43 protein-coding genes (1 of these 43 cut by a window edge) are annotated in these 57671 nt (G+C 67.9%); 16 read left to right on the forward strand and 27 right to left on the reverse strand.

Annotation, left to right across the window (positions count from 1 at the left end; genetic code table 11):
* From ABNQ40_RS09635 to ABNQ40_RS09655, 5 genes are all read right to left on the reverse strand, one after another.
* Positions 1–936, reverse strand: partial view of an ABC transporter ATP-binding protein gene (locus ABNQ40_RS09635; RefSeq protein WP_109047708.1) — the 5' portion only. 216 nt of this gene lie to the left of the window's left edge; the window shows 936 of its 1152 coding nt (coding positions 1–936); its start codon is at positions 934–936; the stop codon falls past the left edge of the window.
* Positions 937–1035: 99 nt separating this feature from the next.
* Complete coding sequence (locus ABNQ40_RS09640) at positions 1036–2133, reverse strand: extracellular solute-binding protein (RefSeq protein ID WP_109047707.1); 1098 nt, start codon at positions 2131–2133, stop codon at positions 1036–1038.
* Between the two features lie 695 nt (positions 2134–2828).
* Positions 2829–3203 carry an EamA family transporter gene (locus tag ABNQ40_RS09645; protein WP_109047706.1) on the reverse strand — a complete coding sequence of 125 codons (375 nt, stop codon included), beginning with the start codon at positions 3201–3203 and terminating at the stop codon, positions 2829–2831.
* Positions 3204–3264: 61 nt separating this feature from the next.
* Positions 3265–6153, reverse strand: coding sequence for a UbiA family prenyltransferase (locus ABNQ40_RS09650; protein WP_109047705.1), 2889 nt, complete (start codon positions 6151–6153; stop codon positions 3265–3267).
* A gap of 646 nt (positions 6154–6799) precedes the next feature.
* Positions 6800–8143, reverse strand: a complete 1344-nt coding sequence (locus tag ABNQ40_RS09655; protein WP_109047704.1) for a glutamine synthetase family protein — start codon at positions 8141–8143, stop codon at positions 6800–6802.
* A 168-nt stretch (positions 8144–8311) separates the two neighbouring features.
* On the opposite strand from ABNQ40_RS09655, the gene ABNQ40_RS09660 reads away from it, so the two are divergent.
* On the forward strand, positions 8312–9592 hold the full coding sequence (locus tag ABNQ40_RS09660) for an FAD-binding oxidoreductase (protein ID WP_109047703.1): 1281 nt from the start codon (positions 8312–8314) through the stop codon (positions 9590–9592).
* Positions 9593–9658: 66 nt separating this feature from the next.
* Entirely contained in the window at positions 9659–10711 is a 1053-nt protein-coding gene (locus ABNQ40_RS09665; RefSeq protein WP_109047702.1) for a hypothetical protein, read from the forward strand.
* A 30-nt stretch (positions 10712–10741) separates the two neighbouring features.
* Here the strand turns inward: ABNQ40_RS09665 and smc are convergent, their stop codons facing one another.
* The 3 genes from smc to ABNQ40_RS09680 all read right to left on the reverse strand — a co-directional run bounded on the left by smc (position 10742) and on the right by ABNQ40_RS09680 (position 15538).
* Complete coding sequence (gene smc / locus ABNQ40_RS09670; protein WP_109047701.1) at positions 10742–14203, reverse strand: chromosome segregation protein SMC; 3462 nt, start codon at positions 14201–14203, stop codon at positions 10742–10744.
* A 132-nt stretch (positions 14204–14335) separates the two neighbouring features.
* A complete protein-coding gene (locus tag ABNQ40_RS09675) occupies positions 14336–14998 on the reverse strand; it encodes a DsbA family protein (protein WP_391346324.1) in 663 nt (220 codons plus the stop codon).
* Between the two features lie 66 nt (positions 14999–15064).
* On the reverse strand, positions 15065–15538 hold the full coding sequence (locus tag ABNQ40_RS09680) for a DUF721 domain-containing protein (protein WP_109047699.1): 474 nt from the start codon (positions 15536–15538) through the stop codon (positions 15065–15067).
* Positions 15539–15733: 195 nt separating this feature from the next.
* On the opposite strand from ABNQ40_RS09680, the gene mutY reads away from it, so the two are divergent.
* The 6 genes from mutY (at position 15734) to ABNQ40_RS09710 (ending at position 20728) form a co-directional block, all read left to right on the forward strand.
* Positions 15734–16792 (forward strand): A/G-specific adenine glycosylase, encoded by a 1059-nt coding sequence (mutY, locus tag ABNQ40_RS09685; RefSeq protein ID WP_391346328.1) that lies wholly within the window; start codon positions 15734–15736, stop codon positions 16790–16792.
* A gap of 37 nt (positions 16793–16829) precedes the next feature.
* Complete coding sequence (locus ABNQ40_RS09690) at positions 16830–17552, forward strand: DUF1194 domain-containing protein (protein ID WP_391346330.1); 723 nt, start codon at positions 16830–16832, stop codon at positions 17550–17552.
* A gap of 31 nt (positions 17553–17583) precedes the next feature.
* Positions 17584–18723, forward strand: coding sequence for an NAD(P)/FAD-dependent oxidoreductase (locus tag ABNQ40_RS09695; RefSeq protein WP_391346332.1), 1140 nt, complete (start codon positions 17584–17586; stop codon positions 18721–18723).
* 82 nt (positions 18724–18805) lie between these two features.
* A complete protein-coding gene (locus tag ABNQ40_RS09700) occupies positions 18806–19276 on the forward strand; it encodes a hypothetical protein (RefSeq protein ID WP_109047696.1) in 471 nt (156 codons plus the stop codon).
* Positions 19277–19432: 156 nt separating this feature from the next.
* A complete protein-coding gene (locus ABNQ40_RS09705) occupies positions 19433–20140 on the forward strand; it encodes an OmpW family protein (RefSeq protein ID WP_247879524.1) in 708 nt (235 codons plus the stop codon).
* Between the two features lie 153 nt (positions 20141–20293).
* A complete protein-coding gene (locus ABNQ40_RS09710; protein ID WP_109047694.1) occupies positions 20294–20728 on the forward strand; it encodes a CBS domain-containing protein in 435 nt (144 codons plus the stop codon).
* Positions 20729–20809: 81 nt separating this feature from the next.
* Here the strand turns inward: ABNQ40_RS09710 and ABNQ40_RS09715 are convergent, their stop codons facing one another.
* The 5 genes from ABNQ40_RS09715 to ABNQ40_RS09735 form a co-directional block, all read right to left on the reverse strand.
* Positions 20810–21463: a response regulator transcription factor gene (locus ABNQ40_RS09715; RefSeq protein WP_109047693.1), complete on the reverse strand. Its 654-nt coding sequence runs from the start codon at positions 21461–21463 to the stop codon at positions 20810–20812.
* Between the two features lie 429 nt (positions 21464–21892).
* A complete protein-coding gene (locus tag ABNQ40_RS09720) occupies positions 21893–23683 on the reverse strand; it encodes an acyl-CoA dehydrogenase C-terminal domain-containing protein (protein WP_391346336.1) in 1791 nt (596 codons plus the stop codon).
* Between the two features lie 16 nt (positions 23684–23699).
* On the reverse strand, positions 23700–26039 hold the full coding sequence (locus tag ABNQ40_RS09725; RefSeq protein ID WP_391346339.1) for a 3-hydroxyacyl-CoA dehydrogenase NAD-binding domain-containing protein: 2340 nt from the start codon (positions 26037–26039) through the stop codon (positions 23700–23702).
* A 26-nt stretch (positions 26040–26065) separates the two neighbouring features.
* Positions 26066–27202: a thiolase family protein gene (locus ABNQ40_RS09730; RefSeq protein ID WP_109047690.1), complete on the reverse strand. Its 1137-nt coding sequence runs from the start codon at positions 27200–27202 to the stop codon at positions 26066–26068.
* Positions 27199–27678: a MerR family DNA-binding transcriptional regulator gene (locus tag ABNQ40_RS09735; RefSeq protein WP_109047689.1), complete on the reverse strand. Its 480-nt coding sequence runs from the start codon at positions 27676–27678 to the stop codon at positions 27199–27201. The genes ABNQ40_RS09730 and ABNQ40_RS09735 overlap by 4 nt, the downstream gene beginning before the upstream one ends.
* 336 nt (positions 27679–28014) lie before the next feature.
* Between ABNQ40_RS09735 and ABNQ40_RS09740 the strand changes: the two genes are divergently transcribed.
* A complete protein-coding gene (locus ABNQ40_RS09740) occupies positions 28015–28203 on the forward strand; it encodes a hypothetical protein (protein WP_109047688.1) in 189 nt (62 codons plus the stop codon).
* A gap of 85 nt (positions 28204–28288) precedes the next feature.
* On the opposite strand, the gene ABNQ40_RS09745 is transcribed toward ABNQ40_RS09740, so the two are convergent.
* From ABNQ40_RS09745 to ABNQ40_RS09755, 3 genes are all read right to left on the reverse strand, one after another.
* Entirely contained in the window at positions 28289–33082 is a 4794-nt protein-coding gene (locus ABNQ40_RS09745) for an alpha-2-macroglobulin (RefSeq protein WP_391346344.1), read from the reverse strand.
* 187 nt (positions 33083–33269) lie between these two features.
* A complete protein-coding gene (locus tag ABNQ40_RS09750; protein ID WP_109049502.1) occupies positions 33270–34928 on the reverse strand; it encodes a sensor histidine kinase in 1659 nt (552 codons plus the stop codon).
* 164 nt (positions 34929–35092) lie between these two features.
* Positions 35093–36256: an aminotransferase gene (locus ABNQ40_RS09755; RefSeq protein ID WP_391346346.1), complete on the reverse strand. Its 1164-nt coding sequence runs from the start codon at positions 36254–36256 to the stop codon at positions 35093–35095.
* 204 nt (positions 36257–36460) lie between these two features.
* On the opposite strand from ABNQ40_RS09755, the gene ABNQ40_RS09760 reads away from it, so the two are divergent.
* On the forward strand, positions 36461–37492 hold the full coding sequence (locus tag ABNQ40_RS09760) for a purine-nucleoside phosphorylase (protein WP_391346348.1): 1032 nt from the start codon (positions 36461–36463) through the stop codon (positions 37490–37492).
* Between the two features lie 51 nt (positions 37493–37543).
* Here ABNQ40_RS09760 and ABNQ40_RS09765 read toward each other — a convergent pair whose 3' ends face one another.
* From ABNQ40_RS09765 to ABNQ40_RS09780, 4 genes are all read right to left on the reverse strand, one after another.
* Positions 37544–37834: a hypothetical protein gene (locus ABNQ40_RS09765; protein WP_174469996.1), complete on the reverse strand. Its 291-nt coding sequence runs from the start codon at positions 37832–37834 to the stop codon at positions 37544–37546.
* Between the two features lie 143 nt (positions 37835–37977).
* Positions 37978–38457 (reverse strand): hypothetical protein, encoded by a 480-nt coding sequence (locus tag ABNQ40_RS09770; RefSeq protein WP_098738057.1) that lies wholly within the window; start codon positions 38455–38457, stop codon positions 37978–37980.
* A 116-nt stretch (positions 38458–38573) separates the two neighbouring features.
* Positions 38574–40349: an SLC13 family permease gene (locus ABNQ40_RS09775; protein WP_391346351.1), complete on the reverse strand. Its 1776-nt coding sequence runs from the start codon at positions 40347–40349 to the stop codon at positions 38574–38576.
* A 70-nt stretch (positions 40350–40419) separates the two neighbouring features.
* Positions 40420–42444, reverse strand: coding sequence for an AsmA family protein (locus ABNQ40_RS09780; RefSeq protein WP_391346353.1), 2025 nt, complete (start codon positions 42442–42444; stop codon positions 40420–40422).
* A 214-nt stretch (positions 42445–42658) separates the two neighbouring features.
* On the opposite strand from ABNQ40_RS09780, the gene ABNQ40_RS09785 reads away from it, so the two are divergent.
* From ABNQ40_RS09785 to ABNQ40_RS09795, 3 genes are read left to right on the forward strand one after another with little or no spacing between them, the layout of a single operon-like run.
* Positions 42659–43762, forward strand: a complete 1104-nt coding sequence (locus tag ABNQ40_RS09785; RefSeq protein WP_109049509.1) for a hypothetical protein — start codon at positions 42659–42661, stop codon at positions 43760–43762.
* 2 nt (positions 43763–43764) lie between these two features.
* Complete coding sequence (locus ABNQ40_RS09790; RefSeq protein ID WP_109049510.1) at positions 43765–45066, forward strand: hypothetical protein; 1302 nt, start codon at positions 43765–43767, stop codon at positions 45064–45066.
* A gap of 35 nt (positions 45067–45101) precedes the next feature.
* Entirely contained in the window at positions 45102–45476 is a 375-nt protein-coding gene (locus tag ABNQ40_RS09795) for a hypothetical protein (RefSeq protein ID WP_109049511.1), read from the forward strand.
* Between the two features lie 21 nt (positions 45477–45497).
* Here ABNQ40_RS09795 and ABNQ40_RS09800 read toward each other — a convergent pair whose 3' ends face one another.
* A complete protein-coding gene (locus ABNQ40_RS09800) occupies positions 45498–46400 on the reverse strand; it encodes a DMT family transporter (RefSeq protein WP_109049512.1) in 903 nt (300 codons plus the stop codon).
* A gap of 478 nt (positions 46401–46878) precedes the next feature.
* Here ABNQ40_RS09800 and ABNQ40_RS09805 point away from each other — a divergent pair, with 478 nt between their 5' ends.
* Positions 46879–48567 (forward strand): methyl-accepting chemotaxis protein, encoded by a 1689-nt coding sequence (locus ABNQ40_RS09805; RefSeq protein WP_109049513.1) that lies wholly within the window; start codon positions 46879–46881, stop codon positions 48565–48567.
* A gap of 58 nt (positions 48568–48625) precedes the next feature.
* On the opposite strand, the gene ABNQ40_RS09810 is transcribed toward ABNQ40_RS09805, so the two are convergent.
* On the reverse strand, positions 48626–49105 hold the full coding sequence (locus tag ABNQ40_RS09810) for an Lrp/AsnC family transcriptional regulator (RefSeq protein ID WP_109490892.1): 480 nt from the start codon (positions 49103–49105) through the stop codon (positions 48626–48628).
* Between the two features lie 136 nt (positions 49106–49241).
* On the opposite strand from ABNQ40_RS09810, the gene ABNQ40_RS09815 reads away from it, so the two are divergent.
* Positions 49242–50282: a zinc-dependent alcohol dehydrogenase family protein gene (locus ABNQ40_RS09815; RefSeq protein WP_109049514.1), complete on the forward strand. Its 1041-nt coding sequence runs from the start codon at positions 49242–49244 to the stop codon at positions 50280–50282.
* A 45-nt stretch (positions 50283–50327) separates the two neighbouring features.
* Here the strand turns inward: ABNQ40_RS09815 and ABNQ40_RS09820 are convergent, their stop codons facing one another.
* The 3 genes from ABNQ40_RS09820 to ABNQ40_RS09830 all read right to left on the reverse strand — a co-directional run bounded on the left by ABNQ40_RS09820 (position 50328) and on the right by ABNQ40_RS09830 (position 54495).
* Entirely contained in the window at positions 50328–51530 is a 1203-nt protein-coding gene (locus tag ABNQ40_RS09820) for a CaiB/BaiF CoA-transferase family protein (protein ID WP_109049515.1), read from the reverse strand.
* Positions 51531–51710: 180 nt separating this feature from the next.
* Positions 51711–53000, reverse strand: a complete 1290-nt coding sequence (gene gabT, locus ABNQ40_RS09825; protein WP_109049516.1) for a 4-aminobutyrate--2-oxoglutarate transaminase — start codon at positions 52998–53000, stop codon at positions 51711–51713.
* Between the two features lie 34 nt (positions 53001–53034).
* On the reverse strand, positions 53035–54495 hold the full coding sequence (locus ABNQ40_RS09830) for an NAD-dependent succinate-semialdehyde dehydrogenase (RefSeq protein WP_199235509.1): 1461 nt from the start codon (positions 54493–54495) through the stop codon (positions 53035–53037).
* A 219-nt stretch (positions 54496–54714) separates the two neighbouring features.
* On the opposite strand from ABNQ40_RS09830, the gene ABNQ40_RS09835 reads away from it, so the two are divergent.
* Positions 54715–55281, forward strand: a complete 567-nt coding sequence (locus ABNQ40_RS09835; protein ID WP_109049517.1) for a cupin domain-containing protein — start codon at positions 54715–54717, stop codon at positions 55279–55281.
* A gap of 46 nt (positions 55282–55327) precedes the next feature.
* On the opposite strand, the gene ABNQ40_RS09840 is transcribed toward ABNQ40_RS09835, so the two are convergent.
* Entirely contained in the window at positions 55328–56158 is an 831-nt protein-coding gene (locus ABNQ40_RS09840) for an ABC transporter permease (protein WP_199235309.1), read from the reverse strand.
* A complete protein-coding gene (locus ABNQ40_RS09845) occupies positions 56155–57405 on the reverse strand; it encodes an ABC transporter permease (protein WP_109049518.1) in 1251 nt (416 codons plus the stop codon). Before ABNQ40_RS09845 ends, ABNQ40_RS09840 begins: the two co-directional genes overlap by 4 nt.
* Positions 57406–57671: the final 266 nt, after the last annotated feature.

Here is a 57671-nt window from a genome sequence, read left to right on the forward strand (position 1 = left end):
CGGCTCCTTCGACAGGGCGATCTTCTCCGGCCGGATGGCGACGGAGACGGGCGAGCCGGCCGGCGCCGGGGTGGCGTGGGCGATCAGCAGCTCGCAGCCGGCCTCCTCCGACGCGACCAGAACCTGATCGCCTTCGGTCGAGACGACGCGGCCGTCGAACATGTTGATCGAGCCGATGAACTCCGCCACGAACCGGTTGTGCGGGTATTCGTAAATCTCGGTCGGCGTGCCGACCTGCGCGATGACGCCATGATTCATCACGGCGATGCGCGAGGACATGGTCATCGCCTCTTCCTGGTCGTGGGTCACGACGATGAAGGTGACGCCCAGCTTTTCCTGAATGTTGACCAGTTCGAACTGTGTGCGCTCACGCAGTTTCTTGTCGAGCGCGCCCAGCGGCTCGTCCAGCAGCAGCAGCTTCGGCCGCTTGACCAGCGAGCGGGCGAGCGCCACGCGCTGGCGCTGGCCGCCGGACAGCTGGTGCGGGCGGCGCTTGCCGAAGGCCGAGAGCTGGACCATCCCCAGCATCTCCGTCACGCGGTCGCGGATCTCCGCCTTCGCCACCCCGTCCTGTTTCAGGCCGAAGGCGACGTTCTGCTCCACCGTCATGTGCGGGAACAGGGCGTAGGACTGGAACATCATGTTGACCGGCCGCTCATAGGGCGGAATGCCGGCCATATCGACTCCGTCGATGTAGATCTTGCCTTCGGTCGGCTGTTCGAACCCCGCCAGCATGCGCAGCAGCGTCGTCTTGCCGGAGCCGGAGCCGCCGAGCAGGGCGAAGAACTCGTTCCGGTAGATCGACAGGCTGACCTCGTCCACGGCGACGAAATCGCCGAAGGTCTTGGTCACCTTCTCGATGCGGACATAGGGAGTCTGGCCCGCGTCCTGCCACGGTTCCAGGCGGGTGGGCTTGCGAATCGGCTGACCGGCCATCCGGTTTCCTCTTTCATGACAACGCCCCGGCCGCTCCCCATCGCTGGGGATCGGCCGGGGCGGGTCAGCGCCATGGCGGCGCTTCTCAGGGGGTCCGGCTTACTTGCCGGTCTTGACCTTGGTCCACACGCGGGTGCGGGCGCGGTCGGTGGCCTGCTTGATCTGCTTCAGCGAGAACAGCTTCAGCTTGCTGTCGGCCGGCAGGAAGATGCCGGGGTTCGACTTGATGTCGTCGGCGACCGTCGCCAGCGAGGCCGGCACCGCGTTGGCGTAGCTGACCTTGTTGGAGATGTTGGCCATGTTGGCCGGGTCGAGCACGAAGTTGATGTACTCGTACGCACCGTCCTTGTTCGGCGCGTCGGCCGGAACCGCCAGCGTGTCCCACCAGACCTGCACGCCTTCCTTCGGCGTGATGTATTCGACCTTGGCGCTCTTGGCCTCGGCGGCGCGGGCGGCGCCCTGGATGGCGTCGCCGTTGTAGGCCATCACGACGCAGGCGTCGCCGCCGGCGAGGATGTTGATGTTCTCACCCGTGACGAAGCGCTTGATGTAGGGACGGACCGCCATCAGCGTCTTCTCGACCTTGTCCAGATCCTCCTTCTTCTCGGAGTTCGGGTCGAGGCCGAGATAGTTCAGCACCGACGGGATGACGTCGATGGCCGAATCCATCACGGTGATGCCGCAGGCCGCGACCTTCTTCGCCACCTCCGGCTTGAAGATCAGGTCCCAGCTGTCGAGCGCCACGTCGGGGGCGACGGCCTTGATCTTTTCCGGGATGATCGCGATGCCGACGGTGCCGCCGAGATAGGGCACGGCGTACTTGTTGCCGGGATCGGAATTCTCCAGCAGCTTCAGGACCTTCGGGTCGAGGTTCTTGTAGTTGGGGATCTTCGACTTGTCGAGCGGGCCCACCACCTTGGCCTGGATCAGGCGGGACAGGGTCGGCTCCGCGGTCGGCACGATCACGTCATAGCCGGACTTTCCGACGAGCACCTTCTGCTCCAGCAGTTCCAGGCTGTCGTACAGGTCGACCTTCGTCTCAGCGCCCGTGGCCTTGGTGAAGTCGGCGAGGGTCGTTTCACCCAGATAATCGTTCCAGATGTAGATGTTGACCGGCTTCTTGGCCTGGGCCATCGCCGGGCCGGCGATGGCGATCGCCGCGACCGCGCCGATGAGGCTGAGAGCGATTTTTTTCATGATTTGCCCCGACCTGTTCGTGTGTGTTGCGGGCACCGCCACATCCCAACGGCTGGCCCGGCTCGCGGGCGCTATTGCACCCACGCCCGGGCATGTTGTCAACGGTTTGGGTCGTGGTCGGAGGCTGGTTTGCGGGACTGGTTTGCAGGCGGCGGCCATCTCCACGAAGCCATGCGCAATCAATCGTCTACACACCGAATGTCGCAGCGGGCCGGTCGGGGCGAAGACCCGGCTCCAACGCTGCGAATCGCTGCCGGGGAGTCGCCGCCGGGCAGCGGCGCAGCTACCCATCCGGGCCTTGGGGCTGACGAATGGCGACCGGCCGCGACCCCAGGGGTTCCGGGGAACCCGCAAGGGAGTGTCGCGGCCGGCAAAGGAAACCCTTTCCCCAGATAACGGCCTGCCGGCCGGCACCCGGGTCGCCCGTCTTTAAAATTGCGTGCCCTGGTATTCATGCTCGCGAATATGTCGTCAGTTATACCCACCATTCCTTTCCGGTCAATCCCCGAATCGTGTCATTCCATTTTCAAATTGAAAGATACTGTGACGAAACTCGTCGTCATATCATGGTACTCAATGGCATGCACGACAGTCGTGTGCCAAGGATATTGATGCAATGCAAAAGAAGGCGGCGCGACTATTGTCACGACGCCTTCCTGTTTTGCTGCCCGGACTCTGGTTTGGTTTACGATGCCTTAACTCTGTGCCGTCAGCACCACGCCCAGCACCACCAGCAGCGTGCCGATCAGGCGGGTCAGGCTGACCGTCTCCCCCAGCAGCAGCATGCCGAGCGCCAGCGTGACCAGGAAGCCCAGCCCGACGAAGGGATAGGCCATGGAAACGTCGACCTTCGCCAGGACCGCCAGCCACACCACCATGCCCAGCCCGTAGCAGGCCAGACCGGTCAGAATGTGCGGCGTGGCGACCACCGACAGGGCGATCCGCCCGGCTTCCCCCTGCGCCAGCGCGGTCGACACTGCGGGGCTCGACATGCCGATCTTCAAGGAAATCTGCGCGATGGCCGACAGGGTGACGCTCAGCAGGATCAGTCCGACGACGGCGATGGGCATGACGACTCCGGAAGGATGACGGAAGGATAGGGAGCGGCGGCTCAGGCCCGGCCAGGAGGCTTCATGCCCGGCCGAGGATCAGCGCAACACCGCAGACCAGCCCGATGGCGATGCTCCACTTGTCGCGGGCGGCGAACACCACCGGGTCGTCATGCATCAGCCCGCGGTGGGTTTGCAGCCACACCCGTCCGATCCAGAAGAGCAGCAGCGGGCAGATGATCCACAGCGCCTGCGGCTGGTCATAGACGCGCCCGACCTCCGGGCTGTTGATGTAGAGCGCCATCACCAGAACCGAGAGGAAGCCGGCCGATACGCCGATGGATTGCAGGACCGGCATGTCGGCGGTCACATAGCCCCTGCCCTCCGCCTGCCCCAGCCCGAGCTTCAGCATGCTGTCCATTTCGGAATAGCGCTTCACCATGGCGAGGCTGAGGAACAGGAACATCGAGAAGGCGAGCAGCCAGAAGGACGGGACGATGGCCGTCGCCGTGGCACCGCCCAGCACCCGCAGCGAATAGAGCCCGGCCAGCAGCATCACGTCCCAGATCACCCGGTTTTTGGCGAACAGGTTGTAGAACAGCGACGAGGCGGCATAGGTCGCCAGCGCCGCCAGGAACAGCGGCGGCAGCGCCACCAGCGACAGGACGAGGCTGGCCAGCAGCAGGCCGGGGATCAGCGACAGGCCGAGGTCGAGCGGCAGGTCGCCGGCTGCGAAGGGACGGCGGCGCTTGCGCGGGTGGCGGCGGTCGGCCGGCAGGTCCAGCAGGTCGTTCAGCACATAGATGCTCGACGCGCACAGCCCGAAGGCGAAGAAGGCGGCAATGGCCTGGAGGGTCGGCCCCACCTCCCCCAGCTTCTGGCCGGCCACCAGCGGCACGAAGACCAGCAGGTTCTTCAGCCACTGGTGCAGGCGCAGCGCCTTCAGGATCAGCAGCAGGCGCGGCCGGCGTGGGGTGGCGATGGTCTCCAGCGGGCACAGCGTGGCGGCGTGGCGAACCACCCCGGCGGCGGCGTCCACCGCGATGCCGCGGCGGGCGGCGCGCCAGACGGCATAATCGGCCTCGTCGTTGCCCATGTAATCGAAGATGCCGGACGGCACCTGCGCCCGGATCGCTTCAAGCTTGCGCTCGCCCTTCAGGTTCAGGCCATCGCTGCTGGACAGCACCTGATCGAACAGGCCGAGATGACGGGCGATGGCGTCGGCATAGCGGTGGTGGGCTGCGGTCGCCAGCACCAGCCGCCGGCCGCGCTTGCGCTCCTCCTCCAGCCGTTGCAGGACGGCGGGGTTGTAGATCAGGCCGGCCGGGTCGATCTCCACCCGGCGGGCCAACTCCGCCTTCAGTCGCGCCTTGCCGCCGGCCAGCCAGACCGGCACCAGCAGCGCCGCCCAGGGCTGCGCCTTGATCAGGCCGAACAGCGATTCATAGAGGAGGTCGGTCCTGAGCAGCGTGCCGTCGAGATCGACGAACAGCGGCGGCTCCTCGGTGACCGGGGGCGGGACCGGCGTTTCGGCGGCGGCACGCGGGAGGGCGACGACGGACGGCGCAGCCTCCTCCGCCGGCGGGGCATGGCCGCGCCCGGCCGTTCCCAGGTCGCCCCAGAGGGCCGCGGCGGCACGGTCGTGCCGGCCGGCCAGCACCGGGATCAGGCCCAGCAGCATCAGGGTGGCGAAGAACAGGTAGGATTGCAGCACGTTCAGCGGGGTGTCGGCCAGCGTGTTGACCGGCCAGAACAGGACGTTGCCGGCCAGGAAATAGGCCACGGCCAGCAGCGTGACCGCCCCGGCCGGACGCCGCAGCCCGGGCTCCAGCAGGATCAGGAAGGCGAGCGCGAAGGCCGGCAGCAGGATGCCGTAATGGTGCACCCAGGCGACCGGCGAACCGACGGTGAAGCAGATGCCGGCGACGACGAAGGCCAGGATCCGCTCGGCCCCGCGGTCGCGCCGCCGCCACAGCAGGCCGAAGCCGACGAAGGCGAGACCGGAAACCTGCGTGGCGATATGGACCGCCGGGTGATAGGGGGCGAAGGCCTCCGCCGACCACTCCAGATTGTTGCCGTTGTGCAGCAGGCGGTTGACCAGCCCGTTGACGGTCTGGTTGACGTGATAGCTCTCGCCGTGGCGGCCGATGAACAGCAGGACGTCGAGGTAATCGATCATCGGCGCAAAGCCGTAGAACAGGGTCGCCAGCGCCACGCCCGGCACCACGACCGCCGCCCATCCCACCGCCATCCGCCAGTCGCCGCGGAGCGCCGCCCAGGCGAGGAACAGCGACATCTGCGGCTTCATCAGGGTCGATGCGCCGAGCAGGGCTCCGCACAGCACCCGCCGGTCGCGCAAGAGGGCGATGCAGGCGAAGACGAAGGCGGCGTTCAGCCAGACCTGCACCTGCCCCAGCGAGAAGGCCTTCAGCACCGGATAGAAGCACAGGGTGGCGACGAAGCCGAAGCCGCCCAGCAGCACCTGGGTCAGCCGGTCGTCCCGCGCCCCGGGCAGGCGCAGCCGCGCCGCCATCTCCAGCACCAGGATCGCCATGCCCGCCGCGGTCGCCAGCACGAACAGCAGGTTGAGCCGCTCGAACGCCACGAGGTTCAGCACCCCCAGCGCCTTCATCGCCTCCAGCGGCAGCAGCGAGGTCACCGGATACTGGAACTTGATGTGCTGCTTGAAGAACACCCCGTCATAGACATTCTCGCCCGGCCGTTCATGCAGCCAGTCGAGTGCGGCGATCATCGGGTCCCAACTGTCGACCGGGATCAGGTCGGGGTTCTCCAGCACGAACAGGTTCTGGATGTCGGTCAGGTTGCTGGCATGGCCGCCGCGGTGCAGCGCCAGCCCCAGCAGCCCGGTCGTCAGCACGATGAACAGCGACGCCAGGATGATGCTGCGCTGAACCCAGCCAACGCTTCGCAGGCCTGTTCGAAGGGACGGGATCGCAGGTTGCATGCTCATGCTTGGCCATCCATCGGTTGCCCATCACTTTTGTCGCGACACTGCCCCGGCTCCGGCTCATCCGCTCGGGCGGGGCAATCGGCCAGGGCAATCGAAGGCGTGCCGCGGCGGCAGAAACGCCATGTCCGCGGAAGCTACGGCTCCGTGCCTTGACTATTTTCAAAGGAGATAACAAAGTGCAGCGACGCCCAACCGGCGCCAAACCGCCGCATGGCGACCGCATCTCTCCTGCCTCTCCTCACAGGGTCGAAAATACACTGTGGTTTTGCTTTGAAAGTCTTCGATTACGTGTGCCGCCGGCCATAAAGGGATGAACGACGACCTTGCGTTTTTAAGCGCGTCCGCCAAAATCGGGCTGCACGGTGGTGGCAGAGCACCGCGCCCGGCGACCGGCCGGCGAGGGGGATCGCACCACTCGGGGTAGAATGGGCGGTGGAGGGCGCGGACGGGACGGGCTTTCGGACCGAACTTTCGAATTTCCGGGGCCGGACGGCACACGAATGGCGAGTCCGCCGGTGCGACCCGCTACGGAGCGGACGGACATCGGCGAGCAGGAGCGGCGCAGGAACAGGGAACCAAAAACGTAAAAGGGCTGCCGGCGGATGTCCCCGCCGGCAGCCCCTCAGTTCGTTACCCTAGAGTACAATCAGACGTTCAGCAGCAGGTTTTCCCGCTCCCACGAGCTGATGACCCGGTTGTAGGCCTCGTACTCCGTCTGCTTCACGCAGGTGACGGCGTCGATGAAGCGTTCGCCGAGGATTTCCTTCAGCGGTTTGCAGGCGTTGAACTTGGTCAGCGCCTCGGACTGGTGGCGCGGCAGGGTGAAGGCGAGGCGGTAGGCGGAGCCCTTGATCGGGTCGTTCGGCTCCAGCCCCTGGGTCATGCCGACATAGCCGCAGGCGAGCGACGCGGCGATGGCGAGATAGGGGTTGGCGTCGGCGCCGGCCACCCGGTTCTCGACCCGGCGGGCGTCGGGCTGCGAGACGGGAACGCGCAGGCCGGTGGTACGGTTGTCACGGCCCCAATGCACGTTGATCGGCGCATCGGAGTTCGGCACCAGCCGGCGGTAGCTGTTGACGTTGGGCGCCAGCAGCGGCATCACATAGGGCAGGTATTTCTGCAACCCGGCGATGTGCGCCATGAACAGGTCGCTGTCGGTGCCGTCGGGATTGCTGAACAGGTTGCGGCCGTTGACGGTATCGACCACCGACTGGTGGATGTGCATGGCGCTGCCGGGTTCGCCCTGCATCGGCTTCGCCATGAAGGTGGCGTAGATCTGGTGGCGGATCGCCGCCTCGCGCGCCGTGCGCTTGAACAGGAAGGCCTGGTCGGCCAGTTCCAGCGCGTCGCCATGGTTGAAGTTGATCTCGATCTGGGCGGCGCCGGCCTCGTGGGTCAGCGTGTCGATGTCGATGTCCTGCTTCTCGCAGAAATCATAGACCGCCTCGAAGATCGGATCGAACTCATTGACGGCGTCGATGCCGAAGGCCTGCCGGCCGCTTTCCATCCGGCCGTTGCGCCCGACCGGCGGCACCAGCGGGTAATCGGGGTCCTTGTTGACCTGGACCAGGAAGAATTCCAGCTCCGGCGCCACCAGCGGCTTCCAGCCGCGCTCCTCGTAGAGCGACAGCACGCGCTTCAGCACATGGCGGGGCGACACGTCGACCGGCCGGCCGTCGGCATAGACGCAGTCGGTGATGACCTGGGCCGTCGGCTCGGTGTACCAGGGGACGAAGCGGATCGTCCGTTCGTCCGGGATCATGTAGATGTCGGAATTCTCGTCCGAGGTGATGTCCTCGTCGTCGGGGAATTCACCGGTCACGGTCTGGACGAAGATCGCCTCGGGCAGGCGCAGGCCGCGGTCGCGCAGGATGCGGAGGAATTTTTCGGCGGGAACGATCTTTCCCCGCGCGATGCCCGACATGTCGGGCACAAGACATTCGACTTCGGTAATGCGGTTCTTCTTGATGAAGTCTTCCATAAAACCCATGGGTATGGCGGACCGCTCCGGACTATGGGCAGCCCCCTCCGTGCTGTGGACGACAGCGACACTATGACGCCGTTCCGGCGGAACGCGCCAGAGGGTTCCGCATGACGGTTCGGTGAAATATCCGCCTTTCCGTTGACCTCCCCCGTCGGCTCGGACTTAACTGCGGCCATGCCGAAAGCCTCCTACCTGAACAGCTGGTACGCGGCCTCCGCCGCTCGCCCTCCCGACCGCCCGGCCCTGGAGGGAGAGGCCGCCTGCGACGTCTGCATCGTCGGCGGCGGCTACACCGGCCTGACCGCGGCGCTGGAACTGGCGGAGCGCGGCTTCGACGTCGTTCTGCTGGAGGCGGAAAGTTGCGGCTGGGGCGCCTCGGGCCGCAACGGCGGACAGATCATCACCGGCTACAACAAGCCGATGGCGACCATCGAGGGCTGGGTCGGCAAAGAGGATGCCCGCCGCCTGTGGGAGTTCGGCGAGGAGGCGAAGGCCCAGCTCGCCGGGCGGGTGGAGCGCCACGCCATCGCCTGCGACCTGACCTGGGGCTTCGCCTATGCCGCGCTGAAGCCGCGCCACATGCAGGACGTGGCAGCGCTGGAACACGAGATGCGCGACGGGTACGGCTATGACCGGGTGCAACGGCTGGACCGCGCCGGCATCCGCACCCATGTCGGCAGCGACGCCTATATCGGCGGCCTGCTGGACGAGGGCAGCGGCCATCTGCACCCGCTGAACTACGCGCTGGGCCTCGCCCGCGCCGCCGATGCCGCCAGGGTTCGCATCTTCGAGAACAGCCGCGTGCTGGCCATGGACAGCGGGGCGAAGCCCTGGGTCCGCACCGAACGCGGACGGGTGACGGCCAGGCACCTGATCCTCGCCGGCAACGCCTATCTCGGCGGGCTGGCCCCGGCGCTCGACCGCACCATCATGCCGGTCGCGACCTACATGATCGCCACCGAACCGCTGGGCGAGGAGCGGGCGCGGACCCTGCTGCCGACGAACATCGCGGTGTCGGACATGAAATTCTCGCTGGATTACTTCCGCCGCTCCGCCGATCACAGGCTGCTGTTCGGCGGCGGCGTCAGCTATTCGGGCGTCGATGGGCCGGGGCTGAAGCAGGCGATGCGGATGAAGATGCTGGCGATCTATCCGGATCTGAAGGACGCCCGCGTCGATTATTTCTGGGGCGGGCGTGTCGCCATCACCATGAACCGCATGCCGCATCTGGGCCGGCTATCGCCCACCACGCTCTATGCCCACGGCTATTCCGGCCATGGCGTGGCGCTGGCCGGCATGGCCGGGCGGCTGATGGCGGAGACGGTGAGCGGCACCGCCGGTCGCTTCGACGTGTTCGCCCGCGTCCCCCACACCCCCTTCCCCGGCGGACGGCGCTTCCGCACCCCGGCGCTGGTCCTCGCAATGATGTGGTTCCGTCTGCGCGATCTGCTGTAGGCTGGGGAAGCAATCCATGCCCTCCCCCCATCCACCTCCTTCCCCCGCCGAGTATCGCCCCCACCGATGACCGACATCTCCAGCAGCGACGAGACTCCCCCCTCTTCGGATGCCGCACCGGGCAAGGACGCCGCCCCAGACGCTGCCATCGCCGAGAAGGCGGCGCAGGAGAATGTCCTGGTCCAGCCGATGCGGGACACGCATTTCGATTTCCAGCACAAGGTCTTCAGCCTGCCCGGCGCCTTCTTCTGCCAGGATCCGAACAGCAAGGATCCCGTGCTGAACATGCTGTTGGGCGATCTGAAGGTGGCGCTGGCCTTCCCCACCCTGATGGAGTCCTTCCAGATCGAGGACGGCACCCACGACGCCCGCCTGCTGGAGGTCATCGAACAGGGGCTGGCCTTCGTGAAGCAGATCCGGCCGGGCGAGGAAATTCCCGGCGAGCTGCTGGACGGCCGCGCTTCCTGGTCGGTGGAGGACAAGCACCGCATCGCAGCCAAGGGGCGGCTGACCATGCAGATCGTCTCCTCCTTCACCGGCAACGAGATCATCGTTTCCGACCAGTCGCAGCTGGAACAGCTGCTGGACGATCCGCAGACGCACGAGAAGATGAAGGCGGCCTTCGCCAAGATCGCCGAGCGGCTGAAGCTGACCAACAATCCCGAACAGTATTTGACCGACCGCATCGACGATCTGGCGCAGGAACTGTCCTACATCGAGGCGCTGCGCGACCGCTTCCGGCACATCCGCCGCATCGAGCAGGCGATGGGCAAGCTCGCCACCATCTACCGCACCGACCGCACCTTCTGCAGCGAGCTGAACCGGATGCAGGGGCTGATCCGCAAGCCGGTGCGCGAATACGACATGATCTTCGATCAGGCCGACGCCCAGACCGGCGACATCGTCGGCGCGCTGCGCAACTTCCACCCCACCATCCAATTCATCCGCAAGATCCGCGACGATTTGCGCGCCAAGCTGCTGGAGTGGGAAGACCTGCTGCGCGGCTGGGACGACATCTCGATGGAGCGCTCGCCCAAGGTGGAAGCGTTGCAGAAGCAGACCTACCGGTTCCTGGCGAGCCGCTACATCGAGACGACGGTGTGGAAGCGGGGAGGATGAGCGCGGACGGCCTCCGCCGACCCTCCTCCTTTACGCCACCCCTCGAAGCTCCTCCGCCCGGCTCAGATCCACGCTGACCAGCTGCGACACGCCGCGTTCCACCATCGTCACGCCGAACAGACGGTCGACCCGCGCCATGGTCAGGCGGTGGTGGGTGATGATCAGGAAGCGGGTGTCGCCCTGCCGCGCGATGTCCTCCACCAGATCGCAGAAGCGGCCGACATTCGCCTCGTCCAGCGGGGCGTCGACCTCGTCCAGCACGCAGATCGGCGCCGGGTTCGACCGGAAGACGGCGAACAGCAGCGACAGCGCCGTCAGCGCCTGCTCGCCGCCCGACAGCAGCGAGAGCACCTGCAACTTCTTGCCCGGCGGGCTGGCGTAAATCTCCAGCCCGGCATTCAGCGGATCTTCGGCGTTGACCAGCTCCAGATAGGCCTTGCCGCCGCCGAACAGGCGGGTGAACAGCTCCTGGAAGTCGCGGTTGACCACGTCGAAGCTGGCGACCAGACGCTCGCGCGCCTCGCGGTTCAGGCTGGAGATGCCCTGGCGCAGGCGGGCGATGGCGGCGGTCAGATCCTCGCGCTCGCCGTTCAGGCCGCCGATCTGGGCGTCCAGCTCCTCCGCCTCGATCTCGGCGCGCAAATTGACCGGCCCCATGTTCTCGCGCTCGCGCGTCAGCTTGTCGAGCCGCGCTTCCACCGCACCCGCATCAGGCATCGGTTCGGCGGGGTCGAGGTCGGCGGCGGCGCGGGTGTCCTCCGGCCGGCAGTCCAGCCGTTCGGCGATGCGCTCCGTCAGGGTGCGTTCCTGCTGGTGCGCCGCGGACACCGCGGCTTCAGCGCGGGCGCGCGCCTCGCGCCCATCGGCCAACGCCGCTTCGGCATCGTGCAGCGCCTGTTCGGTCCCGGCCAGCCGGGATTCGGCCTCGGCCAGCGCGTCGGCGGCGCGCTTGCGGTCACGCTCGGCCAGGGCGATGCGGTCGAGAAGCTCCTGGCGCTCCGCCGCGATCTCGGCCGGGCGGCCGGCCAGCAGGGCGATCTCGCCCTCCGCCTCCGCCGCGCGCTGGCGCAGCTCGGCGACGCGGCCTCCGGCCCCGGCGGAGCGGGTGTCCCAGGACGCGGTTTCCGACTGGATGGCGGCAAGGCGCTGGCGCCGGGCCTGGGCCTCGCGGGTCAGCCGGTCCAGCGCGCTCTGCCGCTCGGCCAGGACGGCGCGGCGCTCGGCCAGGGCGGTGCGCCGGTCGTTGACCTGCTCCCGCCCTTCGCGCGGGTCGGGCAGCTGCTCCAGCAGTTCCAGCACCTCGTCGCGGCGGGCGGCGGCCTCGCCCTCCTCGGCGGCGAGCCGCTCCACCGCCTCCGCCAGCGCGGCGAGGCGGGTGGATGCGGCGTCGGCCTCGCGCGCCAGCTTGGCATGGCGGTCGCGGGCGGCGTTCAGCGCGGCGAAGCCGTCGCGCACGGCGTCGCGGGCGCGGCGGTCGGCCTGGGCCGCTTCCTCGACCGTCCGCTTGGCGGCGTCCAGCGCCTCGCGCGCCAGCTCGACCTGTTCCTCGGCAAGCTCCAGCTCGCCGCGCAGTTCGGCCAGCCGGTTGCGCTGCTTCAGGCGGATGGCGGCGGCAGTCGGGGCGCCGGCCTGCACGGTCAGCCCGTCCCAGCGCCACGCCCCGCCGTCGCGGCTGACCAGCACCTGTCCGGGCGCCAGCATCGCCGCCAGGGCCGCCCCCTGGGCGGCGTCGGCGACCACCGCGATATGGGCGAGCGCGCGGCCGGCGGCAGGCGGGCCCTGCACATGGTTCGACAGCGGCTCGGCGCCGGCCGGCAGCGGCGCTGCGGCCTCATAGGCGGGAAGCATGCGCCAATGCACCGGCGCCGCCGTGTCCAGCGGCGCGGTCAGCGCATCGCCGAGCGCGGCGGCCAGCGCCCCCTCATAGCCGGGCGATACCGTCACCGCATCGACCAGCGGCGGGAACTGCCCGCCGGCACCGGCCTCCAGCAGTTCAGCCAGCGCGCGTTCCTCGGCGCGCAGCCGGGCGCGGGCACTGTCGGCGGCGGACAGCGTCTCCCGCGCACGGGACTGGGCCGGTTCGGCCTCCGCCTTCGCCAGTTCGGCGGCTTCGGCGGCGTCGCGGGCCTGCTCCAGCCGCTGTTCCGCCAGTTCGACCGCCAGTTCGGCCTCCGACAGGTCGGCGCGGGCGGCGATCTCCGCCTCCAGCGCCGCGCGCTGGGCCTGCTGCTCGGCCAGCCGTTTGGCGAGGCCGGCGGCGCGGGTCTCCAGCTCGGCGGCCTGACGCTGGGTGGCTGCGCGGCGGGCCTCGTCGGTGGCAACCGCTTCGGTCAGCCGGGTCAGCTCGCGGTCGAGCGCGTCGACCTGCTCGCGCGCTTCGGCCAAAGCCTCCCCGGCGGCTTCCTCCAGCATCTCCTCGTCGGCCTGCGCCTCGATCAGGCGGTCGCGCTCGGCCATCAGCCGGGCCAGCGCCTCGCCTGCATCGGCGGCCAGCGCCTCCTCGCGGCCGAGGTCGCCGGCGATCTGGCGCAGCCGCGCCTCCAGCGCGCGCTGCTGGTCGGCGACGCGCTTCTCCTCGGCGTCCAGCTGTTCGCGGGCGATCACCAGCCGTTGCAGGGCGGAGGCGGCCCGCGCCTCGTCCTGGCGCTTCTCGGGCAGGCCGGCGGCGGCCTCGGTCCGACGCGCGGCCAGCTGGTTGACGGCCAGCATGCGGTCGCGCACCTCGGCCTCGGCGGCTGCGAAGGCGGCATGGGCGCGGGCGCGCTCCTCCTGGGCGGCAAGCCAGCGCAAATGCCACAGCACCGCCTCCGCCTTGCGGATCTGGTCGGACAGGTTGCGGTAGCGGGCAGCCTGCCGCGCCTGCTTCTTCAGGCTTTGCAGCTGGGTGTCCATCGCCCCGATCACGTCGTCGAGGCGGGTCAGGTTGGTCTCCGCCGCCTTCAACCGCAGCTCGGCCTCATGCCGGCGGGAATGCAGGCCGGTGATGCCGGCGGCCTCCTCCAGCAGGGCGCGGCGGTCCTGCGGCTTGGCGGAGATGATCTGCGCCACCTTGCCCTGGCTGACCAGCGCCGGCGAAGCGGCGCCCGACGCATTGTCGGCGAACAGCAGCTGGACGTCGCGCGCCCGCACCAGCTTGCCGTTGATGCGGTAGTCGGAGCCGGACCCGCGCTCGATCCGGCGGGTGATCTCCAGCTCGTCATGTTCGTTGAAACCGGCGGGCGCCGTGCGCGACCGGTTGTCGACCGCCAGCGTCACCTCGCCCAGATTGCGCGCCGGCCGGCTGGAGGTGCCGCCGAAGATGACGTCGTCCATGTCGTCGCCGCGCATGCGCTTGGCCGAGGTCTCGCCCATCACCCAGCGCAGCGCCTCCACCAGATTGGATTTGCCGCAGCCGTTGGGACCGACGATGCCGGTCATGCCGGGTTCGATGACCAGATCGGTGGCATCGACGAAAGACTTGAAGCCCGACAGGCGGAGACGCGTGAACTGCACTGGGAAAGAACCTTCGGTGTACCGGGGAGTGCGGGCACTGCAAAACTGTCGCCCGCCCCCCGACCCTCCGGCACCAAAAGTCCGGGAAGGATCAGGGGGCGGGTATCACTGACAAGGACCTTGAAGACAGGCTTACTTCAGCAGCTTGTCGATCGCCTTGGAGAACTCCTCGAACGACTGGGCGCCTTCGATGCGGGCCTTGCCGTCGTTGAGGATGAAGGTCGGGGTCGCTTCGACCTTGTACTGGTTCTGGCCAGTCAGGCGGCTGCCCAGGATGGCGTCGGCCAATTCCTTGTTGGCGAGGCAGGCGTCGATGGTCTCCTGGCTCATGCCGGCCAGCTTGCCGTACTGGCCCAGCGCCTTCGCCGGATCGGAGGCGCGGCTCCAGGTCGCCTGGCTCTTGAACAGCACGTCGGTCAGCGGGTAGTAGCGCTCGGCCGGCGCGCAGTGGGCCAGCATGCTGGCGCTGAGCGCCGCCTGATCGAAGGGGAAGTCGCGGAAGATCAGCTTCACCTTGCCGGTGTCGATGTAGGCTTCCTTGATCTTCGGCAGGATGTCGGTGTGGAAGTGGGCGCAGTGCGGGCAGGTCATCGACGAATAGTCGAGGATCGTCACCGGCGCCTTCGGATCGCCCATGACGCGGTCGGCCATCAGCTCCGACACCGGCGGCAGGGTGGCGGCGGCCTCTGCTGCCGACGGCGCCGCGGTCATGGCGGTGCCGAACGCGGCGGTGAAGCCGATGGCCAGAAGCCCGGCCAGCCCGAAATACCTGCGTCCCAGAATTTTGCGGTTCACTTTGCCCTCGTTCCTACCAGATGTTGACGTATAGACAATGACGCAACCATGCGTCCAGCAAGGCGGCTAGCGCGCCGCCCGCTTCGGCCGGGCCATCAGCGAACGGCCGAAGCGCTCCAGCGTGGCGCGCAGTTCCTCGTCCTCGATGGTCGCCGTGGTGGTGGTGATGCCGATCTCCTCGTCCATCGTCAGGGCGCGCGGGCGCACCACGGGCGACGGCGTGGACGGCAGGGCCGCATGGATCAGCTTGATCTTCGCCACCGCGCGATAGCCGAAGAAGCTGTTGATGCGCTCGATGATCTGCGGCTCCAGATGCTGCAACTCCAGCGCGATGGCACCCATGGCGCGGATGTGCAGGGTCGCCTCCTCCCGCTTGCCACGGGGGAAGCTGAGCTTGTCGGGGGCGGTGCGCAGCGACAGCTGCTGGCCGACGATGGACGGCCAGTCGGTGATCAGCGCGCCGAAGGCAAGCCCGCGCTTGCCCAGCACCTTGCCGGCGACCTCCGGAACGGATTGGCCGATGCGACGCGGTCCGCTCATGCTCTGCGATCACTCCTGTGCGGCCCCGGCCTTGGCGACCGGTTCCGGGTCATGTGGGTTGGCGGCACCCTAGCGCAAGCGTGGGCCGATGCCCAGCGCCCGGCCGGGGATTGACCGGGCACTTGGCCGTGCACTTGGCCGGGCACCTGCCCACTCCCTTCCCCAGACGCTCCGAACCCTCTATTTCTTCCCATCATGATTCCAGATTCCATCGAGGCCGCCCGGCGGCTGCTGTCCTGGTACGACCGCCACCGCCGCGACCTGCCCTGGCGCGCCAAGCCGGGGGAGACAGCCGATCCCTACCGGGTCTGGCTGTCGGAGATCATGCTGCAGCAGACGACCGTCCCCGCCGCGGCCCCCTATTTCCGCAACTTCACCGAACGCTGGCCGACCGTGCGCGATCTGGCGGACTCGCCGCTGGACGATCTGCTGGTCGCCTGGGCCGGGCTCGGCTACTACGCGCGGGCGCGCAACCTGCACAAATGCGCCCGCGTGGTGGTGGACCGTCATGGCGGGCGGTTCCCGGGCGACGAGGCGGCATTGCTGGAGCTTCCGGGGATCGGCGCCTACACCGCCGCCGCCATCACAGCCATCGCCTTCGACCGCAAGGCGACCGTGGTTGACGGCAATGTCGAGCGGGTGATCGCCCGCATCTTCGCGGTGGAGGAACCGCTGCCCAATGCCAAGCCGACGCTCCGCCGGCTGGCCGCCACCCTGACGCCGGACTTCCGGCCCGGCGACTATGCCCAGGCGATGATGGATCTGGGCGCCACCATCTGCACGCCGCGCAAGCCGAAATGCATGCTGTGCCCATGGGCCGATCATTGCGAGGCGCGCGCCGCCGGCATCGCCGAAACCTTGCCGCGCAAGGTCGCCAAGGCGGAGAAGCCGACCCGGCGCGGCGTCGCCTATTGGCTGCTGAACCCCGACGGCGCCGTCCTGCTGCGCCGCCGGGCGGAGGAAGGGCTGCTGGGCGGGATGGCGGAGGTGCCCTCGACCTCCTGGGGACCGGAGCTGCCCGGCGAGGCGGCGGTGGCGGCGCAGCAGCCCCTGCCCGCCCGCTGGCGCCGGCTGCCCGGTCTGGTCCGCCATACATTCACCCATTTTCACCTGGAGCTTGAGGTGGTCGTGGGCCAAGCCGGTGCCGACTGGCGGCTGGCCGACGGCAACTGGGTGCCGGTGGACCGGCTGGGCGATCACGCCCTGCCGTCGGTGATGGTGAAGGTGGTGCGCCACGCCCTCTCGCATGCCTGATCGGGGCGCGATAAGGCGCGCATAGGATGGAGTGCCGATGGAAATGCCGCGTGCCGTGATCGCCCTTCTGGTGGCCCTGCTCGGCCTGTGCGGAGCGGCGCTGGCCGCCCCGCCCGGCGGGACGGATGGGAAGGCGGGGGTGGCGCTGGTTCTGGCGCTCGACGGATCGGCCTCGATCACCACCGGCGATCTGGAGTTCCAGTTGCAGGGCCATGCCGCGGCCTTCCGCGATCCGGCGGTGGCCGACGCGCTGGCCTCCGCCGGGGCACAAGTGACGCTGGCGGCCTATTCCGGGCCGAACAGCCTGCGCGTGCTGATCCCCTGGACCGCACTGACCAAGCCGGAGGATGCCGGCCGCTTCGCCGACCGCATCGACGCCCTGCCCCGCGGCTTCCAGGGCGACTCGACCGCCATCGGCAGCGCCATCGTCGAGGCGGCGAAACTGTTCGACCGGGGAGGCAAGGCGCCGCGTCAGGTGATCGATCTGGTGTCCAACGGCTTTTCCAATGCCGGGATCGAACCGGCCGACGCGCGCGACCGGGTGACGAAGCGCGGAATCACCGTCAACGGCCTCGCCATCCTCGACGAATTCCCCTGGCTGGAGGAGTATTTCGAGGAGTCCGTGATCGGCGGACCGGGCAGCTTCGTGAAGAGCGCCCTGGACAAGGACAGCTTCGTCGCGGCATTGCGGCAGAAACTGATCCTTGAAATGGTCGCCCTGCCGGATCACATGCCGAACCAAAGCGCCGCCACCCCATAGGCGGCCGATAAGAATTTGAGGAGCGGGTCAGTTGGAGCGCGTCGATTTCCTGGTGATCGGTGCCGGCATCGCCGGCGCATCCGCGGCCTACGAGCTGGCCGCACAGGGCCGGGTGCTGGTGCTGGAGCGCGAATCGCAGCCCGGCTATCACTCGACCGGCCGCTCGGCGGCGCTCTACACCCAGACCTACGGTCCGGCGCCGATCCGCGCGCTGACGGTGGCGAGTTGGGACTTCTACACCGCCCCGCCCGCCGGCTTCGCCGAGCATGCGATGCTGACCCCGCGCGGCGTCCTCATCGTCGGGCGCGAGCATGAGAGCGACCGGCTGGACGCGGAATACGAACAGGGCCGCAGCCTGACGCCGTCGGTCGAACGCTACGACCGCGAGCAGGTGCTGGCCCGCGCGCCCTTCCTGCGCCCGGACTATGTCGCCGGCGGCGTGTGGGAGCCCGATGCGCGCGACATCGACGTGCATGCTCTGCACCAGGGCTATCTGCGCGGGCTGAAGGCGCGCGGCGGCCGGGTGGTGACCGACGCCGACGTGCGAGCGCTCGCTCGGAAAGATGGGTTGTGGGTGGCGGAGACCGGGGCCGGCAGCTTTGCCGCACCGGTGGTGGTGAACGCAGCCGGCGCCTGGGGGGACGAGCTGGCGAAGCTGGCCGGCGTCGCCACCGTCGGTCTGGTGCCGAAGCGGCGCACCGCCATCACCTTCGACCCGGTGTTCGAGGATCCCGCCGACAAGGCCGGGCTGGACGGCTGGCCGATGGTGTCGGACGTGGCCGAGACCTTCTATGTCAAGCCGGATGCCGGCCGCCTGCTGGCCTCCCCCGCCGACCAGACGCCGATCGAGCCCTGTGACGTGCAGCCGGAGGACATCGACATCGCCATTACGGTGGACCGGCTGGAACAAGCCGCGCGCTTTTCCGTTCGCAGATTGGCCCACCGCTGGGCCGGCCTGCGCAGCTTCGTCGCCGACAAGGTGCCGGTGGTGGGGTTCGCGCCGGATGCGGAGGGGTTCTTCTGGCTGGCAGGCCAGGGCGGCTACGGCATCCAGACGGCGCCGGCCATGGGCCGGGTGGCGGCCGGGCTGGCCACCGGACGCGGCCTGCCGGAGGATGTGCGGGCGCTGGGCGTGACCGAGTCGGATCTGTCGCCGGCCAGGAAGCGCTAACAGGGAAATCGGCAGTCGCCCGTCGGGGCGGAGGAGGCCTGCGATGCGTGTGCGTCGGTCGGTTGTGCATCGGTCGGGGACGATGAGCGGGCGTGCTCTTGCCGTGGCGGCGCTGGCCGCCACCGGCGCGCTCGGCGGCTGTGCCAACCCCGCGGCGGACGAGGCGCTGGTGGCGCAGACCGCCCTGGTCGGCATGCCGAAGGAAACGCTGCTGTCCTGCGCCGGGGTGCCGGAACGCCAGGCCAGCGTCGACAACCGCGAGTTCTTCACCTACCGCAGCTCCCGCCTCGTCTCCTACCCAAGCCCGCCGCCGGTGGGCTATTACGGCGGCTGGGGCTGGCCTTACTACGGCTATGGCGCCGGCTGGCCGTCCTATGGTTATGAAGTCAACAGCTTCGACTGTGAAGCAACCTTCAGTTTGAGGAATGGCGTGGTCGAGCGCGTCGTGTATGGCGGCGCCACCGGCGGATCGGCGCGACTTGGCCAATGCTATGCCATCGTCCAGAACTGCATGGCGCTGGTTCCGCAACGGACGATCAAACCAAGCCCTTGATTTCCTTGTCCATGCGACAACTCGTCACTGTTGCATAGCTGCTGCATCAGGAGAGGAAGGGTTGTAGCCCCCCTAGTACCCGTACTCGGTGTCTGGTAATAGCTCCATCGGCTGATGCCACAGAACAGCAACAACGCATTGCCTGGAGCAGACCCCATGACCATCCTGTCGCGCGCCGCCGCCGCCCTGCTGGCGACCTCGGCCCTTGTCGCCATCGCTTCCCCGTCGCTCGCTCAGGACTTCAAGGGTAAGTCGGCCGGCGACATCGTCGTTCGTGCGCGCGGCCTGGCCGTGCTGCCTCAGGAAAAGGGCACGATCAACAACACGACGCTGGGTGACGTCGGCTCGGCCAAGGTCGGCAACGACTACATTCCGGAAGTCGATTTCACCTACTTCTTCACCGACAACATCGCCGCCGAGCTGATCGCCGGCACCAGCCGTCACCGCGTGAAGGGCAACCTGATCGCCGCCGCCGGTGGCGTCACCGAGATTGGCAAGGTCTCGCTGCTGCCGCCGACCCTGACCGTGCAGTACCACTTCCTGCCGAAGGAGCGCATCAGCCCGTACGTCGGCGCCGGCATCAACTACACCCTGTTCTACAACGAGGATGCGGCCGAGAGCCCCAACGCCGGCGGCCTGCGCATCACCGACACCAACTACAAGAACCGCTTCGGCTGGGCCCTGCAGGCCGGTGTCGACGTTGCCCTGACCGGCAACTGGTCGCTGAACTTCGATGTCAAGAAGGTCTTCCTGAAGACCGACGTGACCGCCAACGCCCGCCTGGGCTCCGCCGTCCTGCCGGTCACCTCGAAGGTCACCCTGGACCCGTGGCTGGTCGGCGTCGGCGTCGGCTACCGCTTCTAAGACTAGGTTTCGGGACCCGTCCCGGGCATCCGAAGGGCTGCCTCTCCCATTTGGGGGAGGCAGCCTTTTTTCTTTTTACCGTCAGCCTTGCGGATTGTACGGTCATTCCCATGATTCCGATATAGGGGTCATCGGAAGGGAGGCCGTACCGTCATGCATGTTGCAGCCGTTTTGAAGCGCAAGGGCAACAGGATCGTCTCTGCCGCACCGGACGACAGCGTTGCCGCCGTCACCCGCCTGCTGACCGAGCATCGGATCGGCGCCGTGCTGGTGATCGATAGCGACGGGCAGCCGGTCGGCATTCTGTCGGAACGCGATGTCGTGCGGGCAATCGCCCGCAACGGTGCCGCGGCCCTGGACGGCCCGGCCGCGAACCTGATGACGCGCGAGTTGATCACCGCCGCCCCGACCGACACCGTCGCCGACATGATGGCGGTGATGACCGAACGGCGCATCCGCCATGTGCCCATCGTCGAGGCCGGCCGGGTGATCGGCGTCATCAGCATCGGCGACGTGGTGAAGGCCCGCATCGACGATGCCGAACTGGAGGTCGAGTCGCTGCGCGGCTACGTCGCCGGCATGGGCTGACCCGGCTCCCGCAGCCTGAAAAGCAAACGCCCCGCCGGAGCGATCCGGCGGGGCGTTTGCTTTTGCTCGGAAAGAGCGGGGTCAGGCCGAGTGCGACTGCGGGAAGGCCATCGCCGCCTGGGTGCGGTTGCGCACGCCCAGCGACTTGAAGATCGCCGTCATGTGGATCTTCACCGTGCCTTCGGACAGGCCCAGCTCGTGGGCGATCTGCTTGTTCGACTTGCCTTCGCGCAGACGGTCCAGCACCTCGCGCTGGCGCTGGGTCAGCAGCTGTTCCAGCTGCGGATCGGTCGGCGGAATGACAGAGCCGCCGCCACGCTGGTCGGGCTCGTTCCCCTCGCGCAGAACCGTCGCCGGCACATAGACGCCGCCGGAGAAGATCAGGTCGAGCGCGCTCAGCATGATCTTCACGCTGGACGATTTCGGGATATAGCCCGCAGCGCCGTTCTCCAGCGCCTCGCGCACGTCGGCCTGCGCCTCCGATGCGGAGATCACGACGACCTTCGCGTTCGGCTGCCGGTCGCGCAGCATGCCGATGCCGGAAAAGCCGGGCCATCCCGGCATGCGCAGGTCGGTCAGGACGAGGTCATAGGTCTCGTCCTTCGATGCCGCCATGTCCAGAAGCTCATCGAAATTGCTTGCCTCCGCGAAGGTGGCATTATCTCGAAGCTGCTCAAGCAGACGGCGAAGACCTTCCCGAAACAGGACGTGATCATCACCGATCAGGATCTTCATCGCTCAAACTCCTGAACCATGCTGCCCCTCCGAAAGACGCCCAAAGGGCTTGAGAAAAGGAGGGGGTTGTCGCCACCCGCATATTCCCTAAAATCCAAAGGATATAGCAGGCACCGGCCGAACGTAATCTCTGTTGAGATGTAACACGCAGGGACGATGACCGACAACCGGAAATTAACTTTTGTCACCGCTCCGAAGGCCTAAGGGACAGGGACCGCACTTCCCACCGGTGATATTTCCAAAGAGCTATGACAATTTCAGGTCAATGTGCGAATGCGCCGCTGGATCTGCGGAAAGCGCGCAAAAAAAGAGCCGGTCCGGCGCCATTTCAGGGCACCGGACCGGCATTGAAGTTGCGCGTCCCGGAGGACGGACGGAGTAGGGATCGACTGGTCCGTCAGGAAGACGGACCAGGGATCGAGGGATCCGTCAGAAGGCGGCGTCTTCCAGTTCCATCAGCGGCTTGGCGCCGGCGGCGATGGTGATGAACAGGCTGTTGGTCTGCGGCAACAGCTTGGTCATGTAGAAACGCGCGGTCTTGATCTTGGCATCAAAGAAGGCGGCATTGCCTTCCCCGGCTTCGAGCCTGGCCTGCGCCTTCTCCACCATGGTCAGCCAGCTCCAGCCCAGCGCCACCAGCCCGAACAGGCGCAGATAGTCGCTGGCAGCGGCACCGGCCTCCTCCGGATCCTTCAGACCCTTCTGGGCAATGAGGGCCGTGGCCTGCTGCAGCTTGGCGAAGGCCTTGGCCAGCGGCATCACGAACTCGCCCAGCTCGTCCTTCTCCATCGCCGCCTCGATGTCGCGGCCGACGGGGTGGAAGAAGTGGCGGAGCAGGCGGCCGATGTCCTGCGGCAGCTTGCGCCCGACGAGGTCGAGCGCCTGGATGCCGTTGGTGCCCTCATAGATCTGGCAGATGCGGGCATCGCGGACATACTGCTCGACGCCGGTCTCCCAGATGAAGCCGTGGCCGCCATGGACCTGCACGGCGATGTTGGCCGAATCGAAACCGATGTCGGTGAACAGCGCCTTGACGATCGGCGTCATCAGCTGGACGAACTCGTCGGCATCGCGGCGGGTGCGCTCGTCGGGATGCTTCTCCGCCACGTCGAGCTTGTAGGCGGTCAGTGCGCCGAGCGCACGCGCCCCTTCGGTGAAGGCGCGGGCGGTCAGCAGGTTCTTGCGCACGTCGGGATGGACGATGATCGGGTCGGCCGGCTTGTCCGGTGCCTTCACCCCCGACAGCGAGCGGCCCTGGAGCCGTTCGCGGGCATAGTTGACGGCGTTCTGGTAGGACACCTCGGCCAGACCCAGCCCCTGGATGCCCACGGCCAGACGGGCCGCGTTCATCATCACGAACATGGCGCGCATGCCCTTGTGCGGCTCGCCGACCAGCCAGCCGGTGGCGTCCTCGAAGTTCATGACGCAGGTCGACGACGCCTTGATGCCCATCTTGTGCTCGATGGAGCCGCAGGCGACGCCGTTGCGCGCCCCCGGCTTCCCGTCGGCGTCGGGCATGAACTTCGGCACAAGGAACAGGCTGATGCCGCGGGTGCCGGCCGGGGCGTCGGGCAGACGGGCCAGCACCAGATGCAGGATGTTCTCGGTCAGGTCATGCTCGCCGGCCGAGATGAAGATCTTGGTGCCGGTGATCTTGTAGCCGCCCTCCCCGTCGGGCACCGCCTTGGTGCGGATGATGCCCAGGTCGGTGCCGCAATGCGGCTCGGTCAGGCACATGGTGCCGGACCAGGTTCCGTCGACCAGCTTGGGCAGGAAGCGCTGCTTCAGCTCGTCGGAGCCGTACATCGCCAGCGCGTTGTAGGCACCGAGAGACAGGCCGGGATACATGCCGAAGCTGAGGTTGGCGGAGCAGATGAACTCCTCCAGCATGGTGTTGACCAGCTTCGGAAGCCCCTGCCCGCCATAGGCCGGATCGCAGGCCAGCCCCTGCCAGCCGGCATCAATGTAGGTGCTGTAGGCTTCCTTGAAGCCCTTGGGCGTGCGGACCTCGCCATTCTCGAAATGGCAGCCTTCGCCGTCGCCCGACTGGTTCAGCGGGAACAGGACCTCCTCGCACAGCTTGGCGCCTTCCTCCAGCACCTGGCCGACGAGTTCCGGCGTGGCGTCCTCATAGCCCGGCAGGGCCGACAGCTTGTCCAGACCGACGATCTCGTCCAGGACGAAGCGCACATCCTCAAGCGGAGCCTTGTAGATCGGCATCTCTCGTTCCTCCCCCTCAGTTCCGCAGCGGCTTGCCGGTGAGCAGCATGTGCTCGATCCGGTCGATGGTGCCGCCGGTGCGCACCAGCCCCATGAACGCCTCGCGCTCCAGCCGCAGGATGTGGTCCTCGCCGACCGGCTTGGAGATGTCGGCCTCCTCGCCGCCGCTCAGCACCTCGGCCAGCGCGGCGCAGACCACCGTGTCGTGCGGCGTGACCTTGCCCTGCAGGGCGAAGCCTTCCACCGCCAGCTCCATCGCCGCCTTGGCGCTGGGGCCGGGCAGGACGTAGCTGGTGGTCTTCTCCGGCGCGGTGTAGTCCGCCGCCAGTTCCAGCGCCTTGGCCTTGGCGTCGGCCAGCAGCCGGTCGCGGTTCATGGTGATGCCGTCGGTGGCGCGGAAATACAGCAGTTCCTTGGCCTCGGCCGCCGACTTGGCGACGGTGGCGGTGCTGATGATCTCGAAGGCCTTGGCGATGCCGGGCATCGGACCGCGCGGCGCCTTCGGGTTGGCCTGATGGCGGGCCAGCATCTCGGTGCAGCCGCCCCAGGCCGGGATCAGGCCGACGCCGACCTCGACGAGGCCGACATAGGTCTCGGCATGGGCCTGGACATGGTCGGAATGCAGCAGGATCTCGCAGCCGCCACCGAGCGCCATGCCGCTGGGGGCCGCCACCACCGGGAAGGGCGCGTATTTCAGCGCGCGGTAAGTGCGCTGACCGCCCTCCACCATCTCCTCGATCTGCGGCCACAGGCCAATGTTCAGCGCGAACAGGGCGAGGCCGAGATTGGCACCGACCGAGAAATTGTCGGCCTCGTTGTGGATGACCAGCGCCTTCCAGTCACCTTTGCCGTCGCCGATCAGGCGCATCGCCTTCTCGTAGGCGGCCATGATGTCTCCGTCGACGGCGTTCATCTTGCTGGTGAACTCGACGCACAGCACGCCGTCGCCGATGTCCCACAGGCTGGCGGAGCCGTTCTTCCACACCGGCTTGCCGGCGGCCCGCTTGATGTCCGACAGCAGCAGCACGCCGTCCGGACGCACCACCGTGTCGTAGACGCCGGCGGTGGTCAGGTGCTGGAGCTTGCCGCCTTCGACCCGGTAGAAGGGACGGCCGGCAGCGGTCTCGACCAGCGCCGGGACCGGGATGCCTTCGGAGCGGCACAGCTCGGCGAACCAGTCGGTGCCCAGCCGGTCGATCAGCTCGAACGGGCCCTGCTTCCAGTTGTAGCCGAGCCGCATGCCCTCATCGACGGCGACGATGCTGTCGGCGATCTCCGGCACCAGGCTGGCGGCATAGGCCAGCGTCTGCGCCAGGACGCGGCGGGCGAAACGGCCGCCCTTGTCCGGGTGCTCGCACAGCTTGCGCAGGTCGCGGCCGGCGGATGAGACGCTGTCCAGCCGGGCCTTCTCCGACGGGGCGTAGTCGCCGGTCTGGAGGTCGACCGACTCCTTCACCTTGCCGCCGCCGGCCTTGTTGATGCGGTAGAAGCCGCCCTTGCCCTTGCGGCCGGTATAGCCCTCCGCGATCATCTTCGTGATGACCGGGTGCTCGCGCATCTGGCCGCGATAGGCGTCGTTTGCCGGCAGGGTCGCCGACATGCTCTTGGCGATGTGCGGCATCAGGTCGAGCCCGACGAGGTCCATCAGGCCGAAGACACCGGTCTTTGGGATGCCCATCGGACGGCCGCCGACGGCGTCCGCCTCCTCCACCGTCAGGCCGAGATCGACCGCGGCATTCACCGCCGCCTGGATCCAGAAGACGCCGATGCGGTTGGCGATGAAGCCCGGCGTGTCCTTGCAATGGACAACGCCCTTGCCGAGACGACGGTCGCAGACATCGGCGATGGCGGCCAGCGCATCGGCACGGGTGTCGGCGCCGCCGACGATCTCCAGCAGCCGCATGTAGCGCGGCGGGTTGAAGAAGTGGGTGATCAGGAAGTCGCGGCGGAACTGCTCGCCCTGCCCCTCGGTCAGCACCGCCAGCGGGATGGTGGAGGTGTTGGACGATACCACCGAGCCCGCCTTGCGCACCGGGTCGATGCGCTTGTAGAGGTCGGCCTTGATCGCCGGGTTCTCGACGATGGCCTCGACGATCCAGTCGACGTCGGCCAGCAGGTTCAGGTCGTCCTCAAGATTGCCGGGTGTGATCAGCTTGGCGTTCTTGGGATGCATGAAGGGGGCCGGATCGGTCTTCAGCATCTTCGCCACCGCGCCCTTGGCGATGGCGCTGCGGTCGGCCCCCTCCTTCATAGGGATGTCGAGCAGGACGCAGGGGATGCCGGCGTTGGCGAAATGGGCGGCGATGCCGGCGCCCATCACGCCCGCACCGATCACGGCGGCGCGTTCGATCTTCATGGTCGTTTCCTCCCCGATCCCGTTCGTCAGACCGCTTCCAGGATGGTGGCGATGCCCTGGCCGCCGCCGATGCACTGGGTCGCCAGCGCGAACTGCTTGCCTTCGCGCTTCAGCAGGGCCGCGGCCTTGCCGGTGATGCGGGCGCCGGTGGCGCCCAGCGGATGGCCGAGCGCCAGCGCACCGCCGTCCGGGTTGATGCGGGACGGGTCGATGTCGAGGTCGCGCATGCAGGCGATGGCCTGGGACGAGAAGGCCTCGTTGATCTCGATGATGTCGATGTCGTTGATCGACAGGCCGGCGCGGGCCAGCGCCTTGCGGGTGGCCGGGACCGGACCCAGCCCCATCAGTTCCGGCGCGCAGCCGGCGACGGCGACCGAGCGGATCTTCGCCAGGATCGGCAGGCCGTTGGCGCGGGCATACTCCTCCGTCGTCACCAGCACGGCGGCGGCGCCGTCGGTCAGCGGCGAGGAGGTGCCGGCGGTCACGGTGCCGTCGGCGGTGAAGGCCGGCTTCAGCCCCGACAGGCTGTCGGCATTGGTGCCGGGACGGATGCAGCCGTCCTTGTCGACCAGACCGGCCGGGGTCTGGATGCCGACGATCTCGTCGGCCATGCGGCCGGATGCCTGCGCTTCGGCGGCCTTGGCGTGCGAGGCGACGGCGAGCGCCTCCTGCTCGGCGCGGGAGATGGCGTATTTGCGGGCGACATTCTCCGCGGTGATGCCCATCGAGCAGTAGGCCTCGGGGTAGGAGGCCTTCAGCGCCGGGTTCGGCATCGGGTTGAAGCCCATGATCGGCACGCGGGTCATCGATTCGACGCCGCCGCAGAGGAATACCTCGCCGGCCCCCATCTGGATGGCGCCGGCCGCCTGATGGATCGACTGCATGGAGGAGCCGCAATAGCGGTTCACCGTGGTGGCCGCGGCGGTCTGCGGCAGCTTGGCCAGGAAGGCGATGCTGCGAGCGACGTTCAGGCCCTGCTCGCCTTCGGGGAAGGAGCAGCCGACGATCACATCCTCGATGTCGTCGGTCTTCAGGCCGGTGCGCTCGACCAGCGCCGCGAAGACGCGGGCCAGCAGATCGTCGGGGCGGACCTTGGTCAGCTCGCCCTTGTGGGCGAAGGCGAAGGGCGAACGGGCATAACCGGCGATGACGACCGACTTCATGAGTGCTTCTCCTCCATGTCCTGCGTCTCCGTGATGCCGTTGCGGCGAAGATGCTCGGAGATCTGGGTGTCGATGGTGCACAGCTCCGCCAGCGTCTGCTGGACGTCGGCAAGCTGCTGTTCAAGTGCGGAAATCCGGCGGCGCGCGATGGAGCGCATGTAGCGCATCTGCTCGATCTGGGCGTCGTCGGTGTCGTAGAGGTTCAGGAAATCCTTGATCTCGGCCAGGCTGAAGCCCAGCCGCTTGCCCCGGCAGATCAGCGCCAGACGGGCGCGGTCGCGGTGGGTGTAAACGCGGGCACTGCCGATCCGCTCCGGCGACAGCAGCCCTTCATCCTCGTAATGGCGGATGGTGCGGTGGGTCAGACCGAACTCCCCGGCCAGTTCGCCGATGGCGAGCCGCTGGCCGGACAGGCAGCCATCGCCGCCCTCCTCCCCCGTCTCCATCGCGCCGTTGCCGAACGAAAGCCGATCCACTCCGCCTGCTCCCTTCCTTGACGTTTACGTAAAGGTAAGGTCGATGCCGCTTTCTGTCAACAGACTTGTTGACCATGCCAACCAGTTGGCAGGCCAGCAGGAAGAATCTGTCCGGCCACCAATAGGTGCGGCGCGCCCGCACAGTGACAGGATGCCACGCCCCGGCACTCCCAATAGCTGTGGCAGGCTTTGCGGTGAACGCACGCGTCCACCCCATTCCCCTATCGGATGTGGGAAGCGGGGGCGGCAAAAAACAGGCGGCCGGAAGGCCGTGACGGGTTCAGGGCGGGTTTTGAAAGTTTCGGGCGGATCAGGACAGGGGACAGGAGACAACCCATGTCGGCGCGCGCCATCGTATCGTTGGGCGTCTGGATACTGGCCATGGTGCTGATCGGCACCATGACGGTCGGCCTTGCATTGGCCTTTTACCTGATGCTGACCCTGGCTTTCGCCGTGGTGGTCGCAGGATTGACCCTGCTCGCCCGGCGGCGGGACAACCACCGGGGCGAGCAGAGCTACCTTTAGCCATCGTTCGCTTGCCTTGAAGCGCCGGCTGGATCGGCCGGTCGGGGGGCGCCGTTGCCGGCGCCCCCTACGCCTGTACCCGGACTCACTCCGGCAGCACGCGCAGCCGGGAGGCGGCGGTGCGGGCGGACAGGTGGGGACGCTGGAGATCCTGCACCTGGGCGCCGGGGGCCGCGAAGTCGCCGGGTGTGACGGCGCGGACCAGATAGACCAGCCGGAAGCGGGGGGCCGCCTTCGGCAGGTCGACGGCGGCCAGGAAGCGGTCCTCCCGGAACTCGACATTGCGGGCGGACGACAGGTCGCCCAGCCAGGACAGCTTGCCGAGCTGGCCGCTGTTGGCGAGCCGGACATTCTCGATCTCGAAGCCGGCCGGCAGCGGATCGCTGACCATCACCGAATGATCGAGCGGGTCGCCGACTTCGCCCTCCAGGATCACCACCAGCAGGTCGTTGTGGCGGATGCCGGCCGGATCGACCGGACGGCCGGCCATGTCGAACAGGCGGCGGCGGATGGTCATCCCCTGCTCCTCCGCGCCGGCCGGCTGGTCGGGCACGCCCGTCACCGAGACGATCTGCCGGACCTCGCCGCCCAGATTGCGGATGACGGGCGGGGCGGCGGGATCGACGGCCAGGATCTGCGGCTTGGCGTTCTCCACCGTCTGCTCGCCGATGGCGAGCTTCATCGGAGCCGCCCGGTCGATCAGCGCCTTGGAGGCCAGCAGCAGCCAGGCCTGCTCCTGCAGGTTGGTGGTGCGGACGGCGGCGAAGGTCTTCGCCACACGCTCGGCGGCCTGGAAGATGCGGTCGCGCTCCACGGCACCGCTCTCCGCCATCAGGAAGACGACGCCGGCCTCGTCCCGCAGGGAGGACCCCTGGTCGCGCAGGCTGGCGGTCACCATGCGGGCGCCGGACAGCTTGGAGAAGGCTTCCGCAGCACCCGGCTGGTCGCCCAGCACGGCGGTCGCCGCGGCGATCTGTGCCCGGCCGAAGTCGGTCTGCAGCCGGTCCCAGTAGTTTTCGCGGAAGTAACGCACCGCACCGGCGTCGATCATCTTCGCCCGCGCCAGCACGTAGAGCGCATAGGCACGGCCCGGCAGATCGGCGGTCTCGACCCAGGCGTTGTCGATGGCCTGCTTCAGCCAGTCCAGCCCCTTGCGATAGGGCTGGTCGGGAATGCGGTAGCCCGCCGCCTTGGCCCGGCCCAGCACATCCACCGCATAGGCGGTCAGCCAGGGATCGAGATCGCCCTTCGGCGACCAGGGGGAGAAGGCGCCGTCGATGCGCTGGAAGGTCAGCAGCCGGTCGACGCCGCGCTGGACGCGCGCCTTGATGCGGTCCTCCGGCGCGATGCCGAGGCCGGCGGCGACGTCGCTCATCGACAGCAGCGGCAGGATGCGGCTGGCGGTCTGCTCCGCTCCGCCCGCGGCGGCGCGGTCGAGCGCGAAGAGCAGGCCCGGCACGTCCAGATCCGGCAGCGGAGAGACCTCCGCACCGACCGCGACGGTCTCCGGCCGCAGGCCGGCGGTGATGTCGGCCGGAACCGTCAGGCCCTTGTCGGTCGGCAGGGCGGCGACGCTGCGGCGCGAGATCGGCGGCGAGGCCGGCCGCACCGTCACATCCCAGCGGCGGGTGACGCGCACGCCGTCGGGACCGGTGACGTCCAGCGTGACGTGGCCGGCCCCGACCGCGGTTGCGGTCAGCACACGGCCGGCGGTCGCCCGCTTGCCGCGCACCAGCTTCGGCACGGCCAGCTCATTGCCCGATTCGCCGCCCGACTCTGTTTGGACGATGGAGACGGCGCCCTCGGCGGTCAGCGTCATGCGGTAATCGCCGGACGGGCCGCTCAGGTTGTCGAGCGACAGCAGGACCTGCGCCGAATCGCCGGGGGCGAGGAAGCGCGGCAGCACCGCGTCGGCGACGACCGCGTCGCGCACCAGCATCTGGCTTTCCGCCTGGCCGATCCGCCCTTCGCTCCAGGCCACCGCCATCAGGCGCAGGCGCCCCTGGAAATCGGGCAGGTCGAAGGGAACCGAAACCTTGCCGTCGGCGCCGACGGTCAGGATGCCGGAATAGAGCGAGACCACCCGTTCCGACTTGGGCGGAACCATCCCGGAGATCTGGCGCAGGCGCGGCGTCGGCTGCACCGGCGGCCGGGCGGCGTCCAGGCCGGCCGGATCGATCAGGCGGCCGTAGGAATCGCGCAGTTCCACGGTCAGCGGACGCTTGCGCAGGTAATGGCGGGCCGGATCGGGCGACGGCTGATCGGTCAGCTGCATCACCGATTCGTCGACGGCGGCCAGCGTGACGAAGGCCTGCTTGCCTTCGGCGACGCCATCCACCGCGATGTCGGCGGTCATGGCGCGGCGAGGTTCCGTCTCGGCCGGGGCGGAGAGCCGGACGTCCAGCGTGCGCGGGGCCTTGTCCATCGCCAGCCAGGCGAGGCCGACGGCGCGGCGCGGCGGCTTCTTCGACTGCGGGTCGGAGGTGGCGAAGGCGGTCGCCAGCACATGGGCGCCGCTGGTCCAGCCCTGCCCGACCGGGATTTCCAGGAAGGCGCCCTGCGGACCGATGGCGCGGGTGACGGCATAGCTGACGCCGCGGTCTGCCACCGCCACCAGCACCTGGCTGTCATAGGGCGGCTTGACGAAGACCCAGGCACTTTCGCCGGCGCGATAGGCCGGCATCATCACCGAGACGTCGACCGCGTCCGGGCGGTCGCCGGCGGTCGGGGTCATCCACCAGCCGGCGGCGAAGCGGAAGCTGCTGGCGACGCCGGTCTTGGGGTCGAACACCTCCAGCCGGTAGCGGCCGGCGGCGACCGGGGTCTCCACCGAGGCCGGGGCGGCGGCCTGGGCCGACAGCGACCCGCCGGTCACCCGCTGGTCCTTCACCGTGACCTTGTAGTCCCAGCGGCCGTTGGCCTCGTACCACGCATAGTCGTACTCCTCCTCGAACAGCTCGTAGGAGAGGTCGGCGCGGTCGGTCGGCTTGCCGTCGGGGCCGACGGCGATCACGTCGAAGCCGGCGGTGGCCCCTTCCGGCACGCCGTCGCCTTCGAAGCGCGGCTTGATGCCGACGGCGAAGGGCTGGTGGCGCACCGGCAGCACGAAGTCGCGGCCGACCGGGCGTCCGCCGATGTCGAACAGGGTGGCGCGCACCACCGCCTCCAGCGGACGGGTGCTGTCGGGCGGGCGCGGCAGCTTGACCTTCAGGCGGGCGGAGCCGTTGGAGTCGGTGATGAAGCCCGGCAGGTCGGCGCGGGCCGGCTTCACCTCCTCCTGCACCAGACCGAAATGGTAGCCCGGCAGGGTGGGATAGGGGTTGGCGGCGGCGCGCAGCGTCACCGTCAGCTCGCCCGGCAGGCCGGAGGCCGGCGCGCCGTAAAGATAATGGCTGTCGAGCGCGATGTCGGCCTCGCCGTCGGAGGCCAGCTCCGTCGTCGGGGAGGTGAGCGCCACGTCCAGCCGCGGCGGCACGAAATCCTCCAGCAGGAACTCCACCCTGCCGATGGCCGGGCCGTCCGGCTCGGCATGGGCGGTGACGATCCAGTTGCCGGGATAGGCATTCATCGGCAGGTCGATGCGCGTGGCATAGCCGCCGGCCCCGCTATCGGCCAGGCTGCGCCGCTCGACCTCGAGGCCGTCGGGGCGCAGGACGCGGATGGTCAGCTGCTTGCCGGCCGGCGGCGGGTTGAGGTCGGCGTCGCGCAGCAGGGCGGTCAGTTGCACCGTCTCGCCCGGCCGGTAGATGCCGCGCTCGGTGTAAAGATAGGTGTCGAGTCCGCCGGCTGCCGGGCGGACGACGCCGACCGGCTTGTCCTGGGCCTCGGCCGGCGGGGCGCCGCCGGCGGTCAGGTCGAGAACGGCGAAGTCGCCGTCGCCGCGCGCGGCGAACAGCGCCTGGACCGGTTCGGCCCCGGCGGCGCGCAAGGCTGCGAGGTCGAAGCGGCCGAGCCCGTCCTCGCCGGTCTGGAGGCGTCCCAGCTCGGTGCCGTTGCGGGCGACCAGACGCAGTTCCACCCCGGCGGCGGGTGCCGCGGTCTGGACGGACCGGGAGAAGACCACCAGCGAGTCGTCGCCCAGGATGGTGTTGAGGCCGAGGTCGGAAACGACGAACCACTGGGTCGCCTTGCGGTCCCAGCCGCCCGGCTTGATCTCGTCGGCGCCGGCGATGGCGACATAGACGCCGGGGTCGAGCTTGCCCAGCACGGCGTCGATCGGGAAGGCGGTGGTGACGGTGCGGTTCGGCTGGTTGCCGATGCCCATCTCGCCGCGCCACACCTCCTGGCCCGACTTGTCCAGGATCTCGCCGATGTCGTAGTCGGTCATCTGCTGGGTGATGCGGCCGAAATAGATCTTCTCGACCAGCGCCCGGTCGGCGATGCGCAGGACCTGAAGCTTCGCCCGATCCAGATTGATCGAGCGCAGCGGCAGCCCTTCGGCGCCGACGCGCGGCAGGATGTAGCCGGCACCGCGGAAGGCCAGCGACGGCTTGCGGTTGGGCACCTGCACCTCGCGGGTGTCGGCGGCCGGCAGGCGCTTGCCGTCGGCGCCGGGCAGCCCGTCCTTCAGCGTGACGCGGTAGCTGTCGCCGTGGCGCAGCCCCTCGACGCAGAGCGTGCGGTCGCGGGCGATGGCGGCACCGTCGACCGCCGGCTCCACCGTGACATAGTCGCGGTAGTTGACGGCACGCGAGCGCTCCAGCCGGTCGGTGAAGGTGAAGCAGGCCTGTGGCGTATCGCGCTCGGCCACCACCTCGACGCTGGATACGCCGAAGGGCACCGGCTCGGCCGGCGGGTCGGCGGCGAAGGTCTGGGATACGGTGAGCGTGCCGGAGCACGCGGCAAGAACGGCACAGACACGCGCCAGCGCACGCAACATTATAGACAGGCCCCAATTCCGCGGGTGGATCCGGAAGCACGCGGCCGGGGGCAGCCCTGGCGTCGGCTCGGACCTGGATAAAACCGGCGCGGAGTATGCCCAAGCGGCAGGGGTTTCGCCATGGCTTTGCGGCGCCGTCCCGAAGATCGCTTTGATCGCGCGCCGGAAACGGCAGGCGGCGGCAGGGTCAGGCGGCGAATTCCAGCGTGACCTGGCTGCCCTGCCCCGGCCGGCTGTCGATGCGGAGGCTGCCGCCATGCGCCTCGATCAGCGACTTGACGATGGGCAGGCCGAGGCCGGTGCCGCGGCCGGGCTGGGTGGTGAGCGCGGAGGTCTGGCCGAAGGGAATGGAGGCCTGCCGCAACTCCTCCGCCGTCATGCCGATGCCGTTGTCGGTGACGCGGACGACGCAGCGGCCATTCACCCCGCGCGCGACGCTGACCAGCACCCGCCCGTTCTCCGGCGTGAATTTCAGGGCGTTGCCCAGCAGGTTCAGCAGCATCTGCTTCAGCGCCCGCTCGTCCGCGCGCACCAGCGTGGGCGACAGCGGGCGGTTGATCTCCAGCCGGATCGACTTCTGCTCCGCCTGGGGGGCGACGATGCGGAGCGCCCATTCGGCGGCGGCGACCGGGTCGACATCCTCCATCAGCAGGGCGAATTTGCCGGCCTGCAGGCGCGACAGGTCGAGGATGTCGTCGATCAGGGTCAGCAGATGCTGGCCGGAGGCATGGATGTCGCGGGCATAGTCGGCGTAGCGCGGACCGGCGTCCTGTCCGAACATCTGGTCCTTGATGATCTCGGAAAAACCGAGGATCGCGTTCAGCGGCGTGCGCAGCTCGTGGCTGACGCGGGCCAGGAAATCGCGGTTGACCGCCAGCGCCGCCGCCAGCCGCTCGGCATTGCGCTGCTGGACCAGCAGGAAGGCGGCGACCAGCAGGATGGAGACGCTGAGCAGCGCCGCGATGATCCGCATCTGCCCACGGAAGCCGGCGACCGCGGCGTCGATGTCCTTCACCGCGATGCCGACGACGAGAATCAGCGGGTAGCCCTCGACCGGCCGGTAGGCGTAGGCGCGGCGGATGCCGTCGGCGATGCTGTCCTGCCAGAAAACCCCGCTCAGCGACTGCTGCAACGCCACCCACAGATTGGAACTGGAGCCGTCGAGCCCGACGGAATCCTTGCCGTCCTTGGAGCCGCGGGCGCGGATGACCCGGTCCAGCCCGACCAGCGTGACCACCCCGTTGCGGCCGACATCGGCCTGCCGGTAGAAGCCCGAGAGGTGATCGGGATCGACATTGGCGACGGCCACGCCGGCGAACTCCCCCGCCGCATCCTCCAGCCGCCGGGAAAAGCGCAGCAGCGGCCGCCCGGTCGCCGAGCCGTTGAAGGGCAGTCCGATCTTCATCAGCGACCGCCCCTCCCCCTGGTGATAGGCGATCAGGCCGCTGCCCTCCAGCCCTTCGGGCGGCCCCATCCCCTCGCTGCGGAAAAGCTGGGCGCCGTCGGGACCGAAGACGCTGAAATGATGGATCAGGCCGGTGTCGTAGAGCCCGTCGTCGATGATGCGGCGGGCGCGGGGCAAGCCGCCTTCGGCATAGCGTTCGGCGAAGGAGCGCAGCGTGGTGTCGACGTCATGCATGGTGCGGCTGGTGCTGCTTTCATAAGCACGTGCCGTCGTCTGGGCATTGACGATGGCCTCCCGCATCTGGCTTTCCAGCATGGAGGACGCCATCAGGGCATAGCCGGCCCACACCCCGGCCAGCGCCAGGGCAGTCGCCATCAGGATGCCGTTCCGGATGGACAGCGCCCTGATGGAGGGGAACCGAAAGGTCGGGAGACGTGGCATGCCCTGCGCTCCGCCGTTCCACCGCCCCCCGCATCCGGTCCGCAGCGCCGATCCGTAACGTCGGGCGCGATGCGGCGGGGGTGGAGCCGATCATCGCGCCAATCGGTTAAGACTTGTCAAATATCCAAACTGTTTGTCCACCTACCAATTGTGCCCGTGGATTTCTATTTTGACACGAAACGGTGCCGCAGCCGCTCGATGGCGGTGTCGAGCACTTCGTCCTTCTTTGAGAAGCAGAAGCGCACGACGTTGGTCGGCGCGTTCTCCACGAAGAAGGCGCTGACGGGGATGGCGGCGACCTTCGCCTCCGCCACCAGCCAGCGGCAGAAGGCCTGATCGTCGCCGTCGAAGCCGAAGCGCGAGATGTCGGCGGCGACGAAATAGGTGCCGGCACTGGGCAGCACGTCGAACCCGACCGAGGCGAGACCGGCCGACAGCCGGTCGCGCTTGGCCTGGAGCCCGGCGGCGAGCCCGGTGAAATAGCCCTCCTCCTTGCCCAGCCCGTAGGCGACGGCGGCCTGGAGGTTCGGCGGGGTGGTGAAGGTCAGGAACTGGTGTGCCTTGGCGACCGGCTGCAACAAATGCGGGGCGGCGGTGACGTAGCCGACCTTCCAGCCGGTCAACGAGAAGGTCTTGCCGGCGGACCCGATCTTCAGGCAGCGGTCGCGCATGCCCGGCAGGCTCATCAGCGGGATGTGGCGGCGACCGTCGAAGACGATGTGCTCATACACCTCGTCGCAGACCGCCAGCGCGTCGTGGCGCTGCACGAACTCGGCGATCAGCTCCAGCTCGGCACGGTCAAAGACCTTGGCGGCGGGATTCAGCGGATCGTTGATCAGCACCAGCTTGGTGCGCGGGGAGAAAGCGGCCTCCAGATCGGCGCGGCTGAAGCTCCAGTCCGGCGCCTTCAGCGAAACGAAGCGCGGCACGCCGCCGGCCAGCCGGACGATAGGCAGGTAGCTGTCGTACATCGGCTGGAACAGCACGACCTCGTCGCCCGGATTTATCAGGCCGAGCAGGCAGGCGGTCAGCGCCTCGGTCGCACCGGAGGTGACCATCGTCTCGGTCTTCCAGTCGACGTCGAGCCCGTAGAAGCGGCCGGCGTGGGCGGCCAGCGCCTGACGCAGATCGGGCGTGCCCATCATCGACGGGTACTGGTTCCACCCGGTCAGCAGCGCATCGGCCGCGGTTTGCAGCACGTCGGCCGGCCCGCGGTCGTCGGGGAATCCCTGGCCCAGGTTGATCGCGCCATGCTCCTCCGACAGGCGGGACATGACCTCGAAAATGGTGGTGCCATAGCTGGACAGCAGCGCGTTGCCCGACTTCACCGGAAAGCCTCCTCATGCGAACGGACGCACAAGATGGCCGCTGCGGGGCGACGCTGTCCAGTGCCCGCTTCCGCAGGGCAGACCGCAGAGGAGCGGTTGCTGGTGGTCGGCAAAATCGTTTGGACTCCCACCGAGCGATGGAGACGGCCATGGTATGGCTGTTGCATACTCAGGTAAGTTTCTGTCCCAAGGAGTGTAATTCCGATGTCATTTTCTTCCCGCTGCCGCGGTGCCGCCCTGTCGGCTTTGGTCCCGGCTCTGGTCCTGTTCGGGCTGGCCGGTTCCGTGCAGGCTGCGGAACTGATCAAGGTCAAGGTGTTCGTCGGCTCGATGTTCGAGATCGGCAAGAACACCGGCGACCGCGCCGGCGAGTTCCAGCACTGGTACGAGCGCTATTGGCAGACGGCCGAGCCGATCACGGTGAAGGGCGCGCTGAACCCGGTCTACTGCAACGCCGACGGCGTCTGCGGATCGGTGCTGGGCATGGGCAAGGTCAGTTCGTCGGCCTCGATGCAGGCGATCCTGCTGAATCCGCAGCTCGACCTGTCGCAAGCCTATTTCATGGTCACCGGCGTGGCCGGCACCCCGCCGTCGCGCGGCACCATCGGCGAAGTGAGCTGGGCGACCTGGGTGGTCGACTATGACCTCGGCCACCGCTGGGCGCCGGAGGAGAACAAGCCGGGCGAGCCGACCTTCATGCCGCGCAAGGGCTACGAGGCGGTGCGGCTGTTCCCGATGAACCCGGCGCTGGTGTCCTGGGCGATGCGCCTGACCGCCGACACGCCGCTGAAGGACAGCGACTCCGCCCGCGCCTACCGCAAGCGCTATCCGCAGGAAGCGGCACAGCGTGCTCCTTTTGTGGGCACCGGCACGCACATGACGGGCGACACCTTCTTCCACGGTCCCGGCATGTCGGCCCAGGCGCAGTACATCGCCAAGCTCTATGGCGCGGACGACTACGTCATCACCGAGATGGAGGCGGCGGCGATCACGCTGGTCATCAAGCGGCTGCAAGGCTCCGACCGGGTGATGAGCCTGCGCGGCGCGGTCAATTTCGACCAGGGCAACCCGAACGAGACCACGCTCCAGCACCTCGACCCGAAGCCGGGCGAGACCGCCGGCGGCTTCGCCGAGACGGTGGAGAATGTGGAGCTGGTCGGGTCGCGGATGGTCGACCACATCGTCGGCCATTGGGACCAGTGGAAGGACGGCGTTCCGGCCCTGCCCGCTCCCTGACTAACAGGATCTCAGCGCCTGCCGGGAAACCGCCCGGCAGGCGCTTGCGGCCTACTCGCCGTAAATCTTGCGCAGGCGGCGGTTGCGCAGCTTCAGCCGGATGCGTTCGACCGGGCTGAAGATGCGGGGATAGCGGCGCTTGCCCCGTACGAACAGACGGCGGGCGTCGGCGGAGTTGCGCAGCACCAGCACGCCGCCGAGCAGCATCACCGGCAGGCCGCCGGGACCGGGCAAGGGGGCGATCAGCAGGCCGAGCAGGATGATCGTGCATCCGGCGCCGATCAGGGCCAGCTGTCGCACGCGCGCGAAAGACAGCGTCTGGGCGGTATCGGGAGGACTCATCTGCGGTTCGACAGGCTCCAAGCTTTGCGTTCGTCCGCATATGGGCCTGGGGGAGCGGCTCGAAAAGGCCCCCCTCCCCTTTGCAGGTGTGGGAGCGCGTCTTCTCCCGCCCCGGAAAGGGGCTGGACTCAATGCCCCGATTTTCAATGCAGCGTGCGCATCGGTTCCGGTGGCGCGGCGCGCAGGCGGGCCGGGTCCAGGCGGCTGAGGGCGGCGTCGCGTTCGGCGGGCTTGGGTTCCCAGCCGAATTCGCGGATCAGCTGGTCGCGGGCGGCGACGGCGCGGCGGGACAGGTGGGCGCATCCGTCCGGCGCTTTGCCCCGGCTCGGCGGCGGGCAGCGGCGGTCGGCGCAGCTTTCCAGCATCAGGCGGATCATCCGCTCGCGCTTGGCGGCGTCGACATAGCCCATCTGGTCGAAATACAGCTTGGTGAAGGCCAGTTCGGTGACGCGGGCCTGGGCCTCGCGGTCGCCGACGATCACCGCCGCCACCACCTCCACGCAACGGCCGGCGAAATGCGGCAGCGGCGCGGTGCCGTCGTCGGCACGGTCGAGCAGGCGGCTCGGCAGATCGACCAGCCGGCCGGTCACGTCCTTCACCAGATAGCGGCGCCACACCGACATTCCAGCCTCCCGTCAGGCTTCAGCCCCGCTAAGAAGCCTACACCAGACGGAGGGAACACGGAACCGGTCATGAACACACGATCCCGTGAACGGACGGGGTTCGGCGGACCTGCCCCTCAGTGCGGCACCAGCGGCCAGAAGATCGCGATGGCCGTCGTGCCGAACACCACGACCATGATCGACAGCGGCAGGCCGAGCCGCCAGTAATCGCCGAAACGGTAGCCGCCGGGGCCCATCACCAGCGTGTTGCACTGGTGGCCGATGGGGGTGAGGAAGTCGCATCCGGCGCCGATCGCCACCGCCATCAGGAAGGCGTCGGGCCGCAGCCCGAGATGGGTGGCGAGGCTGGCGCCGATGGGCGCCATCACCAGCACCGTCGCGGCGTTGTTCAGGAAGGGCGTCACCGCCATCGCCGCCACCATGATCATCGCCAGCGCCCCCGCCGGCGGCAGTCCCTGCGACATCTCCGACAGGAAGCCGGCGATCAGTTCGGTGCCGCCGGTGGTGCGCAGCGTCTCGCTGACCGGGATCAGGGATCCCAGAAGCACCAGGATCGGCCATTCGATGGCCTCGTAGGCATCGCGCAGGCTGACCACCTTCAGGGCGGTCATCGCCACCGCCGCCCCGAAGAAGGCGATGGCGACCGGCACCAGCCCGGTGGCGACCAGCGTAACGGTCAGCCCCAGCACCGCCACCGCCGCGGCGCGCTTCGGCGTGCGGCCGATGGCGAGGTTGCGCTCGGCCAGCGGCAGGCAGCCCAACTCGGCCAGCGTGTCGGAGACGGCGGCCTGCCGGCATTGCAGCACCACCAGATCGCCCGATTGCAGGCGGATGCGGCGCAGCCTCTGGCGGATCGGCCGGCCGCGCCGGCTGAGCGCCACCAGATTGGCGCCGAACCGCTCGCGCAGGTTCACCTCCTCGATGCTGTGGCCGATCATGGCGGAACGCTGCTCCACCACCGCCTCGACCACGGCGATGTCGTCCTCGTTCTCGACCCCCTCCTGGTCCTTGTCGTGCATCATGCGCAAGCCGGCGCGCTTGACCAGATCGCCCAGCGCCATGGTATCGCCCTCCAGCACCAGGATGTCGTCGGCGAACAGCACCCAATGGCCCGACGGGACATAGCGGCGATAATTCTCGCGCACGATGGCGGCGACGGTCACCTCGTTCTCGCCGAAGGATTCCAACTCCTCCACCGTACGGCCGACGAACTGCGAGCCGGCGGGCAGCCGCGCCTCCGCCGTATAATCGTCGATGTTGAAGGCCGGTCCGGCCCCCGCCGCCCGTCCCTTCGGCAGCAGCCGGTAGCCGACCGTCAGGAAGACGACGCCGACCAGCGCGATCACCAGCCCCACGGGCGTGAAGTCGAACATGTGGAAGGGCTCGCCGGTCATCTCCGCCCGCACGCGCGACACGATGATGTTGGGCGAGGTGCCGACCAGCGTCATCAGCCCGCCCAGCAGCGAGCCGAAGGCCATCGGCATCAACAGCAGCGACACCGGCGTGCCGCTCCGCCGCGCGACCTGCAAGGCGATGGGCATGAAGATGGCCAGCGCGCCGATGTTCTTGACGATGGCCGACAGCATGGTCACCGCCCCGGCCAGAACCGCCACCTGGGTCCAGACGCCGGTCATGCGCGCGGTCAGCGGGCGCATCGCCGCCTCCACCACGCCGGACCGGCCGACGGCGGCGCTGACCACCAGGGCCGATCCGACGATGATGACGATGTCGTCGGAAAAGCCCTGGAACGCCTCCTTCGCCGGCACGATTCCGGCGGCGACCGAGGCCAGCAGGGCGATCATCCCGACAAGGTCGTACCGCAGCCGGTCCCAGATCAGCAGCGCGATCACCGCGCCGATGATCCCAAACGATAACATCTGGTCGATGGTCATTGGGAAAGGCAGCGTCCTTATCCTGTGATCCGGAGCCGGGCCGGACAGGGGAACGCGGTTGTGCGTCCGGTCAGCGCGCCGAACCCGACGCCTTCCCGTCCCCGCGGCCATCGCCCGATTTGCCGGATGCCGCTGGCCCCTTGTCGGGGGACCGGGCATCCTGCACCAGCCGGCCGCACTGTGGCTGTTCCTCACTGCCCGGGTCAAGGAAGGGCAGCACGCCGGCCAGCGGGGTCAGCAGCACGCCCAGCGCCACCGCCGCCGCACCCCGCGCCGCCGACTCGGTGGGATCGACGCCGATGTCGGGGTTGCCCAGCGTGCCGCCGACCAGCACCGGGACGTGGGTGGCGAAGACCTGCGGCGACTTCGAATCGCCGACGATGCGCAGGTCGAGCGACTCGTTGCGCAGGCTGATCCGGCCCTTGCCGGTGACCAGCGTTTCCGGCGTGTCGAGCACCAGCGCCTCGACCTGGGCGACACCGTTCTGCACCGACATGTTGCCGACCAGGCAGTTGAAGGGCATCGGCTTCGACCCGGAAATGGCCACGCCCAGCGTTTCCAGGATGTTGGTCTTCAGCCCCTTGACCGCAAGGCTGGTGACCCGTCCGCCGTCCACCGCGACGCCGATCTTGCCGTCGGAACTGCCCAGCAGGTCGGCCACCGTCTTGCCGGAACCGGCAAGCTGGATGCGCCCGGCCACCGTACCGCCGATCTGGCCCGCCAGGGAGGTTTCGCTGAAGAAGGTGGACAGCTTCATCGCGCGGATGTCCAGGTTGGTGCGCATCGCCGGCACCTTGCGGCTGCCGTCCACCTGCACCGTGCCGGTGATCCGCCCGCCGCCGATGCCCAGCGACAGCGGATCGAAATGCAGGTCGCCGTTGGCCAGCCTGACCCGCATGTCCAGATCCTGCAACGGGGCGAAGGGCGCCTCGACCCGCTTGCCGCGCAGGCGGACATCCATGTCGGTGTTGCGCAGCATCTCCACATTCACCGGGGTGGCGGGGATGACGCGGCCGTTGCCGCGGGTCGGGTAGTCGCCGCTGCCGCGCGGCGAAGCGCCGATCAGGCCGGCCAGATCCTGGGCCGCCAGCCGGTTGGAGGTGAGGTCGGCCTTCACCATCGGGCGTTCGCCGTTGGTGTCGACCGACAGGTCGCCGGACAGGTCGCTCTCGCCGACCTTGCCGTTCATGCCGTGGAAGGCCCACAGGCCCCCTTCGCGCGACAGATGGCCGGAAATGGAATAGGGCCGGGTCTTCGGCGTCGGGATGCCGAGGATCGGGAAGATCTCCGCCAGATCGTTGCCGCTGAGCGCCACCGACAGGTCGACGCCCTCCAGCTTCACCGGCTCCGCCACCGACCCTTCGATGCGGCCCTTGGTCTTGCCGACGGCGGCGTCGATCTTGAGCGGATAGGGCTTGGGATCGTCGCGCAGGGAGAGCAGCGAGCCGCCCTCCACCGCCAGGGTGAAAGGCTTGCCGGCGAAGTTGCCCTTGCCGTTCAGCTGCACGGTGTCGCTGTCATTGTCGCCGGTCGCGGTGTTGATGGTGTTGTCGATGTCGATGTCACTTGTGGGGTCGCGGTAGCGAATCCTGCCGTCGGCGATCAGCAGCCGCTCGATCACCGGAATGTCGCCGCGCTTGTCGGGAGTCACGGCCTCCTTCGCCACTTCCTTCTCCGCGTTGGGCGGGCCGAAATTCCAGTTCGCCTCGCCCTTGCCGTTCTTTTCCAGGATCAGCTTCGGCCCTTCGACCTTCAGTTCCGGCAGTTCCCAGTTGCCGCGCAGCAGCGGCCAGGGGCGCAGCGAGGCGTCCAGCGCCCTGATCTCCGCCATCGTCCTGTCCTGCGCCCAGTCGGCGTTGGCGATGCGCAGCCCTTCCAGATGGATGCGGATCGGGTGGCCGAGATGCACGCGCAGGTCGCCGTCGATGGCGACCTCGCGGTTCAGCGCCGCCGAGGCATGGCGGGCGACAAAGCCGCGGGCGTCGTTCCAGTCGAACAGCAGCACCACCGCGCCGACCCCGACGACGATAAGACCGACGAGGCCCAGCAGGCCGTAGCCGATCCATTTGAACACCGATCCCGCACCCGCTTTCATCCCCCTGCCCTCCGCGCACCGTCCCTTCCCCTGACAACGGACAAGGGGGCGGAACAGCGAAGGCCGGAAGCAGGGGTTACCGCAAGAGATCCAACGCTCCTGCCCGAAAGTTATATATTCCGTTGGCGCTTATATTGGATTTAACGCAAAATTCAGTATCGCAGCGCCGTAATCGAACGACGCCCCACCCCCGCAGCCAGGGCCGCAGGACAAGATGCGTTCTCTGACCAATTTCGCCCCGTCCACCTTCGAGGAACGCGGTGCCGCCGTGGCCTTCACCACGCCGGTGCTGGCGCAGACCCGCGTGCGCAAGGACAGCCGCGACCAGCTGGAGGTGCTGGTGCCCAACCTTTCGGAAGGGCGCGGCGTCTATGTGGTTCCGTGGAAGTCGCTGCCGCTGGCCTTCCCGATGACCGTGCACGACCGGATGCTGCACGATCTGATCGCCAAGGCCGACGGCTGCTCGCCCGACGACATCCGCAAGGCGGTGCTGGAGGCGGCGCGCTGCGGTCTGGCCGGCGGCGGTGCCGTGGCGGCGGCGGAAGCGGCGTTAAGCGACGACGAGGACCAGCGGCTTCTGATCAACTACCAGCTGATCGTCGAGGCGCTGAGGGCGGTCGGCCTGGAATCGACGGAGATCCTGAAGGTCGGCCTGACCTCTGCCGAAGGGCAGAAGCTGACGCGCGACCTGATGATGAAGGCGGCGCAGCGTCTGGCTATGGAACCGAAGGAACTCTATGGCCGCATCGCCGAGCTGGCGCTGATGATGGAGGCCATCGGGCTCGCCAGCTCGCCCAAGCCGGCGCGGCTGCGGCGGCTGATGCGCGATCTCCAGGGGTTCCGCGACAGCATGACCGACTGGGCGACCGACAACGTGTCGGAAGCGGCCCCCATCGGCGGCTTCTGCGCCGAGGTGGCGGAGCATACGGTCAACCACGCCCGCAACGTCATCGGCCAGTTCGATCAGGCGATGGCGTCGTTCGAGGTGTTGCTGCGCCAGTGGGAGACCAAGCGTCCGCAGATCCGCAAGGCGTCGAGCCGGCTGTCCTGGCTGCTCGACGGCTGGGAATATCTGATCCTGCTGTGGAACGATGCGCTGACCCAGGACCGCTACACCCAGGACATGACCGTCCACGACATCTTCCGCGTCATCCCCCTGCTGCCGAAGGACGAGGGCCGCGCCGAGCAGTCCGCGCTGGCGGACAAGTTGATCAACAGCCACAAGCGATCGGTGCGCGCTTATGTCGACTGGCGCAGCGGCCAGCTCGATGTCGATCTGGTCATGCGGATCGAGACGATCAAAGGGAGAGCGGCCTGATCATGGAGATGAGGGATCTGGTCGCGCTGGGCGACAAGCTTCTGGACATCGACGAGCCCAAGTTCCGCCAGATCGTCGATCTGCTGGAGCAGATGAACGATCATCCCGACATCCAGCGCACCATCGCCGTGATCCGCCCCCGGCTGGTCGAGTTGCGGCTGCACCGCCGGCCGACGCTGAAGCGGCTGTTCTGCAATCCGTTCGAAGACCTGTTCGAAGCACTGGGCAAGGCCGACCCGGTGCCGCTTAGCGTGATCGAACGGTCGCTGATGAACAGCCTGTGGCCGCTGGTCGAGGCCGAGGTCGGCAAGGAGCACATGCGCGCCTTCCGCCCGGCCCTGCAGAACGGGCCGGAGCGCAAGGCGCTGACCGAAGCCTTCTGGGGAGAATGCGCCGCGGCGGTGACGAAGATTGCCCAGGGGGCGGTGGCCGGGCATTTCAGCGAAGCGCTCGACCTGCGGATGAACCCCAGCCGGACGCGGGCGCTCGCGGACATCGCCATCCTCCTGTCCATCGCACCCGAGATCATGGAGCTGAAGGCGGCGCTGTCGCCCAAGCCGGTGCCGAAGCTCCATGGCGACCATATCGAGGCGATCCAGACCATCGGCCGCCGGCTGTCCCGCGCCAGACCGGAGTCGCTGCGGATCTTCATCCTGCTCGCCGCCTCGCGCCTGACCGATCCGTCGGTGCTGCTGGGCGGGCTGTGGGACATGGATCTGGGCCAGAAGTCGGCCGACCGCGCCGCCCTGTTCATGCAGCTGAGCGGCACCGTCGTCGCCCAGATCGAGGACCGCTCGCGCAGTTGGCAGGACACCCCGGGCAGCGACCGCATGGCGGTGGCCGATCTGGCGCTCGACCTCGTCGCCAGCCTGGACGCCACGCGGGCGGCGATGGAGCACAGCCGCAACAAGGAGTTCGACCAGCGGCTGAAGCAGGTCCGCAGTTCCGTCCACGCCATGGTGAAGACCCAGGTGTTGCAGGACGCCGATGCCGGCATCGTCGCCGCCATCGGCGCGCTGGAGGGCGGCAGCGAAGGACGCGCCCAGCTCGCCCAGGCGGAGAACCACGCCCGTGCACTGCGCAAATGCGCGACCATCGCCGATACGCTGGGGCTGCGCGGCGAGCTGCGGGAGATGACGCAGAAGACCACCGCCTCGCTGACGGAAAAGGCGCAGCAGGCGCTGGCCGGTCCCGCCGGCAGCACCCGCACCGGCTATACCGCCATCCGCATGATCGAACTGATTGCCGGACCGGCCGAAGCGAATAAGATCATGGACGACATCATGAGCGGCGGCCGGCGGTGAGTGTGCCGGCGCCTTTCGGTTCGGAGGAGCGGGCGATGGGATCGGGATACACCGGGTGGGAACTGCCGGCGGACGAGCGCGGGCGCCTGCTGGCCCTGCTTCCGCCCCGCTATGAGAGGCTGGTCGCCGACCATGTGACCCTGACCTTCGGCGTCGGGCCGCAGGAGCCGCTGCCCGCCGCCACCGAGGCCGACGTGATCGGCTATGCCGACGACGGCGAGGGGGTGCAGGCGCTGGTCGTCGCCGTCGACGGCGCCAGCGACCGGCCGGACGGATCGACCTACCACATCACCTGGTCGCTGGCGGACGGGCGGCGCCCGGTGGAGTCCAACGACGTCATCCGCGACTATGGCTGGCGTCCGGTGGACCCGGTGACGGTCAGGCTGGTGCCGCGGTATTTCGCGCTGTAAGCCGGAACCTACGGCACCACATCAGGGCACCTCTGCCACCCCTTCGGCGGCGACGCCGCGCTTGAGGCGCTGTTCGCGGTAGACGATGAACAGCCCGCTGCCGATGATCAGCGCCGCCCCCACCCCCATGCGCGCGGTGGGGGCCGTGCCCCAGACGGCAAGGTCGAGGATCACCGCCCACAGGATCGACACATACTGGAACGGCACCACCACCGCGGCCGGGCTGAGTTGCAGAGAGCGGTTCATCATGGCGTGGCCGGCCAGCGCGGTGACGCCCAGCAGCCCCAGCAGGATGAAGCCGAGCCAGCCCGGCGCCTCCCAGGTCCAGGGCAGCGTCACCCCGCCGATCAGCAGGCCGCCGACCATCTGGTTGCCGACCAGCGTCAGGCTGGAGGCGGAGCGCAGGACGCGGGTGGAGATCACGCCGCTGGAGAAGATGAAGGCGCCGATCAGCGCCACCAGCGACGGCCACAGGTCGAAGCGGCCGGTCGGGTTCAGCACGATGACGACGCCGACGAAACCGACCAGCACCGCCACCCAGCGGCGCCAGCCGACACTTTCGCGCAGGACCAGCACCGACAGCGCGGTGACGATCAGCGGCGCCGACATGTAGATGGTCATCACGTCGGCCAGCGGCAGATAACCGACCGCCCAGTAGAAGCAGGCGACATCCACCGTCATCAGCAGCACACGCAGGATGTGCAGCGGCAGCCGGTCCACCGCGAAGACCGCGGCAATACCCTCGCGCCAGATCATCGGCGCCAGCACCGCCAGCCCGAACAGGCTGCGCACGGCCAGCAGCATGGCGACCGGATGGTCGGCCACCAGCCATTTGCCGAGCGCGTCGTTCAGCGTGAAGAGCGTCATCCCGCCCAGCATCATCAGGATACCGGCACGTGTGTCGGTCGCGGGGGCCGCGGTCATGGATGGGTCCGGGAGTTGGTTGAGGCGTGACGTTCAGAGGTGCCGCGGGCCGATTTTGCGCTTGGCGGCTGAACCGTGCCCGATAATGCTGGAATACCGCATGAGTGCAAGCTCTGCACCGGCGATGGACGCGGTCGGCCCGCATGGCTGGGATGAGTATTGCGGACGACAGATCAGCGACCGTCCAGACGCCGTTGCGATCGCGATATGCACAAAGACCGCAAATATCTTTCAAGACCCTGATCCATATCTTTAAATTCCCCTTAGCAGAATTTACCACTTTTTTTATAAGGATTTACGGGCGGCAAGGGTTTTCCCATACTTGCGTATGACTTCTCCGCCAGTTTTATAATCTCCGCAGACGAATGATCACACAGATCAACCCAGAAAATCCCATCCAAAGTTCAGACTCCAAATTTCTAGAAATTTACATTTCTTCTGAAATTTGCAGAACTCGATGAATGGGAAAGGAGAAATCATGGTCAAGGTTCGGGATTTTTCTATTTCGACCAAACTCACGGCGGCTTTCGCCTCTCTGGTCATGGTCTCCATGGTCGTCGCTGTCTTTGGGTATTCGAAATTGTCGTTCATCGAGACATCGAACGGCTGGACCACCCACACCTACAAGGTCCTTGAAGAGATATCCCGAATCCAGGCGGCGATGGTGGACCAGGAAACCGGCGTGCGCGGCTATCTGGTTTCCGCAGATGAAAAGTTCCTGGAACCGTACCGGGCAGGACAGCGGGCCTATGCGGAGGCCCTGACGAATGCCAAGCGGCTGACGGCGGACAATGCGGCACAGCAGGCGCGATTCGCGGACGTGGATCGGCTTGCCCAGACCTGGCGGACCTCGGTCGCCGAAAAGGAGATCGCCCTGATGTCCAAGGCGGACACCCGCGATCAGGCCCGAGGGCTGGAAGCCTCGGGCGCCGGAAAGGCGTCGATGGACGGACTGCGTGCCAAGATCGCCGAGATCGACAAGGTTGAGCGCGATCTGCTGACCATGCGCAGCGCCGAGCAGGCGAATGCCTTTTCCGCCTCCTATACCAGCAATCTGATCGGCGGTGGCGCGATGATCGCCATCGCACTGGTGGCCGGCATCCTGCAGTCACGTGGAATCGCCGCGCCGATCCGGGCTATGACCGGCGTCATGGAGCGGCTCGCCGCCGGCGACAACAGCGTTGCGATCCAGGGCCGGGACCGCGGCGACGAGATCGGCGCGATGGCCAGGACCGTCGAGGTGTTCAAGCAGAATGCCATCGACAACGCCCGATTGACGTCCGAGCAGGAGGGGGTGAAGGCAAAAGCCGAAGCCGAGCGCAAGGCGGCGATGGCGGCAATGGCCCAGCGCTTCGAAGACAGCGTCAAAGCGGTGGTGGAAAGCGTCGCGACGGCGTCGAGCAGGATGCAGTCGGTGGCTACGTCGATGGTGGGAACGGCGGAACAGACCAGCCATCAGGCCGGCGCCTCGGCGACGGCGGCCGAACAGACCTCCGCCAACGTGCAGACCGTTGCCGCCGCCGCGGAGGAAATGTCGGCCTCGCTGGTCGAAATCTCCAAGCAGGTCAGCAATTCGTCGCAGATCGCCGCCCAGGCGGTTCAGGACGCGGCGCGGACCAACGACACCGTGGCCGGTCTTGCCGAAGCCGCGCAGAAGATCGGCGAGGTGGTCGGGCTGATCCAGTCCATCGCCGGCCAGACCAACCTGCTGGCGCTGAACGCCACCATCGAGGCCGCCCGAGCCGGCGAGGCGGGCAAGGGTTTTGCCGTGGTGGCGTCGGAGGTGAAGGGCCTCGCCACCCAGACCGCAAGGGCGACCGACGAAATCGCCGCCCAGATTGCCGCCATGCAGGCGGTGACGGCGGACGCCGTCGAGGCTATCAAGGGGATCGGCGCGACGATCACGCAGATGAGCGGGATTGCCACCGCCATCGCCTCCGCCGTTGAAGAACAGAACGCGGCGACCGGCGAGATCTCCCGCAACGTGACGCAAGCGGCGTCCGGCACCCGGGAGGTTTCCACCAACGTCATTGAGGTGCAGAGGGCCGCCAGCGAGAGCGGCAGCATGGCGGGCCAGGTGCTGGATGCGGCCGGCGAGCTGTCGCGGGAAGCCAGGACGCTCAGCAGCGCGGTCGATGAATTCCTGCGTGGCGTCCGCGCGGCCTGACGCGACACCACACGGGAAAGCCCATGGATGACACCCTTTCCCCGGACAGGAGCGGGTGTCATCGATAGGGCGCCTGTTGAACGGGTAGCCGGTTGGTCTCCTTCATCTCCCGCAGCGAAAGGTTCGACCGGATGCTGGCCACGCCCGGCAGCTTCCGAAGCACCCGGTCGACGAATCCGCTGTAATCGTCGAGATCGCGCGCGACGACGACCAGTAGGAAATCCGCCTCTCCGGTGGTGTTGTGGCAGCTCAAAACGGAGGGGCAGCCCTGGATGATCGCCTCGAAAGCCGCGGTCACCTCCTCGCCATGCTGGGTACAGACGATCTGCACGAAGGCCATGACGCCGAAGCCGAGCTTGCGGCGGTCGAGAACCGCCTGATAGCCCTTGATCACTCCGCTTTCCTCCAAACGCTTCTGACGCCGCCAGCAGGACGCCTCGCTGAGCGCCAGCTGTTCGGAGAGCCTGGCGTTGGACAGCCGGCCATCCTGTTGCAGCCGGTCGGCAATCGCGGCATCCACTTTGTCCAGCGGGTCCATGTCGAAGGACTCCTTCACCAGCGAGCAATCAAAAGAAAGAATCCTTCATATCTGCGGTTCAACCGATCTTCAATTGAAAGCCAATTTCAGTGGGTCCGTCGTAGACTGCGGGGAGCGTCCAGACGGAGTCCCCCCGATGAAAGCCGTGGTCTACGAGGCATTTTCCGCCCCGCCCAAAATCATGACCGTGCCCGATCCGACGCCGGAGCCGCATGGCGTCGTCGTCAAGGTGATGGCGACCGGCGTTTGCCGCAGCGACTGGCACGGCTGGGTCGGCCACGACACCGACATCCAGCTTCCCCATGTTCCCGGCCACGAACTGGCCGGCATCGTCGAGGCGGTCGGCAGGGACGTGACGAAATGGCGGGTCGGGGACCGGGTGACGGTCCCGTTCGTCGGCGGCTGCGGCGCCTGTCCCGAATGCCATTCCGGCAACCATCAGGTCTGCGACCGGCAGTTCCAGCCCGGCTTCACCCATTGGGGGTCGTTCGCCCAGTATGTCGGCCTGCATCAGGCGGACATCAATCTGGTGGGGCTGCCGGAGAGCATGGCCTTCACCACGGCGGCGAGCCTCGGCTGCCGCTTCGTGACCTCGTTCCGCGCCGTCATCGACCAGGGCAATACCTCCGCCGGCCAATGGGTCGCCGTTCACGGCTGCGGCGGCGTCGGCCTGTCGGCGATCATGATCGCCAATGCGGTGGGCGCCAATGTCGTCGCCGTTGACATCTCGGAAGACAAGCTCGCCCTGGCCCGCGCGCTCGGCGCCGTCGCCACGGTGAATGCGTCGGAGGTCGGGGAGGTCGCCGAAGCGGTGATCGAGACCACCCGCGGCGGCGCCCATGTCTCGCTCGACGCGCTGGGCCACCCCACCACCTGCTTCAACTCGATCAGCAACCTGCGCAAGCGGGGCAAGCATGTGCAGGTCGGGCTGATGCTGGCCGAGAACAGCACGCCAGCCATTCCGATGAGCCGCGTCATCGCCAATGAGCTGGAAATCCTCGGCAGCCACGGCATGCAGGCCCACCGCTATGACGCGATGCTGGAGATGATGCGGTCCGGCAAGCTGGCGCCGGAGAAGCTGATCGGCCGGACGATCACGCTGGAACAGTCCATCGACGCCCTGATGAGCATGGACAGGTTCGAGGGCACCGGCGTCACCGTGGTTACGGAGTTCTGACGATAAAACCGGAAAGCTCCTGCTTTCCGGCCTCATCTCCGGCTGTCAGATCACGCCCTTCTCGCGCAGGGCGGCGATGTCGGCCTCGCCCAGCCCGAGGGACTCGGCGAGCACCGTGTCGGTGTGCTGGCCCAGCGTCGGCGGGGCGGTGTCGTGGACCAGCGGGGTGCCGCTGTAGCGGATCGGGCTCGCCACCGTCGGCACGCTGCCCTGGGTCGGGTGCGGCAGATCCTGGTGGATGTTGCGGGCCTTGACCTGCGGGTCTTCGAAGACCGCGGCCAGATCGTTGATCGGGCCGCAGGGCACGCCGACCTGCTCCAGCGCGCCCAGCCAGTCCTGGCTGTCGCGGGTGCGGATCAGCTCCTCCAGCAGGGCCACCAGTTCCTTGCGGTTGGCGACGCGGGCCGGGTTGGTGGCGTAACGCTCGTCCTTCGCCAGATCGGGGCGGCCGGCGACCGTGCAGAACTTGGCGAACTGGCCGTCGTTGCCGACCGCCAGGATGATGTAGCCGTCGCGGGTGGCGAAGGCCTGATAGGGCACGATGTTCGGATGGGCGTTGCCGAGCCGCTGCGGCGCCTTGCCGCCGACCAGGCAGTTCATCGCTTGGTTCGCCAACACCGCCACCTGCACGTCGAGCAGGGCCAGATCGACCTGCTGCCCTTCGCCGGTGCGGTCGCGGTGGGCAAGCGCGCCCATGATGCCGATGGTGGCGTAGAGGCCGGTGAAGATGTCGGTCACCGCGACACCGACCTTGACCGGACCGCCGCCCGGCTCGCCGTCGGGCTGGCCGGTGATGCTCATCAGCCCGCCCATGCCCTGGATCATGAAGTCGTAGCCGGCACGGTTGCGGTACGGCCCGGTCTGGCCGAAGCCGGTGATCGAGCAATAGACCAGCCGCGGGTTGACCGCCTTCAGGCTGTCATAGTCGAGGCCGTATTTGACCAGCCCGCCGACCTTGAAATTCTCGATGACGACGTCGGCCTGGGCGGCGAGCCTGCGGACAAGCTCCTGCCCTTCCGGCCGTTCGAAGTCGATGGTGATCGACCGCTTGCCGCGGTTGGTCGACAGGAAATAGGCCGACTGGTCGCCGGCCCAGGGCGGGCCCCAGGCGCGGGTATCGTCGCCGGCACCGGGCCGTTCCACCTTGATCACGTCGGCGCCGAGATCGGCCAGCGTCTGCGCCGACCACGGCCCAGCCAGCACGCGCGACAGCTCCAGCACCCGGATGTGCGACAAGGGTCCGGCCAAGGTGTCTTCCTCCTGTTGGTGTTATTGCCCTCTCCTGCCCCGGGAGAGGGAGGGCCCCGCCGAAGGCGGGAGGGTGAGGGGTGATCCAGACATGGATTCAAATCCTTGGATCGCCCCTCACCCTTCCCAAGCTTCGCTTGGGCCCCTTCCCTCTCCCGGGGCGGGAGAGGGAGAGTCTGATTACGCCGACACCAGTTCTTCCAGCGAGCGCTCGATGATGTCCAGGCCTTCGTCGACCAGGGCATCGGAGGCGGTCAGCGGGACCAGGATGCGGATGACGTTGGCGTAGGTGCCGCAGGACAGCAGGATCAGGCCCTTTTCCGCCGCCTTGGCGACCAGAGCCTTGGTCAGGTCGGCCGCCGGCTCCTTGGTCTCGCGGTCGGTGACCAGCTCCATGGCGACCATGGCGCCCAGGTTGCGGACGTCACCGATCACCGACAGGCTGTTGCGCTGGGCCATGGTGCGGAAGCGGCCGGCGATGCGCTCGCCCAGCTGCTCGCTGCGCTCGACCAGCTTCTCTTCCTCGATGACGTTGATGACGGCCAGCGCCGCGGTGGTCGCCAGCGGGCTGCCGGCATAGGTGCCGCCCAGGCCGCCGGGGATCGGGGCATCCATCAGCGCCGCCTTGCCGGTCAGCGCCGACAGCGGGAAGCCGCCGGCCAGGCTCTTCGCCATGGTGACGAGGTCCGGCTCGATCCCGGCATGCTCGAAGGCGAACATCTTGCCGGTGCGGGCGAAGCCGGTCTGGATCTCGTCGACGATCATGACGATGCCGTGCTTGTCGCAGACCGCGCGCAGCGACTGGAGGAAGGACGGGCTGGCGATGTTGAAGCCGCCCTCGCCCTGCACCGGCTCGATGATGATCGCGGCGACGCGGGCCGGATCGACGTCGGACTTGAACAGGGTGTCCAGCGCCTTCAGGCTCTCCGCCTCGCTGATGCCGCGATAGGCGTTGGGGAACGGCACGTGGAAGATCTCGGCCGGGAACGGGCCAAAGCCGACCTTGTAGGGCACGACCTTGCCGGTCAGGCCCATGGTCAGCAGCGTGCGGCCGTGGAAGCCGCCGGAGAAGGCGACCACGCCCGGACGGCCGGTGGCGGCGCGGGCGACCTTGACGGCGTTCTCGACCGCCTCGGCACCGGTGGTGAAGAAGGCGGTCTTCTTCGGCGTCGGGCCGGGGACCAGCGCGTTCAGCTTCTCCGCCAGCTCGACGAAGCTGTCATAGGGCGTGACCATCGCGCAGGTGTGGGTGAAGCGGTCCAACTGCGCCTTCACCGCCTCCATCACCTTCGGATGGCGGTGGCCGGTGTTCAGCACGGCGATGCCGCCGGCGAAATCGATGAAGCGCTTGCCCTCGATGTCCCACATCTCGGCATTCTCAGCGCGGTCGATGTAGAAGGGCATGCCGGCGGAGATGCCACGGGAGACGGCGGCCTCGCGACGGGCGACGAAGGACTGGTTGGTGGTCATGGTCTGTGTTCCTTTGTCTTTTCCCTTGGGGGGATCAGGCGCCGAGGCCGACGCAGAGATATTTGACTTCCATGAAATCATCGAGGCCGTACTTGGAGCCTTCGCGGCCGATGCCGGACTCCTTGACGCCGCCGAAGGGAGCCACCTCGGTCGAGATGATGCCCTCGTTGATGCCGACGATGCCGTATTCCAGCTTTTCCGCCACGCGCCAGACGCGGCCGATGTCGCGGCTGTAGAAATAGGCGGCAAGCCCGAACTCGGTGTCGTTCGCCATGCGGATGGCGTCCTCTTCCGTCTCGAACTTGAACAGCGGGGCGACCGGGCCGAAGATCTCCTCGCGGGCGACGCGCATCTCGGTGGTGATGCCGGTCAGGATGGTCGGCTCGAAGAAGGTGCCGCCCAGCGCGTGGCGCTTGCCGCCGAGAGCGACGGTGGCGCCCTTCTCCAGCGCGTCGCCCATCAGCTCTTCCACCTTGGCGATGGCGTCGGCATTGATCAGCGGACCCTGGGTGACGCCGGGCTCGGTGCCGTCGCCGACCTTCAACGCCTTGACGGCCTCGGCCAGCTTGGCGGCGAAGGCGTCATAGACGCCGGCCTGGACCAGCAGGCGGTTGGCGCAGACGCAGGTCTGGCCGGCATTGCGGTACTTCGACGCCATGGCGCCCTTGACCGCCTCGTCCAGGTCGGCGTCGTCGAAGACGATGAAGGGAGCGTTGCCGCCCAGCTCCAAGGACACCTTCTTGACCGTGCTGGCGGCCTGCCGCATCAGCAGCTTGCCGACCTCGGTCGAGCCGGTGAAGCTGACCTTGCGGACGATGGGGCTGTGGGTCAGCTCGTTGCCGATGGCGGCCGGCTCGCTGCCCATGACGATGTTGAAGACGCCGGCCGGGAAGCCGGCGCGCTCGGCCAGCTCGGCCAGCGCCAGCGCCGACAGCGGGGTGTCCTCGGCCGGCTTGACCACCACGGTGCAGCCGGCGGCCAGCGCCGGAGCCACCTTGCGGGTGATCATGGCATTCGGGAAGTTCCACGGCGTGATCGCCGCGACGACGCCGATGGCCTCCTTCAGCACGACGATGCGCTTGTTGGCGGCGAAGCTCGGGATCACGTCGCCGTAGGCGCGCTTGCCCTCCTCCGCGAACCACTCGATGAAGGACGCGCCATAGACGACTTCGCCGCGCGATTCGGTCAACGGCTTGCCCTGCTCGGCGGTCATCAGCTGGGCCAGATCCTCCTGCGCCGCGAGGATCAGCTCGTACCAGCGGCGCATGATGGCCGCGCGCTCCTTGGCGGTCTTGGCCTTCCACGCCGGCAGGGCGGCGTTGGCGGCGTCGATGGCCGCACGCGTCTCGGCCGCGCCCATGTCGGACACTTCGGCGATGACGGCGCCGGTGGCGGGGTTGGTGACCGGGAAGCTCTTCCCGGAATCGGCCGAGCGCCACGCACCGTTCACGTAGCCCTTGGTTCGGAGAAGGCCCTGGTCGTTCAGCGACAGCATGTTCGATCCGCCCTGGATGAAGGAATATGGAACCGGCCGGCCGCGCCCGGCGAAAACTTCCTTGGCATTCAAGGATTTCCTGCGCGGGGGCCTGGACCTTGGACAGAAGCCTACCATGTTTAATAAATTAAACAACCCCTGTTTAGCTGTTCATATTCTGATGACGGGGTTGCACGAATGGGCTATTGCCTAGAGCGGGTGAGGAGCAGGAGTCCGGTGATGGAATTCGATGTCGGCGCCAGGTTGAAGCAGATCCGCGAGCAGCATGGGCTGTCGCAGCGGGCGCTCGCCCAGCGAGCCGGAGTGACCAACGGCACGATCTCTCTGATCGAGCAGAACCGCAGCAGCCCGTCCGTGTCGTCGCTGCGCAAGGTGCTTCAGGGCATCCCGATGACCCTGGCCGAATTCTTCTCCTCCGATGACCTGCCGCCGCCCGAACAGATCTTCTTCAAGGGCGACGAACTGATCGAGCTGGCCGGCGAGCTGAAGGGCACGGTCGGCCAGGTTTCCTTCCGTCAGGTCGGCGACCTGCGCAGCCGCAACCTGCAAATCCTCCACGAACGCTACGCCCCCGGCGCCGACACCGGCCGCACCATGCTCCAGCACGAGGGAGAGGAAGGCGGTATCGTCATCAAGGGCCAGATCGAACTGACGGTGGGTGACCGCAAGCAGCTTCTCGGCCCCGGCGACGCCTATTTCTTCGACAGCCGCGTCAGCCACCGCTTCCGCAACATCGGCGAGGTTGAGTGCGAGGTGATCAGCGCCTGCACCCCGCCCTATCTGTGAGCGGGATCGGGGAGGAGCGTAATCCCCTCCCCGTCAGCCACTCCCCCTACTCCGCCTTCCCCTTCAGCCGTTCGTTGCGCCGGCGCAGGATTTCCAGCGTCGACAGCATGCAGACCGAGATCACCGTCAGCACCACCGCCACCGCGGTGATGGTCGGGCTGATGTTCTCGCGGATGCCGCTGAACATCTCACGCGGCAGCGTGCGCTGCTCCGGCCCGGCGAGGAACAGCACCGTCACCACCTCGTCGAAGCTGGTGGCGAAGGCGAACAGGGCGCCCGACGCAAGACCCGGCAGGATCAGCGGCAGGATCACCTTGCGGAAGGTCAGCAGCGGCGGCGCGCCCAGCGAGGCGGCGGCCTTCGCCAGCGTCATGTCGAAGCTCTGCAGGGTCGCCGACACGGTGATGACGACGAAGGGCGTCGCCAGCGCGGTGTGGACCAGGATCAGGCCGAGATAGTTGCCGGTCAGCCCCAGCGGCGCGAAGAAGAAATAGACGCCGACCGCGGTGATGACGACCGGGACCACCATCGGCGACAGCACGACGGCCAGCACCAGCGGCTTCCACTTGCTCTTCCACTGGGCCAGCCCCAGCGAGGCCAGCGTGCCCAGCGCCATCGACAGCATGGACGACGCCACGCCGATGATGACGCTGTTCTTCAGCGCGTTCATCCAGCGGGCGGAGCCGAGGAAATCCTCGTACCAGCGCAGCGACAGGCCGGGCAGCGGATAGGTCAGGTAGGTGCTGGAACTGAAGGAGAGCGGCACGATCGCCAGGATCGGCGCCATCAGGAAGATGAACACCAGCGTGGAGGCGACGACCGTCGCCATCCAGGCGAAGCGCTGGCTGGCGGTCTGGGGGGAATGGTTCGCGCTCAATTCTTCAGACCTCCCGTCGTCTGGCGGCCGAGCGCCAGCTTGCCGTAGACCAGCGCCAGCACCAGCGTGGAGAGCAGCAGAACCGCACCCAGCGCCGAGGCGAGGCCCCAGTTGACCGTTTCCGTGGTGTAGAAGGCGATGAAGGACGAAATCATCTGGTCGGCGGCCCCGCCGACGAGCGCCGGCGTGATGTAGTAGCCGATGGCCAGGATGAAGACGAGCAGGCAGCCGGCGCCGATGCCCGGAATGGTCTGCGGCAGGTAGATGCGCAGGAAGGCGGTCGCCGGCGGCGCGCCCAGAGAGGCGGCGGCCCGCATGTAGGCCGGCGAGATGCCGCGCATGACGCTGTAGAGCGGCAGGATCATGAAGGGCAGCAGCACATGGGTCATCGCCATGTAGACGCCGAAGCGGTTGTAGATCAGCCGCATCGGCTCGTCGATCACGCCCAGCCATTGCAGCGAGCCGTTGACGATGCCCTCGCTCTGCAGGATCACGATCCAGGCGCAGGTGCGCACCAAGAGCGAGGTCCAGAAGGGCAGCAGCACGAAGATCATCAGCAGGTTCGACCGGCCGGTCGGCAGGTTCGCCAGCAGATAGGCGACCGGGAATCCCAGGATCAGGCAGAGCGCCGTGACGCCGAAGCCGATGGTGAAGGTGCGGATGAAGACGTCGCGGTAGATCGCCTGATCCGGCGGGGCGGCCACGATGGCGCCGTCGGCGTTGCGGGTCAGGTCGACGGCGGCCAGCAGGTAATAGCTGGTGACCGGGCCGCTGGCGCTCTTGATCGCCGTCCAGCTCTCGCGTTCGCCCCAGGCGGGCGAGAGGCCGATCATCGTCTCCTTCGCGGTGCCGGGAGCGGGTTGCTCCTTCAGCTTGCGCGCGGTGGAGAGCAGCGTCGTGCGGTAGCCGTTGACGATGTAGTTCAGCCGCTTGGCCGCGACGGCCAGCGTTCCGGCCTCGCGCGCGGTGCGCATGTCGGCGGCGAGTGCGGCGAAGGCGGCCTCGTCGGGCAGGCCCTGGCCGTTCCAATGCTCCAGCGCCGCGACGGTCTGCGGCATCACCTGCGGCACCTCCCAGTCGTCCGCAGACTTCCAGATCATGCCGGCGAGCGGCACGACGAAGGTGAACAGCAGGAAGGCCAGCAGCGGCAGCACCAGACCCAGCGCACGGAACTGCCGGGCCCGCTCGGCCCGTTTCAATCGACGCTTCAACGGCACGTCGGCGCCGGCAACGAATGCGGCTGTCATCGGCATTGTCCTGTTGGAAAGACGCAGGTGCATAGAGCCCCAAAACCCGGGACCATCCCCTCTCCCCCCCGGGGAGAGGGTCAGGGTGAGGGGGACGCATGGCGTCCGGTCACCGAAGGGCGGGAAATAGTCCGCCAAAAAAACTTAAGTGGGGGAGGCGCTTATCGGCTCGACGCGTGCCGCTGTGCATCCCCCTCACCCCGACCCTCTCCCGCTTTCGGCGGACCAAAGGTCCGCCTGTCGCGTCAGCGCAAACGAAGTTTGCG

Origin of the sequence: Azospirillum sp. A23 (assembly GCF_042938965.1) — a bacterium.
GTDB classification, from domain to species: Bacteria; Pseudomonadota; Alphaproteobacteria; order Azospirillales; family Azospirillaceae; genus Azospirillum; species Azospirillum melinis.

Coding starts and splice junctions, on each gene's coding strand:
- ABNQ40_RS09750 (WP_109049502.1), bottom strand. CDS start 34,928: ATGCCACGTCTCCCGACCTTTCGGTTCCCCTCCATCAGGGCGCTGTCC.
- ABNQ40_RS09810 (WP_109490892.1), bottom strand. CDS start 49,105: ATGGACCCGCTGGACAAAGTGGATGCCGCGATTGCCGACCGGCTGCAA.
- mutY (WP_391346328.1), top strand. CDS start 15,734: ATGATTCCAGATTCCATCGAGGCCGCCCGGCGGCTGCTGTCCTGGTAC.
- ABNQ40_RS09710 (WP_109047694.1), top strand. CDS start 20,294: ATGCATGTTGCAGCCGTTTTGAAGCGCAAGGGCAACAGGATCGTCTCT.
- ABNQ40_RS09800 (WP_109049512.1), bottom strand. CDS start 46,400: ATGACCGCGGCCCCCGCGACCGACACACGTGCCGGTATCCTGATGATG.
- ABNQ40_RS09650 (WP_109047705.1), bottom strand. CDS start 6,153: ATGAGCATGCAACCTGCGATCCCGTCCCTTCGAACAGGCCTGCGAAGC.
- ABNQ40_RS09725 (WP_391346339.1), bottom strand. CDS start 26,039: ATGAAGATCGAACGCGCCGCCGTGATCGGTGCGGGCGTGATGGGCGCC.
- ABNQ40_RS09790 (WP_109049510.1), top strand. CDS start 43,765: ATGGAGATGAGGGATCTGGTCGCGCTGGGCGACAAGCTTCTGGACATC.
- ABNQ40_RS09655 (WP_109047704.1), bottom strand. CDS start 8,143: ATGGGTTTTATGGAAGACTTCATCAAGAAGAACCGCATTACCGAAGTC.
- ABNQ40_RS09795 (WP_109049511.1), top strand. CDS start 45,102: ATGGGATCGGGATACACCGGGTGGGAACTGCCGGCGGACGAGCGCGGG.
- ABNQ40_RS09645 (WP_109047706.1), bottom strand. CDS start 3,203: ATGCCCATCGCCGTCGTCGGACTGATCCTGCTGAGCGTCACCCTGTCG.
- ABNQ40_RS09745 (WP_391346344.1), bottom strand. CDS start 33,082: ATGTTGCGTGCGCTGGCGCGTGTCTGTGCCGTTCTTGCCGCGTGCTCC.
- ABNQ40_RS09720 (WP_391346336.1), bottom strand. CDS start 23,683: ATGCCGATCTACAAGGCTCCGCTTGAGGATGTGCGCTTCGTCCTGGAC.
- ABNQ40_RS09845 (WP_109049518.1), bottom strand. CDS start 57,405: ATGACAGCCGCATTCGTTGCCGGCGCCGACGTGCCGTTGAAGCGTCGA.
- ABNQ40_RS09640 (WP_109047707.1), bottom strand. CDS start 2,133: ATGAAAAAAATCGCTCTCAGCCTCATCGGCGCGGTCGCGGCGATCGCC.
- ABNQ40_RS09780 (WP_391346353.1), bottom strand. CDS start 42,444: ATGAAAGCGGGTGCGGGATCGGTGTTCAAATGGATCGGCTACGGCCTG.
- ABNQ40_RS09705 (WP_247879524.1), top strand. CDS start 19,433: ATGACCATCCTGTCGCGCGCCGCCGCCGCCCTGCTGGCGACCTCGGCC.
- ABNQ40_RS09700 (WP_109047696.1), top strand. CDS start 18,806: ATGAGCGGGCGTGCTCTTGCCGTGGCGGCGCTGGCCGCCACCGGCGCG.
- ABNQ40_RS09805 (WP_109049513.1), top strand. CDS start 46,879: ATGGTCAAGGTTCGGGATTTTTCTATTTCGACCAAACTCACGGCGGCT.
- ABNQ40_RS09740 (WP_109047688.1), top strand. CDS start 28,015: ATGTCGGCGCGCGCCATCGTATCGTTGGGCGTCTGGATACTGGCCATG.
- ABNQ40_RS09765 (WP_174469996.1), bottom strand. CDS start 37,834: ATGAGTCCTCCCGATACCGCCCAGACGCTGTCTTTCGCGCGCGTGCGA.
- ABNQ40_RS09770 (WP_098738057.1), bottom strand. CDS start 38,457: ATGTCGGTGTGGCGCCGCTATCTGGTGAAGGACGTGACCGGCCGGCTG.
- ABNQ40_RS09830 (WP_199235509.1), bottom strand. CDS start 54,495: ATGCTGTCGCTGAACGACCAGGGCCTTCTCCGAACCAAGGGCTACGTG.
- gabT (WP_109049516.1), bottom strand. CDS start 53,000: ATGACCACCAACCAGTCCTTCGTCGCCCGTCGCGAGGCCGCCGTCTCC.
- ABNQ40_RS09785 (WP_109049509.1), top strand. CDS start 42,659: ATGCGTTCTCTGACCAATTTCGCCCCGTCCACCTTCGAGGAACGCGGT.
- ABNQ40_RS09715 (WP_109047693.1), bottom strand. CDS start 21,463: ATGAAGATCCTGATCGGTGATGATCACGTCCTGTTTCGGGAAGGTCTT.
- ABNQ40_RS09665 (WP_109047702.1), top strand. CDS start 9,659: ATGACCGACATCTCCAGCAGCGACGAGACTCCCCCCTCTTCGGATGCC.
- ABNQ40_RS09835 (WP_109049517.1), top strand. CDS start 54,715: ATGGAATTCGATGTCGGCGCCAGGTTGAAGCAGATCCGCGAGCAGCAT.
- ABNQ40_RS09660 (WP_109047703.1), top strand. CDS start 8,312: ATGCCGAAAGCCTCCTACCTGAACAGCTGGTACGCGGCCTCCGCCGCT.
- ABNQ40_RS09690 (WP_391346330.1), top strand. CDS start 16,830: ATGGAAATGCCGCGTGCCGTGATCGCCCTTCTGGTGGCCCTGCTCGGC.
- ABNQ40_RS09775 (WP_391346351.1), bottom strand. CDS start 40,349: ATGACCATCGACCAGATGTTATCGTTTGGGATCATCGGCGCGGTGATC.
- ABNQ40_RS09730 (WP_109047690.1), bottom strand. CDS start 27,202: ATGAAGTCGGTCGTCATCGCCGGTTATGCCCGTTCGCCCTTCGCCTTC.
- ABNQ40_RS09760 (WP_391346348.1), top strand. CDS start 36,461: ATGTCATTTTCTTCCCGCTGCCGCGGTGCCGCCCTGTCGGCTTTGGTC.
- ABNQ40_RS09680 (WP_109047699.1), bottom strand. CDS start 15,538: ATGAGCGGACCGCGTCGCATCGGCCAATCCGTTCCGGAGGTCGCCGGC.
- ABNQ40_RS09815 (WP_109049514.1), top strand. CDS start 49,242: ATGAAAGCCGTGGTCTACGAGGCATTTTCCGCCCCGCCCAAAATCATG.